The 57,351-nt window shown below is 72.7% G+C and carries 50 protein-coding genes (2 of these 50 running past the window's edge); 33 read left to right on the forward strand and 17 right to left on the reverse strand.

What is annotated here, in order from left to right; all coding sequences use genetic code 11:
- A protein-coding gene (locus tag ACZ38L_RS10145; RefSeq protein WP_465691138.1) for an ABC transporter ATP-binding protein crosses the window boundary here: on the reverse strand, nt 1-1,054 show its 5' portion. Its footprint begins 680 nt before the window's first position; only the first 1,054 of its 1,734 coding nucleotides appear in the window; the start codon lies at nt 1,052-1,054; its stop codon lies beyond the left edge, outside the window.
- A gap of 203 nt (nt 1,055-1,257) precedes the next feature.
- Between ACZ38L_RS10145 and ACZ38L_RS10150 the strand changes: the two genes are divergently transcribed.
- Entirely contained in the window at nt 1,258-3,171 is a 1,914-nt protein-coding gene (locus ACZ38L_RS10150) for an AMP-dependent synthetase/ligase (protein ID WP_465691140.1), read from the forward strand.
- A 58-nt stretch (nt 3,172-3,229) separates the two neighbouring features.
- Complete coding sequence (gene hemW, locus ACZ38L_RS10155) at nt 3,230-4,459, forward strand: radical SAM family heme chaperone HemW (RefSeq protein ID WP_465691142.1); 1,230 nt, start codon at nt 3,230-3,232, stop codon at nt 4,457-4,459.
- 6 nt (nt 4,460-4,465) lie between these two features.
- On the opposite strand, the gene ACZ38L_RS10160 is transcribed toward hemW, so the two are convergent.
- The 3 genes from ACZ38L_RS10160 to htpX are packed head-to-tail and all read right to left on the reverse strand — an operon-like array spanning nt 4,466 to nt 6,900.
- Nucleotides 4,466-5,299 (reverse strand): DUF3097 domain-containing protein, encoded by an 834-nt coding sequence (locus ACZ38L_RS10160; protein ID WP_465691144.1) that lies wholly within the window; start codon nt 5,297-5,299, stop codon nt 4,466-4,468.
- A 52-nt stretch (nt 5,300-5,351) separates the two neighbouring features.
- The gene (pspAB, locus tag ACZ38L_RS10165; RefSeq protein ID WP_465691146.1) at nt 5,352-5,936 is read right to left on the reverse strand and encodes a PspA-associated protein PspAB; all 585 of its coding nucleotides are present in this window, start codon (nt 5,934-5,936) and stop codon (nt 5,352-5,354) included.
- A gap of 34 nt (nt 5,937-5,970) precedes the next feature.
- On the reverse strand, nt 5,971-6,900 hold the full coding sequence (htpX, locus tag ACZ38L_RS10170; RefSeq protein WP_465691148.1) for a zinc metalloprotease HtpX: 930 nt from the start codon (nt 6,898-6,900) through the stop codon (nt 5,971-5,973).
- Between the two features lie 311 nt (nt 6,901-7,211).
- Between htpX and hrcA the strand changes: the two genes are divergently transcribed.
- The 13 genes from hrcA (at nt 7,212) to ACZ38L_RS10235 (ending at nt 21,545) form a co-directional block, all read left to right on the forward strand.
- Nucleotides 7,212-8,375 (forward strand): heat-inducible transcriptional repressor HrcA, encoded by a 1,164-nt coding sequence (gene hrcA / locus ACZ38L_RS10175; protein WP_465691150.1) that lies wholly within the window; start codon nt 7,212-7,214, stop codon nt 8,373-8,375.
- Between the two features lie 81 nt (nt 8,376-8,456).
- A complete protein-coding gene (dnaJ, locus tag ACZ38L_RS10180; protein WP_465691152.1) occupies nt 8,457-9,599 on the forward strand; it encodes a molecular chaperone DnaJ in 1,143 nt (380 codons plus the stop codon).
- Between the two features lie 85 nt (nt 9,600-9,684).
- Complete coding sequence (locus ACZ38L_RS10185; protein WP_465691154.1) at nt 9,685-10,434, forward strand: 16S rRNA (uracil(1498)-N(3))-methyltransferase; 750 nt, start codon at nt 9,685-9,687, stop codon at nt 10,432-10,434.
- A gap of 76 nt (nt 10,435-10,510) precedes the next feature.
- On the forward strand, nt 10,511-13,762 hold the full coding sequence (locus ACZ38L_RS10190; protein ID WP_465691156.1) for a S41 family peptidase: 3,252 nt from the start codon (nt 10,511-10,513) through the stop codon (nt 13,760-13,762).
- A gap of 111 nt (nt 13,763-13,873) precedes the next feature.
- Nucleotides 13,874-14,233 (forward strand): HIT domain-containing protein, encoded by a 360-nt coding sequence (locus ACZ38L_RS10195; protein ID WP_465691158.1) that lies wholly within the window; start codon nt 13,874-13,876, stop codon nt 14,231-14,233.
- 4 nt (nt 14,234-14,237) lie between these two features.
- Nucleotides 14,238-15,155, forward strand: coding sequence for a ribonuclease Z (locus tag ACZ38L_RS10200; RefSeq protein WP_465691160.1), 918 nt, complete (start codon nt 14,238-14,240; stop codon nt 15,153-15,155).
- Nucleotides 15,156-15,336: 181 nt separating this feature from the next.
- On the forward strand, nt 15,337-16,437 hold the full coding sequence (locus tag ACZ38L_RS10205; RefSeq protein ID WP_465691162.1) for a PhoH family protein: 1,101 nt from the start codon (nt 15,337-15,339) through the stop codon (nt 16,435-16,437).
- 14 nt (nt 16,438-16,451) lie between these two features.
- Entirely contained in the window at nt 16,452-16,946 is a 495-nt protein-coding gene (gene ybeY, locus ACZ38L_RS10210; RefSeq protein ID WP_396564140.1) for an rRNA maturation RNase YbeY, read from the forward strand.
- 4 nt (nt 16,947-16,950) lie between these two features.
- A complete protein-coding gene (locus tag ACZ38L_RS10215) occupies nt 16,951-18,273 on the forward strand; it encodes a hemolysin family protein (RefSeq protein WP_465691164.1) in 1,323 nt (440 codons plus the stop codon).
- Between the two features lie 76 nt (nt 18,274-18,349).
- Nucleotides 18,350-18,703 carry a cytidine deaminase gene (locus ACZ38L_RS10220; protein ID WP_465691166.1) on the forward strand — a complete coding sequence of 118 codons (354 nt, stop codon included), beginning with the start codon at nt 18,350-18,352 and terminating at the stop codon, nt 18,701-18,703.
- A gap of 80 nt (nt 18,704-18,783) precedes the next feature.
- Nucleotides 18,784-18,933, forward strand: a complete 150-nt coding sequence (locus ACZ38L_RS10225) for a hypothetical protein (protein ID WP_396564135.1) — start codon at nt 18,784-18,786, stop codon at nt 18,931-18,933.
- A gap of 55 nt (nt 18,934-18,988) precedes the next feature.
- Nucleotides 18,989-19,939: a GTPase Era gene (gene era, locus ACZ38L_RS10230; protein ID WP_396564133.1), complete on the forward strand. Its 951-nt coding sequence runs from the start codon at nt 18,989-18,991 to the stop codon at nt 19,937-19,939.
- Between the two features lie 94 nt (nt 19,940-20,033).
- Nucleotides 20,034-21,545: a peptidase M16 family protein gene (locus ACZ38L_RS10235; protein ID WP_465691169.1), complete on the forward strand. Its 1,512-nt coding sequence runs from the start codon at nt 20,034-20,036 to the stop codon at nt 21,543-21,545.
- Here the strand turns inward: ACZ38L_RS10235 and ACZ38L_RS10240 are convergent.
- The gene (locus tag ACZ38L_RS10240) at nt 21,437-21,709 is read right to left on the reverse strand and encodes a protealysin inhibitor emfourin (protein WP_396564129.1); all 273 of its coding nucleotides are present in this window, start codon (nt 21,707-21,709) and stop codon (nt 21,437-21,439) included. The two genes, ACZ38L_RS10235 and ACZ38L_RS10240, sit on opposite strands and share 109 nt — an antisense overlap.
- A 359-nt stretch (nt 21,710-22,068) precedes the next feature.
- Between ACZ38L_RS10240 and leuA the strand changes: the two genes are divergently transcribed.
- The 4 genes from leuA to ACZ38L_RS10260 all read left to right on the forward strand — a co-directional run bounded on the left by leuA (nt 22,069) and on the right by ACZ38L_RS10260 (nt 26,638).
- Nucleotides 22,069-23,850, forward strand: a complete 1,782-nt coding sequence (gene leuA, locus ACZ38L_RS10245) for a 2-isopropylmalate synthase (RefSeq protein WP_465691171.1) — start codon at nt 22,069-22,071, stop codon at nt 23,848-23,850.
- Nucleotides 23,851-24,143: 293 nt separating this feature from the next.
- Complete coding sequence (locus ACZ38L_RS10250; protein WP_465691173.1) at nt 24,144-24,809, forward strand: TerB family tellurite resistance protein; 666 nt, start codon at nt 24,144-24,146, stop codon at nt 24,807-24,809.
- A gap of 240 nt (nt 24,810-25,049) precedes the next feature.
- The gene (recO, locus tag ACZ38L_RS10255; protein ID WP_465691175.1) at nt 25,050-25,796 is read left to right on the forward strand and encodes a DNA repair protein RecO; all 747 of its coding nucleotides are present in this window, start codon (nt 25,050-25,052) and stop codon (nt 25,794-25,796) included.
- A 2-nt stretch (nt 25,797-25,798) separates the two neighbouring features.
- Entirely contained in the window at nt 25,799-26,638 is an 840-nt protein-coding gene (locus ACZ38L_RS10260; protein WP_465691177.1) for an isoprenyl transferase, read from the forward strand.
- Nucleotides 26,639-26,691: 53 nt separating this feature from the next.
- Here the strand turns inward: ACZ38L_RS10260 and ACZ38L_RS10265 are convergent, their stop codons facing one another.
- The 4 genes from ACZ38L_RS10265 to ACZ38L_RS10280 are packed head-to-tail and all read right to left on the reverse strand — an operon-like array spanning nt 26,692 to nt 29,740.
- The gene (locus ACZ38L_RS10265) at nt 26,692-27,105 is read right to left on the reverse strand and encodes a Fur family transcriptional regulator (RefSeq protein WP_396564120.1); all 414 of its coding nucleotides are present in this window, start codon (nt 27,103-27,105) and stop codon (nt 26,692-26,694) included.
- 34 nt (nt 27,106-27,139) lie between these two features.
- A complete protein-coding gene (locus tag ACZ38L_RS10270) occupies nt 27,140-28,069 on the reverse strand; it encodes a metal ABC transporter permease (protein ID WP_465691179.1) in 930 nt (309 codons plus the stop codon).
- Nucleotides 28,066-28,782 carry a metal ABC transporter ATP-binding protein gene (locus tag ACZ38L_RS10275; RefSeq protein WP_465691181.1) on the reverse strand — a complete coding sequence of 239 codons (717 nt, stop codon included), beginning with the start codon at nt 28,780-28,782 and terminating at the stop codon, nt 28,066-28,068. The genes ACZ38L_RS10270 and ACZ38L_RS10275 overlap by 4 nt, the downstream gene beginning before the upstream one ends.
- Before the next feature lie 4 nt (nt 28,783-28,786).
- The gene (locus ACZ38L_RS10280) at nt 28,787-29,740 is read right to left on the reverse strand and encodes a metal ABC transporter substrate-binding protein (protein ID WP_465691183.1); all 954 of its coding nucleotides are present in this window, start codon (nt 29,738-29,740) and stop codon (nt 28,787-28,789) included.
- A gap of 226 nt (nt 29,741-29,966) precedes the next feature.
- Between ACZ38L_RS10280 and ACZ38L_RS10285 the strand changes: the two genes are divergently transcribed.
- Nucleotides 29,967-31,349, forward strand: coding sequence for a glycine--tRNA ligase (locus ACZ38L_RS10285; protein ID WP_396564113.1), 1,383 nt, complete (start codon nt 29,967-29,969; stop codon nt 31,347-31,349).
- A 105-nt stretch (nt 31,350-31,454) separates the two neighbouring features.
- Here ACZ38L_RS10285 and ACZ38L_RS10290 read toward each other — a convergent pair whose 3' ends face one another.
- Together ACZ38L_RS10290 and ACZ38L_RS10295 are read right to left on the reverse strand one after the other, a co-directional pair.
- Nucleotides 31,455-32,045, reverse strand: coding sequence for an NADAR family protein (locus tag ACZ38L_RS10290; RefSeq protein WP_465691186.1), 591 nt, complete (start codon nt 32,043-32,045; stop codon nt 31,455-31,457).
- A 144-nt stretch (nt 32,046-32,189) separates the two neighbouring features.
- Nucleotides 32,190-33,644, reverse strand: a complete 1,455-nt coding sequence (locus ACZ38L_RS10295; protein ID WP_465691188.1) for an MFS transporter — start codon at nt 33,642-33,644, stop codon at nt 32,190-32,192.
- A gap of 101 nt (nt 33,645-33,745) precedes the next feature.
- On the opposite strand from ACZ38L_RS10295, the gene ACZ38L_RS10300 reads away from it, so the two are divergent.
- The gene (locus ACZ38L_RS10300) at nt 33,746-34,663 is read left to right on the forward strand and encodes a helix-turn-helix transcriptional regulator (protein ID WP_465691190.1); all 918 of its coding nucleotides are present in this window, start codon (nt 33,746-33,748) and stop codon (nt 34,661-34,663) included.
- A gap of 66 nt (nt 34,664-34,729) precedes the next feature.
- Here ACZ38L_RS10300 and ACZ38L_RS10305 read toward each other — a convergent pair whose 3' ends face one another.
- The gene (locus ACZ38L_RS10305; protein ID WP_465691192.1) at nt 34,730-35,533 is read right to left on the reverse strand and encodes a hypothetical protein; all 804 of its coding nucleotides are present in this window, start codon (nt 35,531-35,533) and stop codon (nt 34,730-34,732) included.
- A gap of 223 nt (nt 35,534-35,756) precedes the next feature.
- Nucleotides 35,757-36,272, reverse strand: coding sequence for a hypothetical protein (locus ACZ38L_RS10310; RefSeq protein ID WP_465691194.1), 516 nt, complete (start codon nt 36,270-36,272; stop codon nt 35,757-35,759).
- A 170-nt stretch (nt 36,273-36,442) separates the two neighbouring features.
- On the opposite strand from ACZ38L_RS10310, the gene ACZ38L_RS10315 reads away from it, so the two are divergent.
- The 6 genes from ACZ38L_RS10315 to ACZ38L_RS10340 all read left to right on the forward strand — a co-directional run bounded on the left by ACZ38L_RS10315 (nt 36,443) and on the right by ACZ38L_RS10340 (nt 44,445).
- The gene (locus ACZ38L_RS10315; RefSeq protein ID WP_465691196.1) at nt 36,443-37,726 is read left to right on the forward strand and encodes a sensor histidine kinase; all 1,284 of its coding nucleotides are present in this window, start codon (nt 36,443-36,445) and stop codon (nt 37,724-37,726) included.
- The gene (locus ACZ38L_RS10320) at nt 37,714-38,358 is read left to right on the forward strand and encodes a response regulator (protein ID WP_396564099.1); all 645 of its coding nucleotides are present in this window, start codon (nt 37,714-37,716) and stop codon (nt 38,356-38,358) included. Before ACZ38L_RS10315 ends, ACZ38L_RS10320 begins: the two co-directional genes overlap by 13 nt.
- Before the next feature lie 6 nt (nt 38,359-38,364).
- Nucleotides 38,365-39,159 (forward strand): DUF4097 family beta strand repeat-containing protein, encoded by a 795-nt coding sequence (locus ACZ38L_RS10325; RefSeq protein WP_465691199.1) that lies wholly within the window; start codon nt 38,365-38,367, stop codon nt 39,157-39,159.
- 125 nt (nt 39,160-39,284) lie between these two features.
- The gene (dusB, locus tag ACZ38L_RS10330; protein WP_465691201.1) at nt 39,285-40,517 is read left to right on the forward strand and encodes a tRNA dihydrouridine synthase DusB; all 1,233 of its coding nucleotides are present in this window, start codon (nt 39,285-39,287) and stop codon (nt 40,515-40,517) included.
- Nucleotides 40,518-41,038: 521 nt separating this feature from the next.
- The gene (gene ppdK, locus ACZ38L_RS10335) at nt 41,039-43,792 is read left to right on the forward strand and encodes a pyruvate, phosphate dikinase (protein ID WP_465691287.1); all 2,754 of its coding nucleotides are present in this window, start codon (nt 41,039-41,041) and stop codon (nt 43,790-43,792) included.
- Between the two features lie 206 nt (nt 43,793-43,998).
- The gene (locus ACZ38L_RS10340) at nt 43,999-44,445 is read left to right on the forward strand and encodes a ribonuclease domain-containing protein (RefSeq protein ID WP_465691203.1); all 447 of its coding nucleotides are present in this window, start codon (nt 43,999-44,001) and stop codon (nt 44,443-44,445) included.
- A 118-nt stretch (nt 44,446-44,563) separates the two neighbouring features.
- On the opposite strand, the gene ACZ38L_RS10345 is transcribed toward ACZ38L_RS10340, so the two are convergent.
- Nucleotides 44,564-45,550 (reverse strand): hypothetical protein, encoded by a 987-nt coding sequence (locus tag ACZ38L_RS10345; protein ID WP_465691205.1) that lies wholly within the window; start codon nt 45,548-45,550, stop codon nt 44,564-44,566.
- A gap of 150 nt (nt 45,551-45,700) precedes the next feature.
- Entirely contained in the window at nt 45,701-46,444 is a 744-nt protein-coding gene (locus ACZ38L_RS10350; RefSeq protein WP_465691207.1) for a GNAT family N-acetyltransferase, read from the reverse strand.
- Nucleotides 46,445-47,160: 716 nt separating this feature from the next.
- Between ACZ38L_RS10350 and ACZ38L_RS10355 the strand changes: the two genes are divergently transcribed.
- The 6 genes from ACZ38L_RS10355 to ACZ38L_RS10380 all read left to right on the forward strand — a co-directional run bounded on the left by ACZ38L_RS10355 (nt 47,161) and on the right by ACZ38L_RS10380 (nt 55,083).
- Entirely contained in the window at nt 47,161-48,117 is a 957-nt protein-coding gene (locus tag ACZ38L_RS10355) for a PAC2 family protein (protein WP_465691209.1), read from the forward strand.
- Between the two features lie 130 nt (nt 48,118-48,247).
- Nucleotides 48,248-49,183, forward strand: a complete 936-nt coding sequence (locus tag ACZ38L_RS10360; protein ID WP_465691211.1) for an SGNH/GDSL hydrolase family protein — start codon at nt 48,248-48,250, stop codon at nt 49,181-49,183.
- 158 nt (nt 49,184-49,341) lie between these two features.
- Nucleotides 49,342-50,562, forward strand: a complete 1,221-nt coding sequence (locus tag ACZ38L_RS10365) for a beta-ketoacyl-[acyl-carrier-protein] synthase family protein (RefSeq protein ID WP_465691213.1) — start codon at nt 49,342-49,344, stop codon at nt 50,560-50,562.
- Between the two features lie 60 nt (nt 50,563-50,622).
- A complete protein-coding gene (locus ACZ38L_RS10370; protein ID WP_465691215.1) occupies nt 50,623-51,942 on the forward strand; it encodes a deoxyguanosinetriphosphate triphosphohydrolase in 1,320 nt (439 codons plus the stop codon).
- 9 nt (nt 51,943-51,951) lie between these two features.
- On the forward strand, nt 51,952-53,856 hold the full coding sequence (dnaG, locus tag ACZ38L_RS10375; protein WP_465691217.1) for a DNA primase: 1,905 nt from the start codon (nt 51,952-51,954) through the stop codon (nt 53,854-53,856).
- Between the two features lie 138 nt (nt 53,857-53,994).
- Complete coding sequence (locus tag ACZ38L_RS10380; RefSeq protein ID WP_465691219.1) at nt 53,995-55,083, forward strand: RNA polymerase sigma factor; 1,089 nt, start codon at nt 53,995-53,997, stop codon at nt 55,081-55,083.
- Between the two features lie 87 nt (nt 55,084-55,170).
- Here ACZ38L_RS10380 and ACZ38L_RS10385 read toward each other — a convergent pair whose 3' ends face one another.
- Entirely contained in the window at nt 55,171-56,577 is a 1,407-nt protein-coding gene (locus tag ACZ38L_RS10385; RefSeq protein WP_465691221.1) for a glutamate decarboxylase, read from the reverse strand.
- Between the two features lie 39 nt (nt 56,578-56,616).
- Nucleotides 56,617-57,351, reverse strand: partial view of an FGGY family carbohydrate kinase gene (locus ACZ38L_RS10390; protein WP_465691223.1) — the 3' portion only. The gene runs 702 nt beyond the window's last position; only the last 735 of its 1,437 coding nucleotides appear in the window; its start codon lies off the right edge, out of view — the gene reads right to left on this strand; it ends in the stop codon at nt 56,617-56,619.

Consider the following 57,351-nt stretch of genomic DNA (forward strand, 5'->3'; position numbering starts at 1 on the left):
GCAGCACCGGGGCCTCGGCGCCCGGGTAGCGGAACTCGACGCCGCGCAGGTCCAGGTGGCCGTGTGCCCGCAGTTCGGTGACCGGCGCGTGCGGCGGGACGACGCTGGACTCGGTGTCCAGCACCTCCACGATGCGCTCGGCGCACACCTCGGCGCGCGGCACCATCATGAACATGAAGGTGGCCATCATGACGCTCATCAGGATCTGCATCAGGTAGGACAGGAAGGCGGTCAGCGCGCCGACCTGCATCCCACCGCTGTCGATCCGGTGCGCGCCGAACCAGAGCACGGCGACGCTGGAGCAGTTCACCACCAGCATCACGGTCGGGAACATCAGCGCCAGCAGCTGGCCGACCCGCAGCGAGGTGCCGGTCAGGTCGGTGTTGGCGGTGTCGAACCGGCGCTGCTCGTGGCCGTCCTTGACGAAGGCCCGGATCACCCGGATCCCGCTGATCTGCTCGCGCAGGATGCGGTTGACAGTGTCGATCTTGGTCTGCATGCTACGGAACTGCGGGCGCAGCCGGCGGATCAGCAGCGTCACCAGGAGGCCGAGCAGCGGCACCGCGACGATCAGCAGCGAGGAGAGCTCGACGTCCTGGTTGAGCGCCATGATGATGCCACCCACGCACATGATCGGTGCGGCGACCATGAGCGTGAACGTCATCAGGACCAGCATCTGCACCTGCTGGACGTCATTGGTGGTGCGGGTGATCAGCGAGGGCGCGCCGAACCGGCCGAGCTCCCTCGAGGAGAAGCTCTGCACCTGGTCGAAGACCGAGGTGCGGATGTCCCGGCCGAGCGCCATCGCGGTGCGCGCGCCGAAGAAGACGGCGCCGATCGAGCAGAGCGCCTGGACCAGGGTGACCCCGATCATCACCCCGCCGGTCCGCAGGATGTACGAGGTGTCGCCCTTGACCACGCCGTCGTCGATGATGTCGGCGTTGAGCGTGGGCAGGTAGAGCGCGGCGATGGTGGAGATGAGCTGGAGCAGTACCAGCAGCGAGATGGGTTTGGAGTAGGGCGCCAAGTGGGCCCTGAGGAGTCGGATGAGCACTCGGAAACTCTCGTTGTCGGCAGGAGGTGTGCGCAAGCTCATTCTGGGTGAACCTCTTGCGCCGGTGGTCTTACGCCGGTGGCCCGATAACCCCTAGGCTGTCGTCAGCCCTTGTTACCAGCGAGTTAACAAGTCTGTCGGGCGGACCACCCCCACACCCGCTCGGCATCCACCCTCGGCCACCTGGTCCCCCGGAGGTCTCGTTGAGTTCAGCGCAGTCCCTGATCGGTACTGACACGATCGCCGGGCGCCCGGCCTCAGTAGCGCATCTGTTCTTCAGCAGGGTAGAGGCCACCCCTGACACCGAGGCGTACCGGTACCCGGTTCCGGTCGACGAGCACGCCGCCGACGGCGCCCCGGGCGCCGAGCAGTGGCGGTCGATGACCTGGGCGCAGACGGCCGTCAGGGTGCGGAACATCGCGGCCGGCCTGATGGCACTGGGCGTGGAGGCCGAGGACCGGGTCGCCATCGCCTCCTCGACCCGGATCGAGTGGATCCTCGCCGACCTCGGCAACATGTGCGCCGGCGCGGCCACCACGACCGTCTACCCGAGCACCAACGCCGACGAGACCGCCTTCATCCTCGGCAACTCCGGCAGCAAGGTGCTCTTCGCGGAGAACGCCAAGCAGCTCGACAAGGCGATCGCCGAGCGCGACCGGCTGCCGGCCCTGGCGCACGTCGTGCTGTTCGACGCGCCGGCCGAGCGGCCCGCGGCGGCCGGTCTGGAGGTGCTCACCCTGGCCGAGCTGGAGGAGCGCGGCGCCGGCCACCTCAAGGAGCACCCGGACGCGGTGGAGCGCGCGGTCGAGGCGCTCGACCGCGAGCAGCTGGCCACCCTGATCTACACCTCCGGCACCACCGGCCGGCCCAAGGGCGTCCGCCTGGTGCACGACTGCTGGGCCTACGAGGGGGTGGCCCAGCAGGAGAGCGGGATGCTGCGCTCGGACGACGTGCAGTTCATGTGGCTGCCGCTGTCGCACGTGTTCGGCAAGACCCTGATCTGCGGCCAGATCGCCACCGGCCACGTGATGGCGGTGGACGGTCGGGTGGACCGGATCATCCACAACCTGCCGGTGGTCCGCCCCACCCTGATGGCCTCCGCCCCGCGGATCTTCGAGAAGGTCTACAACGGCATCGCCGGCAGGGCCCGGACTGAGGGCGGCGCCAAGTACAAGATCTTCCTCTGGGCGGCGAAGGTGGCCCGGCAGCACGCCCGGGTCAGCCAGGAGAACCGGATCGCCACCGGCCGGGACAGCGTGCCGTTCGGGCTCGGGCTCCAGCACACCATCGCCGACAAGCTGGTCTATGCCAAGATCCGGGCCGCGTTCGGCGGCCGGCTGCGCGGCTCGGTCTCCGGCAGCGCGGCGCTGGCGCCGGAGATCGGCTACTTCTTCCTCGGGGCCGGGGTGCCGATCCTGGAGGGCTACGGGCTCACCGAGACCAGCGCCGGTTCCGCGGTCAACCCGGCCGAGGACGTCCGGATCGGCACGGTCGGCGTGCCGCTGCCGGGCACCGAGGTGCGGATCGCCGAGGACGGCGAGATCCTGCTGCGCGGACCGGGCGTGATGCGCGGCTACCACGAGCTGCCGGAGCAGACCGCCGAGGTGCTGGAGCCGGACGGTTGGTTCCACACCGGCGACGTCGGCGAGCTCACCGAGGGCGGCTACCTGCGGATCACCGACCGCAAGAAGGACATGTTCAAGACCTCCGGCGGCAAGTACGTGGCGCCCAGCGAGGTCGAGGGCAAGTTCAAGGCGCTCTGCCCGTTCGTCAGCAACATCCTGGTGATCGGCAACGGCCGCAACTACTGCACCGCGCTGATCTCGCTGGACGAGACGGCGATCATGCCCTGGGCGGCGGAGAAGGGGTTGCCGGGCAGGACGTACGCGGAGGTCTGCGCGGCGCCCGAGGTGCGCACCCTGATCGAGGGCTACGTGCAGCGGCTCAACGGTGAGCTGCAGCGCTGGCAGACGATCAAGAAGTTCACCCTGCTCCCGCGCGACCTGGACGTCGAGCACGGCGAGCTGACCCCGAGCCTCAAGATCAAGCGGCCGGTGGTGGAGCGCACCTACGCCGACGCGGTCACCGAGATGTACGCGGGCGCCAACGAGGCCTGAGTCCCGCCCGTTCGGTACGGCCGGCCGAGTCCGCCCGGTCGTACCGGACAATGGGGGCATGCCCTCCGCACTCCCCGACGGCGAACCCGTGCCGTCCGACGGCTCGCTGCCCGCCCACGCCCTGGCCGGAATCGGCGAGCGCCCGTTCGGTTTCTACCTCCACGTGCCGTACTGCGCGACCCGCTGCGGGTACTGCGACTTCAACACCTACACCGCCACCGAGCTGCGCTCCTCGGGCGCGGTGGCCTCGCAGGAGACCTACGCGCAGAACCTGGTCGCCGAGATCCGGCTGGCCCGCCGGGTGCTGGGCGAGGCCGAGCTCCCGGTCCGCACGGTCTTCCTCGGCGGCGGCACGCCCACCCTGCTGCCGGCCCGTGACCTGGTCTCCGCGCTGACGGCGATCCGCGACGAGTTCGGCCTGGCGCCGGACGCCGAGGTGACCACCGAGGCCAACCCGGAGTCGGTCGACCCGGCGTACCTGGCCGAGCTGCGCGAGGGCGGCTTCAACCGGATCTCGTTCGGCATGCAGAGCGCCCGCCCGCACGTGCTCGCGCTGCTGGACCGGCACCACACCCCCGGCCGGCCGGAGGCCTGCGTCGCCGAGGCCCGCGCCGCCGGCTTCGAGCACGTCAACCTGGACCTGATCTACGGCACGCCGGGGGAGTCCGACGACGACTGGCGGGCCTCGCTGGACGCCGCGATCGGCGCCGGCCCGGACCACGTCTCCGCCTACTCGCTGATCGTCGAGGACGGCACCAGGCTGGCCGCCCGGATCAAGCGCGGCGAGCTGCCGATGGTCGACGACGACGTGCACGCCGACCGCTACCTGATCGCCGAGCAGGCGCTCGCGGCGGCCGGCTACGCCTGGTACGAGGTCTCCAACTGGGCCACCACGCCGGCGGGCCGCTGCCGGCACAACGAGCTCTACTGGACCGGCGCCGACTGGTGGGGCGCCGGGCCGGGCGCACATAGTCACGTCGGGGGCGTGCGATGGTGGAATGCCAAGCACCCCGCGGCCTACGCGCAGGCGCTCGCCGAGGGCCGCACGCCGGGGCTGGGTCGCGAGGTGCTGGCCGCCGAGGACCGCCGGGTGGAACGGATCCTGCTGGAGCTGCGGCTGGTCGAGGGCTGCCCGCTCGACCTGCTCGCCCCGGCCGGCCGCAGGGCCGCCGAGCAGGCCCTGGCGGACGGTCTGCTGGCCGCCGAGGCCTTCGCGGCCGGCCGGGCCGCGCTGACCCTGCGCGGCCGGCTGCTCGCCGACGCCGTCGTTCGCGACCTGGTCGACTGACCGCGCTCAGCTGCCCGGCTGGGTGACGAAGTCGATCAACTCCTCCACCTTGCCCAGCAGCTCGGGCTCGAGGTCGCGGAAGGAGTTCACCGAGGAGAGGATCCGCTTCCAGGCGCCCGGGGTGTCCACCGGCCAGCCCAGCCGCCGGCAGATCCCCTCTTTCCACGACTCGCCGTGCGGTACCCGCGGCCAGCTGGCGATGCCCACGCTGGCCGGTTTGACCGCCTCCCACACGTCGACGAACGGGTGGCCGACCACGAGCACGGCCTCACCGGTCACCGCCGCGGCGATCCGCTGCTCCTTGGTGCCGGGCAGCAGGTGGTCGACCAGCACGCCGAGCCGCCGCCCGCCGCCCGGGGCGAAGTCGGTGACGATGGCCGGCAGGTCGTCGATCCCCTCCAGATACTCCACCACGACGCCCTCGATCCGCAGGTCGTCGCCCCAGACCCGCTCGACCAGCTCGGCGTCGTGCCGTCCCTCGACGTAGATCCGCGACTCGCGGGCCACCCGGGCCCGGGCGCCCGGCACCGCCAGCGAGCCGGAGGCGGTCCGGGCCGGGCGGTGCGGGCCCGGCGCCGCCCGGCCGGGCCGCACCAGGGTCACCGGCTGGCCGTCCAGCAGGAAGCCGCGCGGGACCAGCGGGAAGACCCGGTGCTTGCCGAACCGGTCCTCCAGGGTGACGGTCACCCCCTCGGCGGTCTTCTCGCAGCGCACCACCGCGCCGCAGAAGCCGGTGGCCGCCTCCTCCACCACGAGGTCGCGCTCGGCGGCCACCTCCGGCGCGGGCCGCTGTCGCTTCCAGGGCGGGGTGAGGTCGGGTCCGTACTGAGTGCTCCGCATAACCAGCGACTATAGGCAGCCTGACGCTCACTCCGGCCCGCCCGGCGCCGGCTCACAGACCCGGCGCGCCCCAGACCGGGAACCAGCGGCTGAGGTCGGACTCCACCCGCAGGTCGTTCCCCAGCATCGCCTTCACCTGCAGCTCCAGCGGGCTGTTGCGGCGCTCCCCGCCACCCGGCATCGGGGCGAAGGGGTAGAACGTGCCGCGCTTGTACAGGTACACCAGCGCCAGCGACTGCCCGGCCTCGTTGCGGAAGCCCACCAGCGAGCAGAGCAGCTGCGGCCCGAAGCCGTTCGCCTCCAGCTCGCTGTTGACCGCGTGCAGGTCGTTGACCAGCTCCGGCAGCTCCTCCGGGGCGTGCCGGGCGAGCAGCCAGGAGTACCCGTAGTCGTCCTGGCTGGCCTCGACCGGCACCCCGCCCGAGCCGGTGTCGGCGTCCAGCAGCGCCCGCACCTGCCGCTCGACCTCGCCGAACGCCCCGCCCTCGACGGCGGCGAAGCAGACCGACCCGCGCCCGGTCGGTTTGAAGCCGACGGCGGCCTCCAGGGTCAGGGCCGCGGACGGCACGCCGAAGAGCTGGTCGAGGTCCGGTCGGACCGGCTTGCTCCGGCCGAGCAGCGCATCCAGGAAACCCACGGTCGTTCCTTCCTCAGGTCGTTCTCAGGGGGGCTCAGCGTCCCAGCTCGGCCGAGATCTTGGCCAGCTGCTCCAGACGCTGCTCCAGGCTCGGGTGAGTGGACATCAGCTGGCTGGCCGCCTCCCGGGCGCTCAGCGCGGGGGCGAAGTAGAAGGCGTTGTACGGCTGCGCCTTGCGCAGGTCCTGGGTCGGAATCGCGGCGATCTGGCCGGTCACCTTGGTGAGCGCCGAGGCCAGCGCGCTGGGCCGGCCGGTGAGCTGGGCGGCGGCCCGGTCGGCGGCCAGCTCGCGGTAGCGGGAGAGCAGCCGGGTGAGCAGGAAGCTGATCGCGTAGACCACCATCGACACCAGCGGGATGAGGATCATCGCGATCGCGGCGGAGTTGTCGTTGTTGTTGTTCCGGTTGTTGCCGCCGCTCATCATCCCGCTGTAGAGCGCGATCCGGGTGATCGCGCCGGCCAGCACGCCGAGGAAGCCGGCCACCGTCATCACCGCGACGTCCCGGTGGGCGACGTGCGACAACTCGTGGGCGAGCACGCCCTCCAGCTCCTCCGGCTCCAGCCGGCGCAGCAGGCCGGTGGTGACGCAGACCACCGAGTTCTGCGGGTTGCGGCCGGTGGCGAAGGCGTTGGGCATGTCGTTGTTGGCGACCGCGACCCGGGGCTTGGGCATGTCGGCCAGTGCGCAGAGCCGGTCAATGGTGCCGTGCAGCTGTGGGTACTGCTCGGGGGTGACCTCGTGGGCGCCCATGGCCCGCTCGGTGATCTTGTCACTGAACCAGAACTGCGCCACGAACAGTCCGCCGGCGAGCAGCACCACGAGTGGCCAGGCCCCCCGCAGCAGCACGATCAGCACCCCGGTGAAACCGACGTACAGCAGCCCGATCAGGAACATGGTGGTGACCATCCGCCCGGTCAGACCACGGTCGGGCGCGAAGCGGGTGTGGGGGCCAGACGCCGACATGGTTGCTCCTCAGATCTTTCCGTCTAGAAACGCTATCGATGCTGCCACTTCGTCCGGTCGCAGGCACCACCCCTGCCGGGGCTTCCGCGCTCGCGCGTCGCGCCCGGTCCGGGCCCCGCCACGGGGCGGGCGCACCGGCCGGACGCGACGTGATCCGCGTGGCATCCCGGGCCAGGGCGTTCCTGCTGTCGGACCCGGGCCTTACACTGGCAGGTACCGTTCTGGCACTCTGCTGAGCAGAGTGCCAGAGCGATCAACCGACACCGCAAGGCCTGGCACCAGGACAACGCGCGAAGAGGGAGGTGCGTGCCATGTTCGACGAACCCGAGTCCGGCTCCCGACCGACCGGGCGCGAGTCGGCGTCCGACGGCCCGTCGGCCGCGAGGGCCGCACGTCCGTCCGGCGCCAGGCCCCCGATCACCCCGCGTGGGCTGGTCGAGTCGCACGGCGACATCCGTCCGCTGGACGAGCGCAAGCTCGCCGTGCTGCGGGCCATTGTGCAGGACTACGTGGGCACCGAGGAGCCGGTCGGCTCCAAGGCCCTGGTCGAGCGGCACAACCTGGGCGTCTCCCCGGCCACGGTCCGCAACGACATGGCCACGCTGGAGGAGGACGGCTACATCCAGCAGCCGCACACCAGCGCGGGCCGGATCCCGACCGACAAGGGCTACCGGCTCTTCGTCGACCGGCTGGCCGAGGTCAAGCCGATGAGCGCGCCCGAGCGCCGGGCGATCCGGCACTTCCTGGACGGCGCGGTGGACCTCGACGACGTGGTGGCCCGCACCGTCCGGCTGCTCGCCCAGCTGACCCGTCAGGTCGCGGTGGTGCAGTACCCGTCGCTGAGCCGGTCCACGGTCCGGCACGTCGAGCTGGTGCTGATCGCCCCGACCAAGGTGATGCTGGTGCTGATCACCGACACCGGCCGGGTCGAGCAGCGGGTGGTCGACTGCCCGGGCCCGGTCCGTGAGACCACCCTGGCCGACCTGCGGGCCCGGCTGAACGCCCGAGCCGCCGGCTGCCGCTTCCCGGACGTGCCGGCGCTGGTCGAGGACCTCCCGGCCTCCTTCGAACCGGCCGACCGGCCGACCGTCACCACCGTGCTCTCGACCCTCTTCGAATCCCTGGTGGAGCAGAATGAGGAGCGGATCATGCTGGCCGGCACCGCCAACCTGACCAGGTTCGGCCACGACTTCCCGCTGACCATCCAGCCGGTGCTGGAGGCCCTGGAGGAGCAGGTCGTCCTGCTCCGTCTGCTGGGTGAGACGGCGGACGCCGGGATGACCGTCCGGATCGGCCGGGAGAACGACTACGAGGGCCTGAATTCCACCTCCATCGTCTCGGTCGGTTACGGTTCGGGCGACGAGAGCGTGGCGAAACTGGGTGTGATCGGCCCGACCCGGATGGACTATCCGGGCACAATGGGGGCGGTGCGAGCGGTGGCACGGTACGTGGGCCAGATCCTGGCCGAGTCGTAGAGAAGCACCCACCTGCCGGATCCGGCAGGTGGCCGAGACCAGTCGCAAGCACTTCTACAGGCGGAACAAGCGGAGCATTTGGTGGCCACGGACTACTACGCGGTACTCGGCGTCCGACGGGATGCGGGGCAGGACGAGATCAAGAAGGCGTTCCGGCGCCTCGCACGCGAACTGCACCCGGACGTCAACCCGGACCCGAAGACGCAGGAGCGGTTCAAGGAGATCAACGCCGCCTACGAGGTGCTCTCCGACCCCGCCAAGCGGCAGGTCTACGACCTCGGCGGCGACCCGCTCTCGCCGAACGGCGGGGGCGGCGCGGGCGGCTTCGGCGCCGGCGCGGCCGGCTTCGGCTTCTCCGACATCATGGACGCCTTCTTCGGCGCCGCCTCGGGCCAGCGCGGCCCGCGCTCGCGCACCCGGCGCGGCCAGGACGCCATGATCCGGCTGGAGATCACCCTGGAGGAGGCCGCCTTCGGCACCACCAAGGAACTCCAGGTCGACACCGCGGTCACCTGCACCACCTGCAGCGGCGAGGGCGCGGCCCCCGGCACCTCCGCGCAGACCTGTGACATGTGCCGCGGCAAGGGCGAGGTCTCCCAGGTCACCCGGTCCTTCCTGGGCCAGGTCATGACCTCCCGCCCCTGCCCGCAGTGCCAGGGCTTCGGCACGGTCGTGCCGACCCCGTGCCCCGAGTGCGCCGGCGACGGCCGGGTGCGCGCCCGCCGCACGCTCACCGTCAAGATCCCGGCCGGTGTGGACAACGGCACCCGGATCCAGCTGGCCGGCGAGGGCGAGGTCGGCCCCGGCGGCGGCCCGGCCGGCGACCTCTACGTCGAGATCGCCGAGACCAACCACGCGGTCTTCCAGCGCCGCGGCGACGACCTGCACTGCACGGTGACCATCCCGATGACCGCCGCGGCACTCGGCACCCAGGTGCCGCTGCAGACCCTGGACGGCCTGGAGGAGGTCGACATCCGGCCCGGCACCCAGTCCGGCCAGTCGATCCCGCTGCACGGGCGGGGCGTCACCCACCTGCGCGGCGGCGGCCGGGGCGACCTGATAGTGCATGTCGAGGTGCAGACGCCCACCAAGCTCGACGTCGAGCAGGAGGAGCTGCTGCGCCGGCTCGCGGTGATGCGCGGCGAGGAGCGGCCCTCCGGCCACTTCGCGCCCGGCCAGCAGGGGCTTTTCTCGCGCCTGAAGGACGCGTTCAACGGCCGCTGAACCGCTTGACCGGGATGGCCGGCCGACCCGTCGTCGGCCGGCTGCCCCGGCTTCTCCCCCAGAGAACCCACTTCCAGGAACGCCCATGACCGCGCCCGTCTTCGTCGTCGACACCGCCCGGCTCGCCGCCGCGACCCCCGGCACGGTGGTCCGGCTGGACGGCGCCGAGGGCCGGCACGCCGCCGCCGTCAAGCGGCTGACCGCCGGCGAGGCGGTCACCCTGACCGACGGCCTGGGCCTCGGCGGCGACGGTACGGTCAGCGTGGTGCACGGCAAGGACGCGCTGGACGTCACGCTCGACGTGCTGCGCGCGGAACCGGGGCCGAGCCCGCGGATCGTCGTCGTGCAGGCGCTGCCCAAGGGCGACCGGGGCGAGCTGGCGGTGGAGACCATGACCGAGGTCGGGGTGGACGTGGTGATCCCGTGGTCGGCCTCCCGCTGCATCACCCAGTGGAAGGGCGACCGCGGCGCGAAGGCACTGGCCAAGTGGCGGTCCACCGCGCGCGAGGCGGGCAAGCAGGCGCGCCGGCTGCGCTTCCCCGAGGTGCGCGAGCCGATGACCACCCGACAGCTCGGCCCGCTGGTGGCCGCGGCGGCCTTCGCCGCGGTGCTGCACGAGGAGGGCGCCGAGCCGCTGGCCACCGCCGAGCTGCCCGGCGGCGGCGACCTGGTGCTGGTGGTCGGGCCGGAGGGCGGGGTCGCCCCCGAGGAGCTGGCCGCCTTCGCCGAGGCGGGCGCCCGGCCGTACCGGCTGGGCCCGTCCGTGCTGCGCACCTCCACCGCGGGGGTGGCCGCCGGCGCGCTGCTGCTGGGTCGCACCGGCCGCTGGTCCTGAGCCCGAGCCGCCCCACCCGTCGTTCGCTGTCAAAGAAAGCCCTCCGGGCCGCGGCCGTCGCGCATACCCTGACGCCGTGACGGAACCCGTGAGCACCTCCGCCGGCGCCTACCTGCGCCACCCGCACCTCCACGGCGACCTGCTGGCCTTCGTCGCCGAGGACGACGTCTGGCTCGCCCCCCTCGATGGCGGCCGGGCCTGGCGGGTGACCGCCGACCGCTTCCCGGTCGCCCACCCGCGCTTCTCGCCGGACGGCCGCCGGCTCGCCTGGACCTCGTACCGGGACGGCTCGGCCGAGGTGTACACCGCGCCGGTGGACGGCGGCCCGGCCGAGCGGCTCACCCACTGGGGCTCCGCCGGTCAGGGCCTGGTGCGCGGTTGGACCCCGCAGGGCGAGCCGGTGGCGATCACCTCCGCCGGGCAGGCCACCCCCCGCCGGACCTGGGCCCACGCCGTCCCGCTGGACGGCGGCGAGCCGCGCCGGCTGCCGTACGGTCCGGTCGGCGGGCTGGCCTTCGAGCCCGATGGCGACCGCGTGCTGCTGCTCTCCGCCTTCAGCCGGGAGCCCGCGCACTGGAAGCGCTATCGCGGTGGCACCGCCGGGAAGCTCTGGATCGGCAGCCCGGGTGGGGGAGGGTTCGTCCGCCTGCACGCCGAGCTGGACGGCAACCTGGACTCCCCGCTCTGGCTCGGCGACGGGCCCCACCGAGGAGCGAGGATCGCCTTCCTCTCCGACCACGAGGGCACCGGCCGGCTCTACTCCAGCCTCCCCGACGGCTCCGACCTGCGCGCCCATGCGCGGGCGGACGGCTTCTACGCCCGCAACGCCGCCACCGACGGCACCCGGGTGGTCTGGCACAGCGCCGGCGACCTGTGGATCCTGGACGACCTCGACGCCGCGACCCCGCGCCGGCTGGACGTCCGGCTCGGCGGCCCGCGCACCGGCCGCCGCCCGTACCCGGTGGCCGCCGCCGGCCGGCTGGAGACGGTCAGCCCGGACCGCACCGGCCGGGCCGCCGCCGTGGTGGTCCGCGGCACCGCGCACTGGCTGACCCACCGGGAGGGACCGGCCCGGGTGCTGGACGAGACCCCGGGCACCCGGTCCCGGCTGGCCCAGGTGGTGCCGCCGACCGGCGAGGGCACGGCACAGGGCGCGCTCTGGGTCACCGACGCAGCCGGCGACGACGCCCTGGAGTACGCCCCGGACGCGCTGGGCCCCGAGCGTCGCCGGCTGGCCGCCGGGCAGCTCGGCCGGGTGCTCGGGCTGATCGTCTCGCCGGACGGCAAGCGGGCCGCGGTGGCCGCGCACGACGGCCGGGTGCTGCTGGTCACGCTCTCCGACGGCGCCGTGCGGGAGCTGGCCCGCAGCGCGGACGGCGAGGTCAGCGGGCTGGCCTTCGCACCGGACTCGGCCTGGCTGGCCTGGTCGCAGCCGGCGTTGAGCCCCTGGTCGCTGCGGCAGATCATGCTCGCCGACCTCACCGGGGGCACCGTCAGCGAGGCGACCCCCCAGCGCTTCGTGGACACCTCGCCGGTCTTCACCGCCGACGGCAGGCACCTGGCCTTCCTGTCGGTGCGCAACTTCGACCCGGTCTACGACGCGCACACCTTCGACCTCGGTTTCCCCGGCGGCGCCCGCCCGTACCTGGTCACCCTGGCGGCGGACACCCCGTCGCCGTTCGGGCCGCAGCGGGCCGGGCGGCCGGCCGAGGGCGAGGACCGCGAGGAGAAGGCCGCCGACGGCGAGGAGGCGGTGGTCACCACCACCGTCGACCTGCCCGGCCTGGCGGACCGGATCGTTCCGTTCCCGGTCGAGGCCGGCCGGTTCGGCAGCCTGCGCGCGGCCCGGGACGGCGTGCTCTGGACCAGGCTGCCGCTCCTCGGCGAGTTGGGCGACGAGGCCGCCTCGCTGGACGACGAGCGGCCCGGCCCGGTGCTGGAGCGCTTCGACCTGCGCAAGCTGCGGCTGGAGCAGCTGACCGACAGCGTCGACACCTTCGCGGTCAGCGGCGACGGCAGCCGGCTCGCCGTGCTGGACGGCGCCGAGCTCCGGATCGTCCCCGCGGACCGCAAGCCCGGCGAGGACGACGAGACCCGGGTCGACCTGGAACGGTTGCGGGTCACCGTCGATCCGGCGGCCGAGTGGCGGCAGATGTTCGACGAGAACGGCCGGCTGATGCGGGACAACTTCTGGCGGGCCGATCTGGACGGGGTCGACTGGGCCGGCGTCCTGGACCGCTACCGCCCGCTGGTCGACCGGCTCGGCTCGCACCACGACCTGGTGGACCTGCTCTGGGAGGTGGTCGGCGAGCTGGGCACCTCGCACGCCTACGTCTCCCCACCCGGCTGGGGCACCGAGCCGGCCCGCCGGCAGGGGCTGCTCGGCGCGGACCTGGTCCGGGACGGCGGGGAGTGGCGGGTCGCCCGGGTGCTGCCCGGTGAGTCCTCCGACCCGCGGGCCCGCTCGCCGCTGTCCGCGCCGGGCGTCGCGGTCCGGGCCGGGGACGCGCTGCTCGCGGTCGACGGCCGCCCGGTCGACCCGGTCCGCGGACCGGCTCCGCTGCTGGCCGGCACCGCGGGTCGGCCGGTGGAGCTGTCGGTCCGCGGCGCGGACGGCACGGTCCGCCACGCGGTGGTGGTCCCGCTGGCCGACGAGGAGGCGCTGCGCTACCACGACTGGGTGGCCGGCCGGCGCGCCGAGGTCCGCGAGCGCTCCGGCGGACGGCTCGGCTACCTGCACGTGCCGGACATGCTGAGCGCCGGCTGGGCCCAGCTCCACCGCGACCTGCGGGTGGAGATGGCCAAGGAGGGGGTGCTGGTCGACCTGCGGGAGAACCGCGGCGGCCACACCTCGCAGCTGATCGTCGAGAAGCTGGCCCGCCGGGTGGTCGGCTGGGGCCTGGCCCGCGACGTGGCCACCCCCGAGGTCTACCCGGCGGACGCCCCGCGCGGCCCGGTGGTGGCGCTGGCCAACGAGTTCTCCGGCTCGGACGGCGACATCGTCAACGCCGCGATCCAGGCGCTCGGGATCGGCCCGGTGGTCGGCACCCGGACCTGGGGCGGCGTGATCGGCATCGACTCGCGCTACAGCCTGGTCGACGGCACCGGCGTCACCCAGCCCAAGTACGCGACCTGGATCGAGGGTTACGGCTGGGGCGTGGAGAACCACGGGGTCGACCCGGACGTCGAGGTGTCGATCGGGCCGCACCACTGGGCGGCCGGGGAGGACCCGCAGCTGGTCGAGGCGGTCCGGATCGCGCTGGCCGCGCTGGCCGAGCGGCCGGCCAAGGCGGCACCGCCGCTCCCGCCGCCGGGCCCGCGGCGCTGAGCCCGCCGGCCGGCGCCCGGCGGTCCGCCCGCGAGCGGACCGCCGGGCGCCGTCCGGTAGTTTGGCGGCACGTCACACCCCTTGTCCGTCATCCCTCCTGGAGCCCGACCGATGGCCGACCTGCCCGACCCCGACTGCATCTTCTGCAAGATCGTCACGCGGGACATCCCGGCGACCGTGGTCCGCGAGACCGACCGCACGCTGGCCTTCCGCGACATCAACCCGCAGGCCCCGACGCACGTCCTGGTGGTCCCCAAGGCGCACTACCCGAACGCCGCCACCCTGGCCGCCGCCGACCCGGAGCTGGCCGCCGCGGTGCTGACCGAGGCGGCCGAGGTGGCGGCCGAGGAGAAGATCGCCGAGTCGGGTTACCGGCTGATCTTCAACACCGGCGCGGCCGCCGGCCAGACCGTCTACCACGCGCACGTGCACGTGCTCGGCGGCCAGGCCTTCCACGAGGGCCTGGTCTGATCCGGTGACGCAGCGCGAACTCGTCGTCCTCGGTACGGCCAGCCAGGTGCCCACCCGGCACCGCAACCACAACGGCTACCTGCTGCGCTGGGACGGCGAGGGGGTGCTCTTCGACCCGGGGGAGGGCACCCAGCGGCAGATGCTGCACGCGGGCGTCTCGGCCACCGACCTGACCCGGATCTGCGTCACGCACTTCCACGGCGACCACAGCCTGGGCCTGGCCGGCGTGATCCAGCGGATCAACCTGGACCGGGTGCCGCACCCGGTGCACGCCTACTACCCGGCTTCCGGGCAGGCCTACTTCGACCGGCTGCGGCAGGCCACCGCGTTCCACGAGACGGTCGAGCTGCGCCCGCACCCGGTCGCCGGGCCCGGCCCGCTGGACGCCACCGGCGCGCCGTTCGCGCTGGAGGCGGTGCGGCTCTCGCACCCGGTGGAGTCCTTCGGCTACCGGCTGACCGAGCCCGACGGCCGCCGGCTGCTGCCCGAGCGGCTGGCCGTGCTCGGGCTGCGCGGCCCGGCGGTCGGCCGGCTGCAGCGCGAGGGCCGGCTGGAGCTGGCCGGCCGGACGGTCACCCTGGACGAGGTCAGCGAGCCCCGGCGCGGCCAGCGGTTCGCCTTCGTGATGGACACCCGGCTGTGCGACGGGGTGGCGGCGCTGGCCGAGGGCGCCGACCTGCTGGTGGTCGAGGCGACCTTCCTGGCGGCCGAGGCCCACCTGGCCGAGGAGCACGGCCACCTCACGGCCGGCCAGGCCGCCCGCGCCGCCGCCGCGGCAGGGGTGCGGACCCTGGTGCTCACCCACTTCTCGCAGCGCTATCCGGACCTGGCCGGGCACCTGGCCGAGGCTCGGGCGGAGTTCGACGGTGAACTGGTGCTGGCCGAGGATCTGGCCCGGATCCCGCTGCCGCCCCGGCGCTGACCGGACGCGGCAGCAAAAAAGGTGGCGCCGGCGGGTCCGCTGTCGCACCATCGATCAGGCCGCGCGACACCGGCGAACACCTGCGCGGCGTACCCTGGTGGCCTCGGAAACCGACCGAGTGGCCACCCCGAGACCACGGATGGGATGAGGCAGGCCTCAGCGCCGACCCATGAGCGAACCGATGAGTGACACCGCACAGTCCCGCACCCAGGGCACCAACGGGTTCAGCGCCCGGATCGTGATTCCCGAGAAGCACCCGATGGTCACCCTGCTCGGTGCCACCGACTCCCTCCTGCGAGTGATCGAGCGCTCCTTCCCCGAGACCGACATCCACGTCCGGGGCAACGAGGTCACCGCGACCGGCGACCGGGCCGAGATCGCCCTGGTCGAGCAGCTGTTCCGCGAGATGATGCTGGTGCTGCGGACCGGCCAGCCGCTGACCGAGGACGCCGTCGAGCGCTCGATCGCGATGTTGAAGGCCAACGCGGGCAACCCCGACGGCGCCGGCACGAGCCCGTCCTCGGTCTTCACCGCGAGCATCCTCTCCAACCGCGGCCGCACGATCCGGCCCAAGACGCTCAACCAGAAGAGCTACGTCGACGCGATCGACAAGCACACCATCACCTTCGGGATCGGCCCGGCCGGCACCGGCAAGACCTACCTGGCGATGGCCAAGGCCGTGCAGGCGCTGCAGGCCAAGGAGGTCAACCGGATCATCCTGACCCGCCCGGCGGTCGAGGCCGGCGAGCGGCTCGGGTTCCTGCCCGGCACCCTCTACGAGAAGATCGACCCGTACCTGCGCCCGCTCTACGACGCGCTGCACGACATGATGGACCCGGACTCGATCCCCCGGCTGATGGCCGCCGGGACCATCGAGGTCGCCCCGCTCGCCTACATGCGCGGCCGGACCCTGAACGACGCCTTCATCATCCTGGACGAGGCGCAGAACACCTCGCCCGAGCAGATCAAGATGTTCCTGACCCGCCTCGGCTTCAACTCCAAGGTCGTGGTCACCGGCGACACCACCCAGATCGACCTGCCGAGCGGTACCCGCAGCGGCCTGAAGGTGGTCCAGGAGATCCTGGCCGACATCCCGGACATCCACTTCTCGATCCTGACCAGCACCGACGTGGTGCGCCACAAGCTGGTCGGCCGGATCGTGGACGCCTACGAACGCTGGGACGCCGAGAACGGCGACGAGTCCGGCCCGGCGCCGCGCAAGTCGGCCCCGCGCGGCCCGCGCACCCGTACCCCCCGACAGCCCCACCGCACCGAAAGCTGAGCACAGACCTCCCCATGTCCATCGACATCGCCAACGAGTCCGGCTGGGACGTCGACGAGGAGTCCATCCTCGACGTCGCCCGCTTCGCCCTCGACAAGATGCGGATCCACCCGCAGTCCGAACTGTCCGTGATCATCGTTGACAGCGAGGCGATGGAGCAGCTGCACATCCAGTGGATGGACCTGCCGGGCCCGACCGACGTGATGTCCTTCCCGATGGACGAGCTGCGCCCGGGCAAGGAGGGCGAGGAGCTGCCGCAGGGACTGCTCGGCGACATCGTGCTCTGCCCGGAGGTGGCCAAGGCGCAGGGCGCGGCGGCGCCGTCCAACCACTCGATGGACGAGGAGCTGCAGCTGCTCACCGTGCACGGGGTGCTGCACGTACTCGGCTACGACCACGAGGAGCCGGAGGAGGAGCAGACCATGTTCGCCCTCCAGAAGCGGATCCTGGACGACTGGCGGGCCGGTCGCGGGCTGACGGGGATCTCCCCGGCGCCCACCACCCACTGATCCGATGAGCGCTGACAGTACGAGTTTCCTGATCGGGGCCTGCCTGCTGGTGGTACTCGGCTGGCTGGCCGCCTGCGCCGAGGCGGGCATCTCGCGGGTCTCCCGGTTCCGCGCCGAGGAGGCCCTGCGCAGCGGCCGGCGGGGCGCGCAGCGGCTGCTGGTGATGGCCAGCGACCCGATCCGCTACCTCAACCTGGCGACCCTGATCCGGGTGGCCAGCGAGATGGCGGCGGCGGTCCTGGTGACCGTGGTGTGCGTGCGCAACCTCCAGCAGGCCTGGCAGGCGGTGCTGCTGGCGTTCGGCGTGATGGTGCTGGTCTCGTTCGTGGCGGTGGGCGTCTCGCCGCGCACCATCGGCCGCCAGCACCCGTTGACCACCGCGACCGCGGCCTCCTTCGTGTTGCTGCCGCTGGCCGGGGTACTCGGCCCGATCCCGCGGCTGCTGATCCTGCTCGGCAACGCGCTGACCCCGGGCAAGGGCTATCGCGAGGGGCCGTTCGCCTCCGAGGCGGAGCTGCGGGCGCTGGTCGACCTGGCGGAGAAGGACGACCTGATCGAGGACGAGGAGCGCCGGATGGTGCACTCGGTCTTCGAGCTGGGCGACACCATCGTGCGTGAGGTCATGGTGCCGCGCACCGACCTGGTGATGATCGAGCGGAACAAGACCGTCCGCCAGGCGCTCACCCTGGCGCTGCGCTCCGGCTTCTCGCGGATCCCGGTGGTCGGCGAGAACGAGGACGACGTGGTCGGCATCGTCTACCTCAAGGACCTGGTCCGGCGCACCCACGTCAACCGGGACGCCGAATCGGAGCCGGTGGACGCGGTGATGCGGCCGGCCGTCTTCATCCCGGACAGCAAGCCGGCCGGTGACCTGCTGCGCGAGATGCAGCAGATGCGCTCGCACGTGGCGATCGTGATCGACGAGTACGGCGGCACGGCCGGCCTGGTCACCATCGAGGACATCCTGGAGGAGATCGTCGGTGAGATCACCGACGAGTACGACCGGGAGATCGCCCCGATCGAGGACCTCGGCGACGGCTCGTACCGGGTCACCGCCCGGCTGCTGGTCGAGGACCTCGGGGAGCTGTTCGGCATCCGGCTGGCGGACGAGGACGTCGAGACGGTCGGTGGCCTGCTCGCCAAACACCTCGGACGGGTGCCGATCCCCGGCTCCGCCTGCGAGATCCCGCTCCCCCCGGACACCCCGGACGGCCTGGCCGGCATCCGGCTGACCGCCGAGAGCTCGGCCGGCCGCCGCAACCGGATCGGCACCATCGTGACGGCCCCGGTGCACGCGACCGCCGGCGCCCCGGACGAGGGCGAGTAGCGCCGGTCGTCCACGGTGCGGACCACTCGGTGGACGCCCGTGCCCGTTGGGGGCCGGGCGTCCTATGCTCGGCAGCATGACTGACCTTGATCACGGCCCGGACGCCGAAGACCGGAAGATCATCACGCTGGCCCGCTCGGCCCGGGCCCGCAACGCCGTGCCGGAGGGGGCGGCGGTCCGTGACGAGACCGGCCGGACGTACGTGGCCGGCACGGTCGCGCTGCCCTCGCTGCGACTGAGCGCGGTGCAGACGGCGGTGGCGATGGCGGTGGCCAGCGGCGCCAAGGGGCTGGAGGCGGCGGCCGTGGTGACCGCGGCGGCGGAGCCCGCGGCCGAGGACCTGGCCGCGGTCCGCGACCTGGGCGGCGCCGGCACCCCGCTGCTGCTGGCCGGTCCGGACGGTGCGCTCCGCGGTCGGTCCGAGGCCTGATCCGACGTCCGGTCACCCCCGGTAGGCCCACCGCCGATCGAATGAATTACCGATAACCTCGCCCTGACTGGGGGTGAGCGATGGGGGCGCTGGGTTTCTTCGCCGCGCTGCTCGTGGTGGTGATGGGCATGGGGCGGTGGCACGAGACGCACTCGCCGTACTGGCTGGCGGGTTCGATCGCGCTGCTGGTGTTGACGCTGATCGGTGCGCTGACCTCGCGACGGAAGTGAGCCGGGTCACCGCGCCCGGTCCGGCGGTCCGGGGGGCCCGGGGTGATCAGGGAGAATGGTGCGCATGAGCGACACTCCCTCCTCCCCGGCAGCCCCCCACCGCGCGGGCTTCGCGTGCTTCGTCGGCCGTCCCAACGCGGGCAAGTCGACCCTGACCAACGCCCTGGTGGGGACGAAGGTCGCGATCACCTCGGACCGCCCGCAGACCACCCGGCACACCGTGCGCGGCATCGTGCACCGCCCGGACGCCCAGCTGGTGCTGGTGGACACGCCCGGTCTGCACAAGCCGCGCACCCTGCTCGGCGAGCGGCTCAACGACCTGGTCCGCAGCACCTGGGCGGAGGTCGACGTGATCGGCTTCTGTCTGCCCGCGGACCAGAAGCTCGGCCCCGGCGACAAGTTCATCGCCAAGGAGCTGGCCGAGATCCGGAAGACCCCCAAGGTGGCCATCGTCACCAAGACCGACCTGGTGGACTCCAAGCGGCTGGCCGAGCAGCTGATCGCGGTCCAGCAGCTCGGGGTGGAGCTGGGCATCGAGTGGGCCGAGATCATCCCGGTCTCCGCGGTCGGCGACAAGCAGGTCGACCTGCTGGCCGACCTGCTCACCCCGCTGCTGCCGACCAGCCCGCCGCTCTACCCGGACGGCGACCTGACCGACGAGCCCGAGCAGGTGATGGTCGCCGAGCTGATCCGCGAGGCCGCGCTGGAGGGGGTGCGGGATGAGCTGCCGCACTCGCTGGCCGTGGTGGTCGAGGAGATGATCCCGCGCGAGGGGCGCCCGGCCGACCGCCCGCTGCTCGACATCCACGCCAACGTCTACATCGAGCGGCAGAGCCAGAAGGCGATCGTGATCGGTGCGAAGGGCGCGCGACTGAAGCACGTGGGCACCACGGCCCGCAAGCACATCGAGGCGCTGCTCGGCACGCCGGTCTACCTGGACCTGCACGTGAAGGTGGCCAAGGACTGGCAGCGCGACCCCAAGCAGCTGCGCAAGCTGGGCTTCTGAATCGGCCGGATCAGCGGAAAGGGCGACTTTGCCTTCCCTTGGTTTTCTCTTGAACCCTGCTTGACGTTGGAAACTGGCTTCATATGATCATTTGGTGCAGCGTGATCTGATCGACGGCGTACCGGTGCTCTGGGAGCCGGCCCCCAGCGGGGAGGACGGCCCCGGCCCGCTGGAGGCCGCCCTGCTGTTCGGCTGCGGCGTCCGCGACGAGACCTTCCGGACCCGGGGCGTCACCCGCCTGGTCGCCCGACGGACGCTCGGCGCGCTGCCGCGGCTCGGGTGCCGGCAGCACGCCACGGTCACCCTGGAGCTCGCCGAGTTCGGCTGCGCCGGCCGTCCGGAGCAGGTGGCCGGCTTCCTCGAAGGGGTCTGCCGGGCGCTGGCCGAGCCGTCGGCGGGGCGGGCCGGCCCCGTGGGCGATGCGCTGCCCCGCCCGACGGTCGGCGCCCTGCTCGCCCACCGCTACGGGATCCAGGGGCCGGGCCTGGCGCCGTACCCGGAGTGGGGCGGGATCCCGGCCGAGGCGGTCCGCGACCGGGCGCAGCGGTACTTCCACGCCGGCAACGCCGTCCTGCTGCTGACCGGCCCGCCCCCGGAGGGCCTGCGCCTGCCGTTGCCGCCGGGGCGCCGTCCGATCCTCGGGGCGGCCGAGCCGGTGCTGCCCGCCGGGCCGTCCTGGCGGGCCGCCGGGGTGTCCGGGTCTGGCCTCGCGGTCCGGGTCGAGCTGGCCGACGCGGCCGTGCGGTTGGCGATGACGGTGCTGGCCGGGCGGCTCCGGGTGGCGCTGGAGGACCGGGTCGAGCAGGAGTCCGTGCTGACCGGACCCGGGTGGGGCGAGCGGATCGTCCACGTGTCCGACGCGGACCCGGGCCTGGCCGAACTGCTCTGGACCGAGGCCCGGCGGCTGGCCGCGGACGGGCCCAGTGCGGCGGAGCTGGCCGAGCGGCTCGCCCGCGCCGCCGACCAGCCGCTCGACCCGGCCGAGCCGTTCGCCCGGGCACACGCCGAGCTGCTCGGCTGGCAGCACCGCTCGCCGGAGGAGGAGCTCGCCGCACTCAAGGAGTTGACGGTGGACCAGGTGCGCGAGGCGTTCGCCGGCGCGCTGGGTGGGGCGCTGCTGGTGGTGCCTCGCGGCGCCGGGTCGGGGCTGGCGGCGGCCGGCCTGCCCGCCCACCGCTGCGGCGCGCACCGCACCCCGCCGGGCGCCGGGCGACAGCTCCGGCCGCGGCGCCGGGACCGGGCTGTTGAGCGGGGCCGCCCGGGAGGCCCCGCTCTGGGTGACCGACCGGGGGCTGGTCCTGCGCTCGCCGGGCGGCGAGCTGTGCGAGCTGCCGTACTCCTCGGTGGTCGGCGTCGAGGTGCGCGGCCCGGGTCGGGTGGTGTACGGGCGGGACGGCTGCGTCATCCCGGTGCTGCCGGGCCTCTTCGCCGGCTCGGGGCCGGCCGTCCGGGCCGTCGACGCGGCGGTGCCGGCCGGGCTGCGCTTCACCGCGTCCGTCAGCGGGCGACCCCCTGGTGCAGCACAAGGGACACCAACTCGCGCTGGGAGTCTGTCAGTTGTGGATCGGCGCAGTGCACCGTCCGGCCGTCCACGATGATCGTGTAGTGGTAGCCGTCCGGTACCCCGTAGGCCGGCTGCCGGGAGGCCCCGGCCACCGCCTCGCGGGTGAGCGCGTGCACGTGCGGCGCGTCGGGTCGTCGCTCGGTGTCCAGTTCGGCGCTGGTGGTGCGCCCCATGAGGCCGCCGGTCCTGGTCACCTGGATACGCATGGTCGTCAGTCTGCTACGCAGCGCTCGGCTTCGCCCGGGTTCCGCCAACTCCGTCGCTGCGAGCCAGGTCACAGCCGGTCGCGCGGCGGCGGAGCGGCCCGCCGTCTCACGGAGTGGAACGTTGTCCTGGTTCGCTTCGGCTCGTCGGAGCCCTGGGCTACCCTGGCAGCATCATGCGTTACGGGCTGCTTCTTCTTAGCTGCCGCGGCGAGGGCCTGTAAACCGAATCCAGGCCGGCTCCCTCGCCGCGGGGTCTGTGCTGTGCGCATCCCTGTGAAGCGCTGCGCCGCACGAGTCGGCCCGTCGGGTGAGTGCCACCCCGACCAGCCCGCATTCGAACAGAAGCCGAGAGTCTCACTATGACCGAGCAGTCCTCCGTCGCTCGCGCGTTCATCGACCGGCCCACTCCGATCACCGCGGCGAGCGTCCGGCAGCAGCCGTCCGGCATGCCCTTCGGCCGCTACGTGCCGTTCGGCACCGTCGAGCTGCCGGACCGCACCTGGCCGAACAAGGTGATCACCCGGGCGCCGCGCTGGCTCTCCACGGACCTGCGGGACGGCAACCAGGCGCTGATCGACCCGATGTCGCCGGCCCGCAAGCGCAAGATGTTCGACCTGCTGGTGGGGATGGGCTACAAGGAGATCGAGGTCGGCTTCCCGTCCTCCGGGGCCACCGACTTCGACTTCGTCCGTTCGCTGATCACCGACGGCGCGATCCCCGAGGACGTCACCATCTCGGTGCTGACCCAGGCCCGCGAGGACCTGATCGAGCGGACCGTGGAGTCGCTGGTCGGCGCCCCGCGCGCCACCGTCCACCTGTACAACGCCACCTCGCCGCTGTTCCGGCGGGTGGTCTTCCGGGGCAGCAAGGCCGACATCAGGGCGATCGCGGTGGACGGTACCCGGCTGGTCATGGAGTACGCCGAGAAGCTGCTGGGCGAGGAGACGGTCTTCGGCTACCAGTACTCGCCGGAGATCTTCATCGACACCGAGCTGGACTTCGCGCTGGAGGTCTGCGAGTCCGTGATGGACGTCTGGCAGCCCGGCGAGGGCCGCGAGATCATCCTGAACCTGCCGACCACGGTCGAGCGCTGCACCCCGAACGTCTACGCCGACAAGATCGAGTGGATGTCGCGCAACCTGTCGCGCCGCGAGTTCGTCGCGCTCTCCACCCACCCGCACAACGACCGCGGCACCGGCGTGGCCTCGGCCGAGCTGGCCGTCATGGCCGGTGCCGACCGGGTCGAGGGCTGCCTGTTCGGTCAGGGCGAGCGGACCGGAAACCTGGACCTGGTCAACGTCGGGATGAACCTGTTCTCCCAGGGCGTCGACCCGATGATCGACTTCTCGGACATCGACGAGATCCGGCGCACCTACGAGTACTGCAACCAGATGAACGTGCCGGAGCGCCACCCGTACGCCGGCGACCTGGTCTACACGTCCTTCTCCGGCTCGCACCAGGACGCCATCAAGAAGGGCTTCGACGCCCTGGAGGCGGACGCGGCGGCGGCCGGCGTGCCGGTCGGCGAGTACACCTGGGGCGTCCCGTACCTGCCGATCGACCCCAAGGACGTCGGCCGCTCGTACGAGGCCGTGATCCGGGTCAACAGCCAGTCCGGCAAGGGCGGCATCGCGTACGTCCTGAAGAACGACCACAAGCTGGACCTGCCCCGCCGGATGCAGATCGAGTTCTCGAAGATCATCCAGGCCAAGACCGACGCCGAGGGCGGCGAGGTCACCCCGGCCGCGATCTGGGAGGTCTTCCAGGACGAGTACCTGCCCACCGAGCGAAACCCGTGGGGCCGGATCAGCCTGCGCGAGCAGCAGAGCCTGACCACCGAGGACGGACGCGACGCGCTGGCGGTGGCCGCGCTGGTGGACGGCGTCGCCACCACGCTGAGCGGCAGCGGCAACGGCCCGGTCTCCGCCTTCGCGGACGCGCTGGCCACGATCGGGGTGGACGTCCGGGTGCTGGACTACGCCGAGCACGCGCTGAGCGAGGGCGGCGACGCCCAGGCCGCCGCGTACGTGGAGTGCGCGGTGGACGGCCAGGTGCTGTGGGGCGTCGGCATCGACGGCAACACCGTGCGCGCCTCGCTGAAGGCGATCATCAGCGCGGTCAACCGGAGCGGCCGCCGCTGACCCCGCTCGATCCCCGCGTCGATCCCGAGGGCCGTCGCTCGCCGCGGCGGCCCTCGGGCGTGCCCGGCCGTCAACCGCGCGGCCCCACTGACCCGCAGGAGTGGACTCCGGTCGCAGGTGTGGCCTGGGACACACTTTTTCCGTCCTGCCGGCGTTCGGGGTACTGACACATCCCGGCAACCATGGCAACATCGACGCACCGGAAACGGGGTCGGTGGGACCACCCGCACTTCCGGTCGCGAGACCTGCCGGTCGACGTGCAGGCCGCCTGCCATGTCTGGGGAGTTGGCGCCGTGACACGGTTGTGGGGTGTTCGCCCGAGGTGGCGGACGGATGTTCTCGGCGACTTCTTCTGTCCCGGCTGTGGCGGAGACCGCAACTACCGCCGGCAGCACGGTCGGCGGTGGCTGCGGCTGCTCGGCACGCCACTGCTGCCGCTCGGCCCGGTGCTGGGCAGCGTGCAGTGCACCTCCTGCCACGGCCGGTACGGCGTGGAGAGCCTGGAGGCCCCGACCTGCGTCCGGCTGACCGGGATGCTGCGCGACGCGCAGTACACCATCGCGCTGGCCGTGCTCGCGGCCGGCGGGACGGGCTCGGCGGCGGTCCGCGGCGAGGCCTGCGAGGTGATCCGGGCGGCCGGCTTCGAGGACTGCGGCGAGGCCCAGGTGCTGGCCGCGCTGGCCGCGCTCTCCGGTCGCGGCGACGGCGAGCCGTTCGACGTGCACGGCGTGGGCGGCGGGCTGGCGATCGAACTGCACGCCGCGCTCGAACCGCTGGCCCCGCACCTCAGCCAGCAGGGCCGGGAGCGGCTGTTGCTGCAGGGCGCCTGGATCGCGCTGGCCGACGGCCGGTACCTGCCGCAGGAGCGTGCGACGCTGACCGCGGTGGGCGGTCGGCTGCGGCTGGGCGAGCAGGCCGTCGGCCGGCTGCTGGAGGCCGCCACCCGTACCCCGCACTAGCCCCGCACCGGCCCCGCTGTACGGCACCCGAACCGGGCCCGATCCCCCCTCCGGGCCCGCCGCGACCCGCACCGGCTCCCCCGTAGCCCCCGGTGCGGGCGCGCGGCTGTCAGGGCCCGGGCCGATGGCCCGGCCGCCTCCGCGGGTGCGGGAGAATGGGTGGATGGCCATCCTGTCCTGCCGTCCCCGTGCGGCCCGGCATCCCCAACGAGCCCGTTCCGAGCACCGGACGGCCGCGCGATGAGCCTGATCCGCGACGACGGCGTGGTGCTCCGGGCCCAGAAGCTCGGCGAGGCCGACCGGATCATCACCCTGCTGACCCGCCAGCACGGCAAGGTCCGGGCAGTGGCCCGCGGGGTCCGCAAGACCAAGTCGAAGTTCGGCGCCCGGCTGGAGCCGTTCTCCCACGTGGACGTGCAGTTCTTCAGCCGTGGCAGCGAGTTGGTGGGGCGCTCGCTGCCGCTCTGCACCCAGGTGGAGACCATCGCCCCCTACGGCGGCGGCATCGTCACCGACTACGGCCGCTACACCGCCGGGACCGCGATGCTGGAGACGGCGGAACGTTTCGCCGAGAACGAGGGCGAACCGGCCGTCCAGCAGTACCTGCTGCTGGTCGGCGGCCTGCGCACGCTCGCCGCCGGCCTGCACGAGTCGCACCTGGTGCTGGACGCCTTCCTGCTGCGGTCGCTCGCGGTCAACGGATACGGTGCCAGTTTCACCGACTGCGCCAGGTGCGGACTGGACGGGCCCAACCGGTTCTTCTCGCTCCAGGCGGGCGGCGTGCTCTGCGCGGACTGCCGAGTGCCCGGATGTGCCGTACCCTCCCCTGAGACACTGGTCCTGCTCGGCGCGCTGCTGTCCGGAGACTGGCAGACGGCCGACACCTGCGAACCCAGGTACTGGCGGGAGGGCAGCGGTCTGGTCGCCGCCTACCTGCAGTGGCACCTTGAGCGGGGTATCCGCTCGATGAGATACGTGGAGAAGTGAGCATGGCAGCGCGACGGCTCTTCGGTGGCAGCAAGCAGAAGGAGTACGTTCCTCCGACCCCGCACCCCAGCGGCGCCCAGCCGCCGAAGATCCCCGGTGAGCTGGTCCCGAACCACGTCGCCATCGTGATGGACGGCAACGGCCGCTGGGCCAAGGAGCGCGGCCTGCCCCGCACCGAGGGGCACAAGGTCGGCGAGAGCGTGGTGCTCGACGTGCTGGCCGGCGCGATCGAGCTGGGCGTGAAGAACGTCTCGCTCTACGCCTTCTCCACCGAGAACTGGAAGCGTTCCCCGGACGAGGTCAAGTTCCTGATGAACTTCAACCGGGACGTCATCCGCCGCCGCCGCGATGAGCTCGACGCGCTGGGCGTGCGGATCCGCTGGGCCGGCCGGATGCCCAAGCTCTGGAAGAGCGTGGTCCAGGAGCTCCAGGTGGCCGAGCAGCAGACCAGGGGCAACGACCAGGTCACCCTCTACATGTGCGTCAACTACGGTGGCCGGGCCGAGATCGCGGACGCCACCGCGGCGATCGCCGCCGACGTGGCGGCCGGGAAGCTGGACCCGAAGAAGGTCAACGAGAAGACCATCGCGAAGTACCTCTACCACCCGGACATGCCGGACGTGGACCTGTTCCTGCGGCCCAGCGGCGAGCAGCGCACCTCCAACTTCCTGCTCTGGCAGTCGGCTTACGCGGAGTTCGTGTTCCAGGACGTGCTCTGGCCGGACTTCGACCGGCGCGATCTGTGGCGCGCCTGCGAGCAGTTCGCGATGCGCGACCGCCGGTTCGGCGGGGCGCTGCCGAACGAGGTCGCCCCGGGCGAGCCGGTGCCGGCGCAGCGCTGATCCGACGTCCGTGGGGCCGCGTCCCGACCGGGACACGGCCCCACGGACGTTGTTCAGCGCTGCTTGGCCGCGCAGTCGCCGCAGGTGCCGAAGATCTCCAGGGTGTGCGCGATGTCGGTGAACCCGTGCTCCGCCGCCACCGTGTTGGCCCAGCGCTCGACCGCCGGGCCCTCCACCTCGACCGTGCTGCCGCAGTGCCGGCAGACCAGGTGGTGGTGGTGCCCGCTGCTGCAGCGCCGGTAGACCGCCTCGCCGTCCGCGGTGCGCAGCACGTCCACCTCACCGGCGTCGGCCAGCGACTGGAGGGTGCGGTAGACCGTGGTCAGGCCGACCGAGTCGCCCCGGTGCTTGAGCATGTCGTGCAGTTCCTGCGCGCTGCGGAAGTCCTCGATCTCGTCCAGTGCGGCGGAGACGGCGGCGCGCTGACGGGTGGATCGGGCTCGTGGCGACGGGCCTGCGGTGGTCACCGGTGCTCCTCCTGTGGATGGGGCGGGTCACCCCTCATTGTGCCAGCCTCGCACTCCCGACCGGGTCCTCCTCGGCGGCCGCCGGCCGCAGGTCGTCGCCGTCCGCACGCTGGCCCGGCAGCGCGGCCGGTGCCGCCCTCCGGTGCCGTCGGCGGGCCAGCGGCGCGGCCAGCGCGCTGAAGAGCGCGAAGCAGGCGATCGCCAGCAGCACGATCGCCGACCCGGGCGGCACGTCGGCCTGGTAGGCGAGGCCCACCCCGCCCAGCGAGACCAGCACGCCGAGCCCGATCGCCAGTGCCTGGGTGGCCAGGAACGAACGGGTGAGCAGCTGCGCCGCCGCCACCGGGACCACCATCAGCGCGCTGACCAGCAGCAGGCCGACCACCCGCATGGCGACCGTCACGGTCACCGCGGCCATCACCGCGAGCAGCAGGTTGAGCAGCCGCACCGGGATCCCGGTGACCCTGGCGAACTCCTCGTCCTGGCAGACCGCGAAGAGCTGCCGGCGCAGCCCCAGGGTCACCGCGATCACCACGGCGCCGAGCACCGCGGTGGTCAGCAGATCGGACGAGTCCACCGCGAGGATCGAGCCCCAGAGGTAGCTGTCCAGGCTGCCGCCGGTGCCGCTGGCCGTCGGGGCCTTGCTGATCAGCAGCCGGCCGCAGGCCATCCCGCCGTAGAAGAGCATCGCCAGCGCGATGTCGCCGCGCTGGTTGCCGCGCGAGCGCACCAGCTCCATGATCACCGCGGCCGCCACGCAGACCAGCACGGCCATCCAGACCGGGCTGGTCCGGAAGACCAGGCCGAGGCCGACGCCGGTGAGTGCGACGTGGCCGATGCCGTCGCCCATCAGGGCCTGCCGGCGCTGCACCAGGTAGATGCCGACGCTCGGCGCGGTGACGCCGACCAGCAGGGCGGCCAGCAGCGCGCGCTGCATGAAGGCGAAGGAGAGCATCTCGGTCATGCCGGCACTCCCTGGGCGGTGAACAGGCGGTGGTGTGCGTCGGGCGGTCCGTCCTGGACCACCCGGCCGTCGCGCAGCAGCACCGCGCGGTCGATCAGCGGCTCCAGCGGCCCGAGTTCGTGCAGCACGAGCAGCACGGCCGCGCCGCGGGCGACCTCCTGGCGCAGGGCGTCGGCGAGCACCCGCTGGCTGGCCAGGTCCACCCCGGCCATCGGCTCGTCCATGATCAGCAGGTCCGGCGCGCCGACCAGGGCGCGGGCGATCAGCACCCGCTGCTGCTGGCCGCCGGAGAGGTCGGCGACGCCGTCGCCGGCCCGGTCGAGCAGGCCGACCGCGTCCAGCGCGCGGTCCACGGCGGCCCGGTCCCGGCGGCGCAGCGGCAGCAGCCGGTGCAGCGGCAGCCGTCCGGTGGCGACCACCTCGCGCACGGTCGCCGGGACGCCGCCGGCCGTGGTGGTGCGCTGCGGGACGTAGCCGATCCGGTGCCAGGCGCGGAACCCGGCGAGCGGGGTGCCGAAGAGCGCCAGCTCGCCGTCCTGAAGCGGGACCGAGCCGACCACGGCCTTGACCGTGGTGGACTTGCCGGAGCCGTTGGCGCCGAGCAGGGCGACCACCTCGCCCGGGCGGACGGTGAGGTCCACGCCGCGCAGCACCGGGCGGCCGCCGAGGGCGGCGACGGCGCCGCGCAGCCGGATGACGGGGGTGTTGGTCACGGGGTCAGCCCCCACTGGCGCAGCCGAGGGCGGTGCGCAGGTTGTCGAGGTTCTGGCCCATGACCGAGAAGTAGTCGGACCGGGTCGGGGCCTTGACCCCCTCGATCGGGTCCAGCACCGCGGTCTTCAGCTTGAGGTCCTGGGCCACCGAATCGGCCAGCTTGGGGCTGGCCAGCGTCTCGAAGAAGATCGTGGAGACCCCGTTGGCCTTGGCGGCCTGCTGGATCCGGGCGAGCCGGGCCGGGGTCGGCTCGGATTCGGGGTCGACGCCGTTGATGGCGATCTGCTGCAGGCCGTAGTGGTCGGCGAGGTAGCCGAAGGCGGCGTGGCTGGTCACGAAGGCCTTGCCGGAGCAGCCCCGCAGCCCGTCCCGGTACTGCTGGTCCAGCCCGTCGAGCCGCTGCACCACGGCCTCGGTGCGCTGCTGGTAGTCGGCGGCGTGGGTGGGGTCGGCCTTGGCCAGCCCGTCGCCGACGTTCCTGGCGACCGCCGCGTAGCGGGTGGGGTCCAGCCAGATGTGCGGATCGCCGGCCGCCTCGGACGACGGGTGACCGTCGTGGCCCTCGGTGCCCTCGTCGAGGTGGTGGTCGACCAGCGGGGACGCGGCGGCGGCGTCCACCACCTGGCTGGCGTTCGACTCGGCGACGGCCTTGTCCACGGTGGGCTGCAGGCCCTTGAGGTAGAGGACCACACCGGCCTGTTGGACGGTGCCGACCTGCTTGGCCGTCAGCTCCAGATCGTGCGGCTCGGCACCGGCCGGCGTGAGCCCGGTCACCTCGAGGTGGTCGCCGCCGATCTGCTCGGCCAGGTACTGCATCGGATAGAACGACGCCACCACCTTCAGTCGGCCGTCGCCGCTGGTGGCCGTGGAGCCGTTGCCACAGGCGGCGAGCAGCAGCGTCCCGGTCAGCGCGGTGGCGGCCAGGGCTATCGAGGTGGGGAGGCGGCGCAACATCATGACAATCATTCTCATCTTAATTGGAAATGATTGTCAACTCGCTATGGCCGAGCTGTGGGGGAGTGGGTGGGACATGTGCTTATCGATTTGAACCCCCCACCCACCGGGCCGGTAACCTGAGGTATTCGGGCGCGCGGTTCCGGCCGCGGCGCCCACCCTCCCGGCGCGGGCCCCGTCTGCGCCCCGCCCTGGTCCTTGACCGCGTCGTCGTACTGAAGAGAGCACTGTGGCCGCCGACAAGATCGACACGATCGTCAGCCTGAGCAAGCGCCGTGGCTTCGTCTACCCCTGCAGCGAGATCTATGGCGGTTCGAAGGCCGCTTGGGACTACGGACCGCTGGGCGTCGAGCTCAAGGAGAACATCAAGCGCCAGTGGTGGCGTGCGGTGGTCACCGCGCGGGAGGACGTCGTCGGGATCGACTCGTCGGTGATCCTGGCCCGTGAGGTCTGGGAGGCCTCCGGTCACGTCGCCACCTTCAACGACCCGCTGACCGAGTGCACCTCCTGCCACAAGCGGTTCCGCGCGGACCACCTGGAGGAGGCGTACGAGGCCAAGCACGGCCGGGTGCCCGCCAACGGCCTGGCCGACGTCAACTGCCCGCACTGCGGCACCAAGGGCGCCTTCACCGAGCCCAAGGAGTTCTCGGGCATGCTGAAGACCCACCTCGGCGTCACCGAGGAGGCGTCCGGCCTGGCGTACCTGCGCCCGGAGACGGCGCAGGGCATCTTCACCAACTTCAAGGCGGTGCAGACCACCTCGCGCAAGAAGCCGCCGTTCGGCATCGCGCAGGTCGGCAAGAGCTTCCGCAACGAGATCACCCCGGGCAACTTCATCTTCCGGACCCGTGAGTTCGAGCAGATGGAGATGGAGTTCTTCGTCAAGCCGGGCGACGACGAGAAGTGGCACGAGTACTGGCTCGAGCAGCGCTGGAACTGGTACACCGACCTGGGCCTGCGCACCGAGAACATGCGCTTCTTCGAGCACCCGAAGGAGAAGCTCTCGCACTACGCCAAGCGCACGGTGGACATCGAGTACCGCTTCAACTTCGGCGGCAGCGAGTTCTCCGAGCTGGAGGGCATCGCCAACCGCACCGACTACGACCTGTCGGTGCACAGCGAGCACTCCGGCCAGGACCTGAAGTACTTCGACCAGGAGTCCGGTGAGCGGTACTTCCCGTACGTCATCGAGCCGGCAGCGGGCCTCAACCGCGCGATGCTGGCCTTCCTGCTCGATGCCTACTTCGAGGACGAGGCGCCGAACGCCAAGGGCCAGATGGAGAAGCGGGTCGGCATGCGGCTGGACCCGCGGCTCGCGCCGGTCAAGGTGGCCGTGCTGCCGCTGTCGCGCAACGCCGACCTCTCGCCGAAGGCCCGCGGTCTGGCCGCCGACCTGCGCACCGCGTGGAACGTCGAGTTCGACGACGCCGGCGCGATCGGCAAGCGCTACCGCCGCCAGGACGAGATCGGCACGCCGTTCTGCGTGACGGTCGACTTCGACACCCTGGAGGACAACGCGGTGACCATCCGCGAGCGCGACACGATGGCGCAGGAGCGGGTCTCGCTGGACCAGGTGAAGGCCTACCTCGGCGCGCGGCTGATCGGCTGCTGAGGCCGCTGGGCCGGGGCCGCTGATTCGGCCCGCTGAACGCCGTTGCCCCCCCCCCCCCGCCCGGGGGGGGGGGGGGCCCCCCCCCCCCCCCCGGCCCTGCCGCGCTCAGCCGGTGGGTTCGGCGGCGAGCCGCTCCCGGGTCGCCATCAGGGCGAAGCCCAGCAGGTTGAGGCCGCGCCAGTGTGCCGGCTCGGTGGCGTGCTCGTGGTCCGCCGCCAGTCCGATGCCCCAGACCCGGTCCAGCGGGCTGGCCTCGACCAGCACCCGGCGGCCGGTGCCGAGCAGGTAGCCGCGCAGCGCGTCGTCCTGCCCGAACTTGGCCACGCTGCCGGCCACCACCAGCTCGAACCGCTGCTCGACCCAGCGCTGCTCGTCGAAGTCCCGGACCAGCCGGCCGAGCTTCTTGGCCTCCGCGGGCGTCTTCGCCGCCAGGATGCGCGGCACGGCCTCCTCGTCGCCGAAGAGCCGGGCCTTGCCGGCCATCATCCAGTGCTCGGCCGTCGGGTAGCGGACGCCGTCGACGGTGAACTCGGACGGCCACCACTGGCTGAGCGCGCCCGGACCGATGCCGCCGTCCCGGCTCGGGCGGTGCCCCCAGAACAGCAGGTACTTGGGGCGCTCGCCGGCGGCCACCAACGCGGTGAGTTCGCTGCGGTCACGGGCGTCGGCGGCGGTCGGCGGTGTCTGGTGCGTCATGGCGATCATCCTCGCAGCAGGGACTGACGGCGGTCGGGGATTTTTCCCCGGCAGGGGTCAGGCGCCCCGGCTCGGGCCCTCTTCCGCGGTACCGGGGCTCCCGCCCGCCGTCCTCTCCCGCCGTCCTCTCCCGCCGTCCTGGAGTCAGCCCATGGTGCGGGGCAGCCGGGCGCTGAGCAGGAAGATCACCAGGGCGCCGGCCAGCTGGATCGCCAGCACCAGCGACAGCGCGTGGCCGGTGCCGAGCGAGGGGGCCAGGGCGAGGAACAGGGTGCCCAGGGTGGCCACGCCCAGGGCCAGACTGGACTGCTGGGCGGTGGCCAGCACGCCGCTGCCGACGCCCGCGCGTTCCAGCGGCACCTTGGAGAGCACCACGCGGAACAGCGGGGTGCCGATCAGCCCGTTGCCGAGGCCGGTCAGTGCCATCCCGGGCAGCAGGGTGAGGCCGGAGAGGCCGTGGTAGTCGGCCAGCACGGTGGCGATCATGGCGCCGGTCCCGACCGCCTGGACCACGGCGCCCGCGGTGATCACCCGGCTGCCGAAGCGGCCGATCAGCCGCGGACCGGCCAGCGAGGAACTGAAGTAGCCCACGGCCAGCGGGACCAGCGCCCAGCCGGCCATCACCGGGTCGAGCCGCAGGCCCTGCTGGAGCGTGATCGCCAGGACGAACATGAAGCCGCCGAAGCCGGTGAAGTAGGGGAGCGCGATGCCCAGCCCGCGGCGCATCTCGGGGATCCGCAGCAGGGACGGCGGCACCAAGGGGAGCCGCCCGGCCCGCTCGGCGCGCAGTTCGACGACGATGAACGCGGCCGCGGCGAACGGGAACAGACCCATCGACAGCCAGGTCCAGAGCGGCCAGCCGACCGCGCGGCCCTCCATCAGCGGGATGAACAGGGCGAGCAGGGCAACGGTGAGCAGCGCCGTGCCCGGCAGGTCGATCCGGCTGGGCGCCGCCGACCGGCTCTCCGGGACCCAGCGGATCGCGAGGACCGCGGCGGCCAGGGCGAACGGGACGTTCAGCAGGAAGACCGCGCGCCAGCTGGTGCCAAACAGGTCGGCGGAGACCAGCATGCCGCCGAGCACCTGGCCGATCACCACCGCGATGCCGCCCACCGCGCCGTAGATGCTCAGGGCGCGGGCGCGCTGCGGGCCGTCGGTGGCGGCGGTGATGGTGGCGAGCACCTGGGGGATCAGCAGCGCAGCCGAGGCACCCTGGGCGACCCGGGCGGCGACCAGCGTCCAGGCGGTGGGCGCGAGGCCGCAGGCCAGCGAGGTCAGTGCGAAGGCGGCGGCGCCGATGATGAAGAGCCGGCGCCGGCCCACACTGTCACCGAGCCGGCCGCCCAGCACCAGCAGGACGGCGAAGGCGATGCCGTATCCGGCGGCGATCAGCTCCAGCACGGCTGGCCCGGCCGTCAGGTCGTGGTCGATGGTGGGCAGGGCGACGTTGACGATGAAGAAGTCCAGCATCGGCAGGAAGGCGCCGAGCAGGACGGTGACCAGTCCGGCGACCGTGAGGGTGCGGTGGGGGACGGTCGGGGTGGTGGGCGCGGTGTTTGGCAGGAGGTGAGCCGGTAGGCGATCCAGTTGCTGTGTCACGGGTACTACGATCCGATGACCGGGAACCTGGTACCAGAGTCTGTTTATCCTGTTATCAGGAGTACCTGGAACCCGGATCGCCGCAGGCGCATCCTAGGAGTATGAGTAGCTTGATCTCTCCCGCCACCACCGCCGCTACGGCCTCCTCCGCCACTGCGGCCACACCCGCGGCCCCCGCCGTGCCGCATACCGCGGACGTCCGGCGGCAGGAGCTGTCCGCCTTTCTGCGCAGCCGGCGGGAGCGGATCTCCCCGGAGCAGGTCGGCCTGCCGAAGACCGGCCGCCGCCGCACCCCGGGGCTGCGGCGCGAGGAGGTCGCCCAGCTCGCCGCGGTCGGAGTGACCTGGTACACGTGGCTGGAGCAGGGGCGGGATATCCAGGTATCGGTCCAGGTGCTCGACTCGGTCGCCCGGGCGCTGATGCTCGACCCGAACGAGCGGAAGCACCTGTTCACCCTAGCCGGGGCAGGCGACCCGGCGCCGACTGAGGAGTGCCCGGTGGTCACCCCGGCGATCAAGCTGGTACTCGACCAGCTGGAGCCGTACCCGGCCTGCGTGCTCAACAGCCGGTTCGACGTGCTCGCGTACAACCGGGCCTACGACCGGGTCCTCGGTCTCTCCGAACTGCCTTACGAGGACCGGAACCTGATCTGGTTGATCTTCACCAACCAGCGGTACCAGTCGCGTTGGGTGGACCTGGAGTCCGCCCGGACCGTCTCGGTCGCCCGACTCCGCGCGGCGATGGCCGACTACGTCGACGATCCCGCCTGGAAGGCGCTGCTCGCCCGACTGCGGCAGGCCTCGCCGGACTTCGAGGCGGCCTGGCAGCGGCACGAGGTCGCCGCGCGCGACAACGGGAGCAAGGGCTTCTTGCATCCGGAAGTCGGTCTGCTGCGGCTGGACTTCACCAACTTTTGGCTCTCCCCGCAGCCTGGCCGCCGGCTGGTGGCTTACACCCCGATGGACGACGAGACCCGGGAGCGACTGGAGCGTCTGGCCGCCGCCGACCGCGCTTCTTGATCCGGGCTTCCCAGCCAGGGCCTTCTAACCTGGTTCTCCCAACCCGGGCTTCCCGACCGGGTACCGCTACGAGTGCTGCATGCTGAGGCGTTGAGGCTGCCACAGCTGGGTCCAGGGGTACTGACCACTGGCTCCCTGGGCCGTGCTCTCTCCTGTCAACATCTCCACAACCCGTGCCACGGCTACTCCCGCTGCCCGCACTGCCGTTCCCGCTGCCCGCACTTCTGGTACCGCCGCACCCACTACCCGCACCATCGTCACCGCTTCCTCTGCCGCAACCCCCAGCGCCCGCAGCACTGTTGCCAGGTGCAGCACCGCTGCTCCCAACGCCCGGGCCCGCGTTCCCGCATCCCGTATCACGGTGCCCACGGTCCGCAGTACCGCCGGCACCTCGCGTATCGCCACTCCCACGTTCCACGCCATCGTTCTGATCTTCCGCAGTGCCGGCGACGTGCTGCTGTGCGGTGCCGCGCCCGCGGTGGCCCTGCGGGGGCGCTTGGCCATGGCCAGGCAGAGCGCTGCCAGCGGGAGCTCAGCGAGCACCGCCATGGCCACGGCTATCGCCAGGGCGCTGCCAGGTGCGGCCGTCCGCACGTCGAACCAGGCGTCGCCGCTCAGCAGCAGGGCCGCCGCCAGGGCGGCGGGCCGGTGCTGCTCGCCGCCCCGGCGTAGCAGGACGGCCGTGGTGAGCAGGCAGACCGCCTCCAGAACGTCCAGTACCACCCAACCCGTCGAGTGCCGAACCACGATGGCCAGCACGGCGATCCACGGAATCAGGACGATGCCGGCCCCTCCGAGGAGCAGGGAGGGTATCCGAACCCCGGTACTGCGCAGGGTGGCTGCCACCCGCAGCCGCCCCATCCCGCTCATGCTCCTTGCCACCCCTGCCACTGCCCGTCTGGTCTGCACCGCCCAGAGCCCCGACATCGTCTGCACCTCCTTCGCCCCACTCGACACGATCACCGTCACCCTCCCCTCGCCCACTGCCGCCCCCCGGCCTCGATCACCGAGCCCTGATCGCCCGCTCTCGATCGCCGGCCCCGATCACCGCTCCCCGGGACCCGCCGAGCCCGGTGTGGCGCCGCGCTGCTTCTCAGCCCACCCGGGCTGGGCGCAGCCGCTCGGTCGTCCCTTCGGGGTGCCGGACCAGGACCCCGGCCACCCGGCCCGGTACCCAGGCGAGCCAGAACTCCCCGGCGACCGTGACGACATCGGCCGGTGGCTGGACCTCGCGTAGTTTCGCGATGGCGAACAGCACCTGGGGTGCCGAACCGTCCGCCCTCAGGCGGCCCCAGGCGAACCCGCTGCCGCCGCCCTCACCGAGGGACTGCCGAGCCCCGCGCAGCAGCTCGCCGGTGAGCGAGGAGCCGACCAGAACGTCGAGCAACTGGTCGTGCTCGTATATCTCCAGCGCCGACCGGCCGTTGCGCCGCGGTGTCGTCCGCACCGACCACGGACCCTTGGCCGGCCATGCCAGCGTGTCGATCCCGCCGGGCTCGTCGGCTGGCTCCCGGATCGCGTTGCCGGAGCGCACCAGCCCGCCCTCCCCCTGCTCGCCGCCAGGCTGCTGCGCCTCGGCCACCTCGACCACCCCGTCCGTCTCGTTCACTGGCCGGATCCCCCGTTCCCCGGTTCTCCCGCTGACGGAATCAAGAATCGCGGCCCCGGGACCGGAAGTCCTTGTCGCTCACTTCCGTCTTTGGGGTGTACCTAGGTACACCCCAAGCGGGCACCCAGGTGCAATGTCAGGGCCCGGGAGCGAGTCCTAAGCTGAGCGGCATGATCAGCATCAGCGGGCTGCGCCGAGGGCGCGACAGTGGCGGCGGCAGCGCGTCGGGCGGCGTGGCCGCCGCGGCTCCCGGCCATGCCGATCCGCTGGCCTGGGCCGCCGCGGCCTGGCGGGACGCCGTGCTGGTCGCCGCCGGGGCGCCGTTCGCGGTGCCGGTGGTGCTGATGCTGACCCAGGCCAGCGCGATCGGGCCGATGTTCACGCTCCTCGCGCTCCTGCCGGCCGTGCTGACGGTCGGCCAGCGCAGCCGGTTCCGGGTGCTCGGTGGGCTGGACATCCCCCGCCGGCCGGTCCTCCCGCCGGGGACGAGGTGGACCCCGCTCGCCTGGCTGCGCGCCGAGGCGACCTGGCGTCAGTTCGCCTATCACTGGGTGGTCGGACCGCTGCTGGCGACCGCCGGGGTGCTCACCCTGTTCGGCTGGGGCGCCGGGGTGGTGCTGGCCACCGTCTTCGGCTGGGCCTGGTTGATGCCGCACGGCAGTCCGGTCCGTGGCGACGGCTGGACGACGCTGGACACCTGGGTCACCGCGCTCGGCCTGCTGCTGCTGGTCATCGCCCCCTGGGCGATCAGCCGGATCGCCCGCGGCGACCGGCGGGCCGCCGCCGCGCTGCTCGGCCCGAATCGGGCGCGGGAGCTGGAGCGCCGGGTCGAGGACCTCGCCGAGAGCCGGGCCGGCGTGGTGGACGCCGCCGACGCCGAGCGCCGCCGGATCGAGCGTGATCTGCACGATGGTGCCCAGCAGCGGTTGGTCTCGCTGGCGATGAACCTCGGGCTGGCCCGGAAGACCCTGAAGGACGTCCCACCCGACGCGATGCAGGTCATCATCGAGGCGCACGAGGAGGCGCAGGCCGCCATCGTGGAGCTGCGTGACCTGGTCCGCGGCCTGCATCCGGTGGTGCTGGAGGACCGGGGGCTGGACGCAGCGCTCTCCGGGATCGCGGCCCGAGCCCCGCTGCCCGTCCGGCTGGACGTCGATCTGCCACGCCGCGTGGAGCCGACGGTCGAGGCGGTCGCCTACTTCGTGGTCTCGGAGGCGCTGGCCAACGTGGCCAAGCACGCCCGGGCCGCCAAGGCGGATGTCTCGGTTCGCCTCCAAGGGCCGCGGCTGCGGATATCCATCACCGACGACGGCGTGGGCGGCGCGGATCCCGCCAAGGGAACCGGACTCGTCGGGTTGCGAAAACGCGCGGCCTCGGTCGACGGGACCCTTGCCATAATCAGCCCCCTCGGGGGCCCGACCACCATCACTGTGGAGTTGCCGTGCGTGCTGTGATCGCTGAGGACTCGGTCCTGCTCAGGGTCGGCCTGGTCAAGGTCCTGGAGGCGGTCGGCTACGAGGTGGCGGCGGCGGTGGGTGACGCCGAGGCACTGCTCACCGCGGTCGAGGAGCACCGGCCGCAGGTGGTCGTGGTGGACGTCCGGATGCCCCCGGGCTTCACCGACGAGGGGGTCCGCGCCGCACTGGTGATCCGCCGCGAGTGGCCCGAGGTTGCCGTCCTGCTGCTCTCCCAGTACGTGGAGGAGCGCTACGCGGCCGATCTGCTCGCCTCCAACACCAGCGGGGTGGGCTACCTGCTCAAGGAGCGGGTAGCCAATGTCGACGACTTCGTGGAGGCGCTGCAGCGAGTGGCGGCCGGCGGCACGGCCCTGGACCCGGAGGTCGTGGCGCAGTTGCTGGTCCGTGGCCGTCGCGATCCGCTGGAGCGGCTGACCCCGCGCGAGCGGGACGTACTGGGCCTGATGGCGCAGGGCCACTCCAACGCGGCCATCGCGGAACACCTGGTGGTGAGCGACAGCGCGGTGGCGAAGCACATCAACAGCATCTTCACCAAGCTTGAGCTGCCTGCGGCGGACGCCACCCACCGGCGGGTGCTGGCGGTGCTCCGGTTCCTGGGCGAGGGGTAGCGCGCCATGCTGTCACCGCAGTTGGAGCAGCGAGTCTGGCGGCCGGCCGGCCTGGTGCTCGCCGTACTGGTGATCCTGATCGGCGCGGGCCAGGCATGGGGCGCGCTCACCGAGCAGACCGAGAGCGAGCCCACCCAGGTCCTTGGTCCGATCAGCGCCCTTGACCTCGACCTGGACGACGCCTCGGCCCAGATCAGCCCCGGGGCGGAGAGTCAGGTCGGGATACAGCAGAACCTGGACTGGACCTTCCGCCGACCGGTTGTCGAGCAGACGCTGATCGGCCGGCTGCTCCGGATCAAGGTCCGCTGCCCGAGCATCCTCGGAGTCGGTGAACCCACGTGCTCGGTGGCGCTGAGCATCAACGTCCCGCGCGCGACGGCGGTGACGGTCCGGCTGAGCTCGGGCTCGGCCAAGGTCAGCGGGTTGAGCGGCGAGCTCAGCCTGCGCAGTTCCTCCGGCAGCATCGAGCTGGACGGGGACTCCGGCCGGATCTCCGCCCACAGCACCAGCGGGCAGATCCGGGGACAGGGGCTGACCTCCCAGGACGTGCAGGCCACACTGACCTCCGGGCAGCTCAGCCTCGGGTTCACCGCACCACCGGCCCGGGTCGCCGTCAGCGCCACCTCGGGCGAGGCCGACCTGACCGTGCCCCCCGGGAGCACCTACCGGGTCACCACGCACACCGCGTCGGGGGGCGGGGTCGATCGGGATCCGGGACTGGACGATCCGCAGTCCAGCAGGAGTATCACGGTGTCCACCATCTCCGGGCACGCGAGCCTGGCGTACTCGTCGACCGGCTGACGGGCCCCTGCGGATCGGTCCCGATGGATCGGACCCGATGGCAGCGCCAGCGGGGGTCGGTGGGCGGTGGGGGACAATGGAGAGTCCCGTCCGCCCACCGTGCACCTGCTGAGGATCCGCCGCGCATGACCACCACGCCTGACAGAGCCCCGACCGCCCCTGCGGCGAGCGTCCCCCCGGCCGTGGCGGCGGACATCCCCACGCCGGCCACCCCCGCGCCCGGCGAGTTCGCGCCGCTCGCCATCGGCCCGCTGGAGGTCTGGCCCCCGGTGGTGCTGGCGCCGATGGCGGGGATCACCAACGCCCCCTTCCGCACCCTCTGCCGGGAGCAGAGCGGCGGCAAGGGGCTGTACGTCAGCGAGATGATCACCACCCGGGCGCTGGTCGAGCGGAACGCCAAGACCATGCAGCTGATTCGCTTCGACCCGAGCGAGAAGCCCCGGTCGATCCAGCTCTACGGCGTCGACCCGGCCACCGTCGGCAAGGCCGCCCGCATGATCGCGGACGAGAACCTCGCCGACCACATCGACCTGAACTTCGGCTGCCCCGTCCCCAAGGTGACCCGCAAGGGTGGTGGCTCCGCGCTCCCCTACAAGCGCAACCTGCTGCGGGACATCCTGCGCGAGGCGGTGGGCAACGCCGGGAGCCTCCCGGTCACCATGAAGATGCGCAAGGGCATCGACGACGACCACCTCACCTACCTGGACGCCGGCCGGATCGGCGCCGAGGAGGGGGTGTCCGCCATCGCCCTGCACGGCCGCACCGCCGCCCAGCACTACGGGGGCACCGCCGACTGGTCCGCCATCGCCCGGTTGCGCGAGGCCGTCCCGGCCGAGGTCCCGGTACTGGGCAACGGCGACATCTGGTCGGCCGACGACGCCCTGCGGATGATGCGCGAGACCGGCTGCGACGGCGTGGTGGTCGGTCGCGGCTGCCTGGGCCGCCCGTGGCTCTTCAAGGACCTGGTCGCCATCTTCGAGGGCGACACCGACTACGTCCGTCCCGCCTTCGCCGACGTCGCCCGCACCATGCTGCGCCACGCCGAGCTGCTCGGGCAGTGGATGGGCGACGAGAGCCGCGGCGTCGTGGACTTCCGCAAGCACGTCGCCTGGTACACCAAGGGCTTCTCGGTCGGCTCGGAACTGCGGGTCAAGCTGGCGATGGCCGGTTCGTTGGCCGAGTTGGCCGAGCTGCTCGGCCAGGTGGGCCAGGAGCAGGGCTGGCCGGCCGGCGCGGACGGTCCGCGCGGCCGGACCAGTGGCAACGGCCGGGTGGTCCTGCCCGAAGGCTGGTTGGACGATCCGTACGACTGCGCCCTGCCGAGTGTTGACGCCGAACTGGACACCTCGGGCGGCTGACCCCTGACGTAGAGGCAAAATTAGCCGCGCGCCCGGTCCGGACGTCCCGGCCCAGCCCTCTTGGCCATACTGGCCAAGAGGGCTCCCTTTTGGTGAATATCCACCACGGAGCGTAGGGGATCCGGCGCGTTCCGCGACGGATCGATGAGTTCCAGTACGTACCATGGGCAGGCCGTGGCCGTGACCCTCGCCACATCGGGCCACCCCGGAAGGGGTGTCGGGAGCACGAAAGAGGCCGTGGTGTCCAAATCGCTTCCCGAACGGGTGTCGGAGCGGATCGGACCTCTTGGCTGCAGGAAATCAAGCCGAGGCAACGGCCTGCCGTGCGAGCCACTACCCTCTGTCGGCTCCGGTTGATCTTCGTGGGCCATTGTTTTCAAGACTTGAACGCTCGCTAGCGTCAGCCGGACGATTTCATCAACAGAGGTGAACGCCTTCACGGGCATTTGATCTCGTGGGTCACTGCTGGCAATCGGCCTCGGACGGCCTATCGACAGCGCGAAAGTGCCTTCGAAATGGGTATGTTCTCCGGCGTCAGGGCAACCCCCGTGCGAGGAGACCGACCCGTGGCGGCGACGCAGAAGTTTGTTTACTCCTTCACCGAAGGAAACAAGGACCTCAAGGACCTGCTCGGCGGCAAAGGTGCCAACCTCGCCGAGATGACCAACCTCGGGCTCCCGGTCCCTCCGGGGTTCACCCTCACCACCGAAGCCTGCAAGGTCTTCCTGGAGACCGGCGCCGAGCCGGCCTCGCTGCACAACGAGGTCAGCGAGCACCTGGCCGCCCTGGAGCAGCAGATGGGCAAGCGGCTGGGCCAGCCGGACAACCCGCTGCTCGTCTCGGTCCGCTCCGGTGCCAAGTTCTCGATGCCCGGCATGATGGACACCGTCCTCAACATCGGTCTGTCCGATGCCTCGGTGGCCGGGCTCGCCGCGCAGTCCGGCAACGAGCGGTTCGCCTGGGACTCCTACCGCCGCCTGGTCCAGATGTTCGGCAAGACCGTGCTGGGCGTCGAGGGCGAGCTGTTCGAGGAGGCCCTCGACGAGGCCAAGCGCGCCAAGGGCAGCGCCAACGACCTCGACCTGGACGCCGCCGACCTGCGCGCACTGGTCGAGACCTTCAAGGCCATCGTGCTGCGCGAGACCGGCCGGGAGTTCCCGCAGGACCCGCGCGAGCAGATGGACCTGGCGATCCACGCCGTCTTCCACTCCTGGAACGGCGACCGGGCCCGCCTCTACCGTCGCCAGGAGCGCATCCCCAACGACCTGGGTACCGCGGTCAACATCTGCAGCATGGTCTTCGGCAACCTCGGCGAGGACTCCGGCACCGGCGTCGCCTTCACCCGCGACCCCTCCACCGGCGCGGTCGGCGTCTACGGCGACTACCTCTCCAACGCCCAAGGCGAGGACGTCGTCGCCGGCATCCGCAACACCCTCCCGTTGGCCGACCTGGAGCAGCTGGACAAGAAGTCGTACGACGAGCTGATGGCGATCATGCACAAGCTCGAACTGCACTACCGCGACCTGTGCGACATCGAGTTCACCATCGAGCGCGGCAAGCTCTGGATGCTGCAGACCCGGATCGGCAAGCGCACCGCCGCGGCCGCCTTCCGGATCGCCGTCCAGCTGGTCGACCAGGGTCTGATCGACCTGGACGAGGCGCTGCACCGGGTGACCGGCGGTCAGCTCTCCCAACTGATGTTCCCGCGGTTCGCCCCCGACACCAGCTCCAAGCAGATCGCCTGGGGCCTCGCCGCCTCGCCCGGCGCCGCGATCGGCAAGGTGGTCTTCGACTCCTACACCGCCGTCAAGTGGTCCCGCTCCGGCGAGAAGGTCATCCTGGTGCGCCGCGAGACCAACCCGGACGACCTGGACGGCATGATCGCCGCCGAGGGCATCCTGACCTCGCGCGGCGGCAAGACCTCGCACGCCGCCGTGGTCGCCCGTGGTATGGGCAAGACCTGTGTCTGCGGCGCCGAGGAGCTGGAGGTCGACACCAAGCGCCGCCGGATGACCACCGCCGACGGGCAGGTGATCGAGGAGGGCGACGTCGTCTCGATCGACGGCGCGACCGGCAAGGTCTACCTGGGCGAGGTCCCGGTGCTGCCCTCCCCGGTGGTGGAGTACTTCGAGGGAACCCTGCACGCCGGCGCGGACGTCCAGGGCGGTCTGGTGCAGGCGGTGCACCGGCTGATGTCGCACGCCGACGTGCGCCGCCGGCTCGCCGTGCGGGCCAACGCCGACAACGCCGAGGACGCCAACCGCGCCCGCCGCTACGGCGCCCAGGGCATCGGCCTGTGCCGCACCGAGCACATGTTCCTCGGCGAGGAGCGCCGCAAGGAGGTCGAGCACCTGATCCTGGCGGACAACGACAAGGACCGCGAGCAGGCCCTCTCCACCCTCCTCCCGCTGCAGAAGGGCGACTTCGTCGAGCTCTTCCAGTCGATGGACGGGCTGCCGGTGACGGTGCGCCTGCTCGACCCGCCACTGCACGAGTTCCTGCCCGACATCACCGAGCTGTCGGTCCGGGTCGCCCTCGCCGAGGCCCGCAAGGACCCGAACGAGAACGACCTGCGGCTGCTCCAGGCCGTCCACAAGCTGCACGAGCAGAACCCGATGCTGGGTCTGCGCGGCGTCCGGCTCGGCCTGGTGATCCCCGGCCTGTTCGGCATGCAGGTCCGGGCGATCGCGGAGGCCGCCGCCGAGCGCAAGCTGGCCGGCGGTGACCCGCGGCCCGAGGTGATGATCCCGCTGGTCGGCACCGTGCAGGAGCTGGAGATCGTCCGCGACGAGTGCGAGCGGGTGCTGGCCGAGGTGGCCAAGTCCACCGGCGTCACGCTGGACATCAAGCTCGGTACGATGATCGAACTGCCGCGCGCCGCCGTGACGGCCGGTCAGATCGCCGAGGCCGCGGAGTTCTTCTCCTTCGGGACGAACGACCTCACCCAGACGGTCTGGGGCTTCTCCCGCGACGACGTGGAGGCCAGCTTCTTCACCGCCTACCTGGAGAAGGGCATCTTCGGGGTGTCCCCGTTCGAGACCATCGACCGCGACGGCGTCGGCTCGCTGGTCAAGCACGCGGTGGAGGCCGGCCGGGCGACCCGCCCCGACCTCAAGCTCGGGGTCTGCGGCGAGCACGGCGGCGACCCTGACTCGGTGCACTTCTTCCACGAGGCGGGGCTGGACTACGTGTCCTGCTCGCCCTTCCGGATCCCGGTGGCGCGGCTGGAGGCCGGCCGGGCCGCCCTCGAGACTGCGGGCAGCGACTCTCGCTGACCGCGACCCCCTCCAGCGGGGAGGGGCGTACGGCGGAGCTCGGCGCAGGAGGGCCGCCGTACGTACAGCAGCCGGGGCGGGAACGGACAATGGCGTCCGTTCCCGCCCCGGAGGCGTTTCCCGGGGCGCCCGCGGGTGCTGCGCCATCCGGGTGGGCCCGGCCGGCTCGCCGACGCCGGGCCGGGGGCACCCGGCAAGCTGGCCTCATGACCAGTCGCGCCCGTCTGATCGTCGTCGCCGTCCTGCTCGCCTGCGCCGTCGCCGCGGCCGCCCGCTACGCGTTGACCGACGGGCAGCATCCGACACCGACGGCCGGCTCCCCGGTGACCAGCGCGCGACCGGTGGCTTCCCGGGCATCCGGCAGCCCGGCCCGCGCCGACGTCTGCCGCAGCAAGCTGCCCAGTCAGGCTCGCGACACCCTGGTGTTGATCGCCCGCGATGGCCCGTACCCCTACCGGTCGGACGGCGTGGTCTTCGAGAACCGCGAGGGCCGGCTGCCCCGGCAGCGCAGCGGCTACTACCACGAGTACACGGTGCCGACCCCGGGCTCGGCCGACCGGGGGACCCGGCGGGTGGTCACCGGCGGCGCGGGCGAGGAGTACTGGACCGCGGACCACTACGGCACCTTCCAGGAGATCGACGACCACTGCTGAGCCGCGCGAGCCCGTGTCCTCCACGGGGCCGGCCGCCCGGCAGGCCTGACCGTCGCGGCGGCCGGTGGACCGGACCCCGGGAGCGGTGGCCGTGACCCGCCGGCCTGATCCGGCCGGGTCAGCGGGCCCGCTGCCAGCTGACCCGGTGGTAGGGGCCGTGCGGGCCGGAGGCCAGCAGCGTCCGCAGCTCGTGCAGCACCGGAGCCGGGTCCCGGCGCAGCTGTGCCGGGGTGGCCCGGACCACCGGCAGCCGGGCCACCTGCAGCCGGTTGCCCCGGGTGAGCGTCCACTCGTGGTCCGCGGGCCGCAGGTGCCAGGCGCGGGAGTCGACCTCCAGCGCCACGCAGGCGTCCGGCCAGAACGCGTCCGGCACCGCGAGGAACTGACCGTCCAGCAGCAACACCGGGCTCCACAGCGGCTCCGGCAGCCCGCCGGCTCGCAACACCTCGCGCGCCTCGGCCTCGGCGATCGAGTACACCCCGGCGGTCAGCTCGTCCGCTACCTGCCGGACGTGTGGCAACGAGGCCGTCGCGGGCGAGCCGCCGAGCAGTTTGCCGAGCAGTTCGGCGCGCTCGCAGTGCCGCCCCTGCACCGCCTCGGCGCAGAGCGCGCGGAACCGCCGGTCGCCGGTCAGCACCGGTGCCAGGTCGGCCAGCGCGCGCCCCACCTCGACGCTCCACAGCCCGTCGTCGCGCTGGAAGCCGGCCGGCATCCCGGGGCTGCGGTGCACCCGGACGAAGTCGCGGCTGGCCACCCGGCGGCAGCCCGGGATCAGCACGTCGACCATCTCCAGATCCGCCGGGTGCCCGGCGCTCGCCAGCCCGACGTCGGCCAGCACCGCCATGCCGGTCAGCAGCACCGCGCCCGGGTGCGGCCGCTGGCCCTTGGGCGCGGCGTAGCTGAGCGCGGCACGCAGGCGTTGGTGCGGTGTCAGGCGCCCGTTCTGCAGGCAGATCACCCGCGGCAGCACCCGCTGCCAGGGTCCGCCCGGCCGAAGCCGGTGCGCGATGGTGCCGGACGGAACGCCGTGCTCGATCAGCTGGGCACGGGTGACGATGTGCTGCTGGTCGGCGCCGAGCAGTCGCAGGGAGTTGAGCGCGGTCATGGGGGAGGGGTGCCCGGCAGGACGGTAGGTATGCGAAATATCCCCCGCAGGTGGCTACCCCCGATCGCGGTTGACTCCACGGCCGGGGCACACCCGGTGCGGGCCCGGACGGTGGAGGCCGGGCCGGCCGCCGGCTGGGCCGGGATCGGATCAGGCCGGGATCAGGGAACCGGCGTGTCTGACACACTCCTGGTCGAGTTCGCGGCCCATGCCGCGGGCGATCCGGCGGTCCGGCGCGCTCGGCGAGGTGGCCGCGGCGATCCGCAGCTCGATGATGTCGCGGACGGCCGGCCACTCCTCGGCGAGGATCGAGTAGAACGCCGTGCCCCGCACCACCCCGTCCAGCCCCCGGCTGTGCGCCCGCCGGACACCCTCGGAGGTGGCGCCGAGCCGCTCGATCGCCGCGCGCGAGCGCAGGTTGCGGGCGTCGGCCCGGAGCGAGATCCGCTGCACGCCCCAGACCTCGAAGGCGTGGCGCAGCATCAGCAGCTTGGCCTCGGTGTTGATGCCGGTGCCCTGGGCGTGCGCGGAGAGCCAGGTGCGGCCGATCTCCGCGGCGTCCGGGGTGGCGGTCGCCGGGTCGCCGATCGGGCCCTGCGGCAGCGGCGGCCAGACCACCGGGCCCTGCCAGTAGTCGAGCTCCAGGAACCGGGTCGAGCCGACCACCAGGCCGTCCGAGGCCCGCACGGTGGCGAAGACCAGCGAGCGGCCGGCCGCCTGGTCGGCCTGCGCGGTGGCGATGAACTCGCGGGCGCCCGACAGCCCCTGCGGGACGGCCGTGAACGCGTACGAGCTGCGATCCTCGGCGGCGGCCGCGGCCAGCGCCTCGGTGTGCTGCTCTGTCAGGGGCTCCAGCCGGACGGTGCGGCCGGTCAGGGTAACGGTTGCTGGCACGGAACCTTCGGTCCTTCGGCGATCGGAGGGCCCTGACGTCCGGGGTACGGACGGTCGGGAGGACAGGTCGCCCCGTCCCCTGCCGTTCCCCGGCCCCGGGTACGCCGGGGCGGGTCGTACCAGGGGGAGGGGGCGGCCCGGGAGGCGGGCAACGCGGTGCCGGCGCGGGCATGGTTCACATGGACCGATCCGGCGGGACGTGCGAGGGGACAGTGTGCGTCCGCGAGATGGCCGAGAGAGGAAGGAGAGCGCGAAGGGAAGCAGGCGGCCAGATGAAGGCAAGGTGACATTCAGGTGGCTGGCCGTACATGGATCGGGACCGCGGCCCACGGCGTGACAGACGACGTGGCGGCGACGCGATGATGCGAGGCAGCGAGAGGACGATACCTGCCTTGGCCCCGCACGTCACTTCGCGGCGCGCCGGGTGTTGTCGCGAGCTGGCGGCGGCCTGGCCGCCGGAATGTCCGGACCGCCTCTGACCAGGGGTTCTCCGTCGGTGGCCGGTTGCGGGATGAGATGATTCCGACACCGTCCTGATGGCGTCGGCCGGTCGCCCGGCGGCCGCGCGGCCGGTGAGGGTGCTCGCCGGACGGGTGAGCGGGGGAATGTCCGCGACTCGCGGCATGCTGCACTGGGCGAGGGTACGCCGCGGTCGGCTGCGGTCGGGCGGCCCCGGCCAGGAGTAGGACCGACGACGAGAAACGGTTGGGTGCGCGGTGCGTGATCCCGAGGCGCTGTACGAGCTGGAGCCGAAGGGCGTGGCGGCGGTGGCCGCGGCGAACGCCGCGGCGACCTCCGTCCAGGGCGGGCCGGAGACCGGCCTGGTCCTGCTGTACCACTTCGAGGGCTTCATGGACGCCGGTGAGGCCGGCGGCCAGGTGCTGGCCCACCTGCTCGACCAGGGCAGCCCGGTGGTGGTGGCCCGGTTCGACCACGACCGGCTGGTCGACTACCGCGCCCGCCGCCCGGTGATGACCTTCGATCGGGAGAGCTGGTCGGCGTACGAGCCGCCGGAGATCCTGCTGCGGCTGGTCCACGACGCCACCGGCGCGCCCTTCCTGGTGCTCAGCGGCCCGGAGCCGGACGTCGAGTGGGAGGCCTTCGCGGCGGCGGTCCGCCGGCTGGTGGAGGAGCTGGGGGTGCGCCTCACGGTGGACTTCCACGGCATCCCGATGGGTGTCCCGCACACCCGCCCGGTCGGCCTGACCCCGCACGGCAACCGGCTCGACCTGGCGGTCGGCTACCCGCAGTGGTTCGAGCGGGCCGAGGTGCCGGGCAGCGCCCAGGCGCTGGTGGAGTACCGGCTCGCCGAGGCCGGCCACGACGTGCTGGGTTTCGCGGTGCACGTCCCCCACTACGTGGCCCGTTCGGCCTACCCGGCGGCGGCGGTGCTGATCCTGGAGGCGGTCCAGTCGGCGACCGGTCTGGTCCTGCCGGGCCACGAGCTGCGCGACCGGGTCGGCGAGGTGTACGCCGACATCGAGGAGCAGCTCTCGCACGGCGACGGCGAGCTGCGCACGGCGATCCGCGGCATGGAGGGCCAGTACGACGCGGTGGCGGGGGCCGAGACCCGGGAGAGCCTGCTCGCCGCCTCCGCCGAGCTGCCCTCGGCCGACGAGCTGGGGCGGCAGTTCGAGCAGTTCCTGGCCGAGCACGAGCGCGGCGCGGAGTAGCCCGGCGCAGTGCTCGGGAGCCCGGGAGCGTCCGAACGGGTGGGCCGGGAGTCGTTCCGGCCCACCCGTTCGTTGACCCCCGGGTGGCCCGGGCGGCGGGCCGTCCCACCGTGTGAGAGGGGGGTGACGCGTGAACCGCCGGGCCAGGGCCATCGGGTGGCTGGGCGCCGGGCTGTTGCTGGCGGGCTGCTCGACGGCCGGCGGGGGTGCTCCCGCCCAGCCGTCCGCCTCGCCGCCGCGCGGCCCGTACGTCGCGCTCGGCGACTCCTACACCGCGGGCCTGCAGGTCCAGCCGCAGGCCGACGGGCCGAAGGGCTGCGGCCGGTCGGCGGTGGACTACCCGGCGCTGGTCGCCCAGGGGTTGGGCATCGGCGGCGCCGACTTCACCGACATGAGCTGCTCCGGCGCGACCACGGCCGACCTGACCGCGCCCCAACAGCTGGACGGCGGCAGCAACCCTGCCCAACTGGGCGCGCTGAGCGCCCGGACCAGGCTGGTCACGCTCGGGATCGGCGGCAACGACGCGGACTTCACCGGAGTGGTCACCCGTTGCGTCGAGAAGGGGCTGACCCAGGGCGTGCTGGCCGAGCTCGACCTGGTGAAGGCCCAGGACTCGCCGTGCCGCGCCTCCTACACGGCGGCGGACGGTACGGACCGGCTCGACGCCCAACTCGCGACGGTCGGGGACAAGGTGGCCGGTGTGCTCCAGGAGGTCCGGCGGCGGGCCCCGCAGTCCCGGGTCCTCCTGGTCGGCTACCCCACCCTGCTGCCCGCCGACCCGGCCGGCTGCCTGCCGGTGCTCGGACGCACCGTGCCGCCGGCCGACCTGGGCTACCTCGCCGCGAAGGAGCAGCGGCTCAACGGCGTGCTGCGGGACGAGGCTCGGGCCGCCGGGGCGACCTTCGTTGACACCTACACGCCCTCCACCGGGCACGACATGTGCACGGGGCAGGCGGAGCGCTGGGTGGAGCCGCCCTTTCCGGCGGCCGGTCGGGCGCCGCTGCACCCCAACGCGGCCGGCGAGCAGGCGATGGCGCAGGCGGTGCTGGTCGCGATCCGGGGCTGACCGTGCTGTGGAGATCCTCCAATAAATGCCGTGCGGAGTCCGTGTCGCACGGCATCTGACGTGCCGTGAATCCCTTGGCAGAGTGGTGGATGTCCGGGCACGCCGACCACGTCGAAGCGGTATCGGCTGTGTGCCCTATCCACAAACAAGGGGGCGAAATGACAGTTGGACAGACTCGAGCGGTGGTGACCGGGCTCGGTGCCACCACCCCGCTGGGCGGGGACGTGCCGTCGACCTGGGCGGCGATGTTGGCGGGGGAGTCCGGGATCCGGACGATCGAGGAGGACTGGGCGGCCGGGCTGCCCGCCCGGATCGCGGGCCGGCTGCGGGTCGAGCCGACCGAGGTGCTGGACCGGGTCCAGGCCCGGCGGTTGGACCGCTGCGAGCAGGTGGCCATCGTCGCGGCCCGGGAGGCCTGGGCGGACGCCGGGCGGCCCGAGGTCGAGCCGGAGCGGCTCGCGGTGGTGATCGGCACCGGGACCGGTGGCGTGCTGACCACGCTCGCCCAGGACGACGTCCTGGAGTCCGCCGGCCCGCGCCGGGTCTCCCCGCACACCGTGCCGATGCTGATGCCGAACGGGCCGGCCGCCTGGGTCAGCATCGAACTCGGTGCCCGCGGCGGGGCGCACACCCCGGTCAGCGCCTGCGCCTCCGGCGCCGAGGCGATCGCGCTGGGCCTCGACCTGATCCGGCTGGGCCGGGCCGACGTGGTGGTGGCGGGCGGCGCGGAGGCGTGCGTCCATCCGCTGCCGCTGGCCGGCTTCGCCCAGGCCAGGACGCTCTCCAAGCGCAACGACGAGCCGCAGCGGGCGTCCCGCCCGTTCGACCGGCACCGGGACGGCCTGGTGGTCGGCGAGGGGGCGGCCGTGCTGGTGCTGGAACGGGCCGAGTTCGCCGCGGCCCGACGGGCGCGCGGCCACGCGGTGCTGGCCGGCGCCGGGATCACCGCCGACGCGCACCACATCACGGCGGCCCACCCGCAGGGACAGCTCCGCGCGATGCGGCTGGCGCTGGCCGCGGCGGGCCTCGACCCGCTGGACGTCGGGCACGTCAACGCCCACGCCACCTCGACGCCGCTGGGTGACCTCACCGAGGCCGGCTCGATCGCCGAGGCGATCGGCGTCCACCCGGCCGTCACCGCGACCAAGTCGATGACCGGGCACCTCTTCGGCGCCGCCGGGGCGCTCGGCGCGCTGGCGACCGTGCTGGCGCTGCGCGACCGGGTCATCCCGGCCACGCTCAACCTCGACGAGCCGGATCCGGAGGTGAAGCTGGACGTGGTGGCGGGCGAGCCGCGCGCGGCGGCCCCGCTCGCGGCGCTGGCCAACGCCTTCGGCTTCGGCGGCCACAACGCCTCGCTGGTGTTCACCGTCGGGTAAACACGGGTTCGAGCGCCGCTCCAGCCGGCCGTCACCGCCACGGCGTACGGTGGCCTGTATATGGACGCCACCTCGTACTCGACCGACCCGACGACGACCGACGAGATGCCCGCGGCGGACCACGCGCAGGCCCGCTGGGTCCCCGAACCCGACAAACGGCCCGGCCGGACGGCGTTCCAGCGCGACCGGGCCCGGGTCCTGCACTCCGCCGCGCTGCGCCGGCTGGCCGGGACCACCCAGGTGGTCGCCCCGATGCGCAGCGACTTCCCGCGCACCCGGCTCACCCACTCGCTCGAATGCGCTCAGGTGGGCCGGGAGCTGGGGGCGGCGCTGGGCTGTGACCCGGACCTGGTGGAGACCGCCTGCCTGGCGCACGACATCGGCCACCCGCCGTTCGGCCACACCGGTGAGTCCGCGCTCGACCAGGCCGCCGAGGCCTGCGGCGGCTTCGAGGGCAACGCCCAGTCGCTGCGCATCCTGACCCGGCTGGAGCCCAAGCGCTTCGCCCCGGCGGGCGCGGAGCGGACCCGGCTCGGTCCGCGCCCCGGCAGCAGCGTGGGGCTCAACCTGACCCGCGCCGCGCTGGACGCCGCCACCAAGTACCCGTGGGCCCGCGGCGGCCACCCGGCCGACCCGCACTCGCCCAAGTTCGGCGTCTACGCCGACGACCTGCCGGTCTTCCACTGGCTGCGGGCCGGCGCCCCGCTCGGCCGCCGGTGCTTCGAGGCGACCGTGATGGACTGGTCAGACGACGTCGCCTACTCCACCCACGACGTCGAGGACGGCCTGCAGGCCGGCCACATCGACCCGGCCGCGCTGCACAGTCCCGAGGAGCGGGCCGAGCTCTTCAAGATCGCCGAGCGGTACGCCGGGGACGCCGAGCCTGAGGAGCTCGGCGAGGCGCTGGACCGGCTGCTGGCCGAGGAGTGGTGGCCGCGCGGGTACGACGGATCGGCACGCGCCCGGGCCGGCCTGAAGGACCTCACCAGTCAGCTGATCGGCCGTTTCTGCCTGGCCGCCGAGCAGGCCACCCGGGCCCGCTACGGCACGGGCCGGCTGAGCCGGTACGCCGCCGAGCTGGTGGTCCCGCGGGAGGTGCGGCTGGAGTGCGCGGTGCTCAAGGCGGTGGCCGTGCGTTACGTCATGCAGCGCGACGAGCAGGCGCAGCTGCGGGCCCGGCAGCGGATCGTGATCGCCGAGCTGGCCGAGCTGCTCGGGCGGGACGCACCGGCCGGCCTGGACCCGGTCTTCGCCGCGCAGTACCGGGAGGCCGAGGACGATCGGGCGGCGTTGCGCGCGGTGATCGACCAGATCGCCACCCTGACCGACGCCTCGGCGCTGGCCCTGCACGCTCGACTGAGCGCCGGCGGAAAGCCGTAGACTTCCGGGGTGGCAGGGCGGATCCGGGATGAAGACGTGCAGGCGGTGCGCAACGCGCTGCCCATCGACGCGGTGGTCGGCGACTACGTCCAGCTGACCAACGGCGGCGGAGCCCAGCTCAAGGGTGTCTGCCCGTTCCACGACGAGAAGTCGGCCTCGTTCTACGTGCACCCCGCCAAGGGGGTCTTCCACTGCTTCGGCTGCGGCGAGAGCGGCGACACGATCTCCTTCCTGATGAAGATCGAGCACTTCTCGTTCGCCGAGGCGGTCGAGCGGATGGCCGCCCAGGCCGGCATCACGCTGCGCTACATCGAGGGCGGCTACACCCAGCGCAGCCAGCAGGGCGAGCGGACCAGGCTGGTCGAGGCGCACAAGGTGGCCGCGGCCTGGTTCCAGGAGCAGCTGGAGACGCCGGAGGCCGAGATCGGCCGCCGGTTCCTGGCCGAGCGCGGTTTCGACGCCGCGGCGGCCGCGCGGTTCGGGGTCGGCTACGCGCCGGCCGGCTGGGAGCACCTGGTCCGCTACCTGCGCGGCAGGAGCTTCACCGACCGGGAGATCCTGCAGGGCGGGCTGGCCTCGCAGGGGCAGCGCGGTGGCCTGATCGACCGCTTCCGCGGCCGGCTGGTCTGGCCGATCCGCGACCTGGGCGGCGAGGTGGTCGGCTTCGGCGCCCGCCGGCTGCGCGAGGACGACAACGGGCCGAAGTACCTGAACACCCCCGAGACCCCGATCTACAAGAAGTCGCACGTGCTCTACGGCATCGACCTGGCGAAGAAGGAGATCGCCAAGTCCGGCCGGGCGGTGGTGGTCGAGGGCTACACCGACGTGATGGCCTGCCACCTGGCGGGCGTGACCACCGCGGTGGCCACCTGCGGTACGGCCTTCGCCGAGGACCACGTCAAGATCATCCGTCGGCTGCTGATGGACACCTCGCAGTACCGGGGCGAGACGGTCTTCACCTTCGACGGCGACGCGGCCGGTCAGAAGGCCGCGCTGCGCGCCTTCGAGGACGACCAGAAGTTCGCCGCCCGGACGTCCATCGCGGTCACCCCCGACGGCATGGACCCGTGCGAACTGCGGCTCGCCCAGGGCGACGAGGCGGTCCGCGAGCTGATCGCCAACCCGGTGCCGCTCTTCGAGTTCGCGCTGCGCTCGGCGGTCGCCCGGCACCGGGTGGACGCCGCGGAGGGCCGGGCCGCGGCGCTGGAGGAGGCCGCGCCGATCGTCGCCAAGATCAAGGACCCGTCGATCCGGCACGAGTACGCGGTCCAACTCGCCGGTCTGCTGGGCATCCTGGACGAGCAGTTCGTGGTGCGCCGGGTGGCCCAGATCGCTCGCTGGCAGCGCGAGGCGCCCCAGCAGGGCCGCCAACAGCTGCGTCGGGGGCCGGAGTTGGCGGCGGCGCCGGAGTCAGCCCGGCCGGCGTACCGGCTCGACCCGCGCGACAAGGCCCAGTTCGTCGAGCGTGAGCTGCTCAAACTCGCTCTGCAGTACCCGGAGTTGATCAGTCCGGCGTTCGACCAGTACGGCGAGGACGAGTTCCCGACGGCGCCCTACGCGGCCGTCCGCCGGGCGATCGGCAAGGCCGGCGGGACCACGCACGGCTGTACCGTGCCGGACTTCGTCAGGGCGGTCCGCGAGGTGGCCGACAACGACCAGGTCCGTTCGCTGGTCACCGAGTTGACGGTCGAGCCGGTCCGCACCCGGCGCAAGCCGGACGCGCTCTACGCCGGCGAGTTCCTGGTGAACCTGCGCCGGGCCTCGGTGAAGCGCCGGATCGAGGAGGTCCGCGGGCATCTCCAGCGCCTGGGGAACCGGGCAACCGCCGAGCAACTGGCGCCGGTGCAACAGGAGTTGTGGGCGCTCCAGCAGTACGACGACAGTCTGCGGACGCGCGGCGCGGCCGGGCTCTGAACCCGGCGCACCGGCGCCCCGCCACTCCGGCAGAAAACTCACCGCACGACTATCGGCCGCCGGGCGCGGGGTACCCCACACTGAGGGGGTCTCAGTCCGCAGCGTCGGGCCCGCCCGACCCGCAGAGGGGTGGGCCCGTTGGAGATCACCGCCACCCAGGAAGCCGAGCCGGACGCGCGAGCGGAGTCCCGGCCCGCGGCGTCCCCGGAGGGCAGACCGGTCGCTGCCGTGCGGCAGCAACCGCCTGACGAGGAGTTCGACCCGGACGGGCCGCTGGACGACGAGCCGCCCGTCCTGCCGCGGGACGGCTCGGTCGGCCCGAGCGCCGACCTGTTCCGCCAGTACCTGCGCGAGATCGGCCGGATCCGGCTGCTCACCGCCGCCGAGGAGGTCGAGCTGGCCCGCCGGATCGAGGCCGGCCTCTTCGCCGAGCAGTACCTGCACGACCACGGCCTCCCGACCGGTCGGCTGGCCGACGAGCTGGACCAGCTGGTGGTGCTCGGCCGGATCGCCAAGCGCCGGCTGATCGAGGCCAACCTGCGCCTGGTGGTCTCGGTCGCCAAGCGCTACGTCGGACGCGGCCTGACCATGCTCGACCTGGTCCAGGAGGGGAACCTGGGCCTGATCCGGGCGGTCGAGAAGTTCGACTACGTCCGCGGCTACAAGTTCTCCACCTACGCGACCTGGTGGATCCGCCAGTCGATGAGCCGCGCGCTGGCCGACCAGGCCCGCACGATCCGGGTCCCGGTGCACGTGGTCGAGCTGATCAACCGGGTGCTGCGGGTCAAGCGCGGGCTGCTCCAGGAGCGGGGCAGCGAGCCCACCGCGGCCGAGGTGGCCGCCGTCCTGGAGCTCTCCGTCGAGCGGGTCCGCGAGGTGCTCCGGCTGGCCCAGGAGCCGGTCTCGCTGCACACCCCGATCGGCGAGGAGGAGGACGTCGCGCTCGGTGACCTGATCGAGGACGCGGACGCCGCCTCGCCGGCCGAGAGCGCCGCCTTCCTGCTGCTGCGCGAGCACCTGGAGACCGTGCTGGCCATCCTCGGCGAGCGCGAGCGGATGGTGGTCGAGCTACGCTACGGCCTGAGTGACGGCCGGCCGCGCACCCTGGAGGAGATCGGCGCGCTGCTCGGGGTGACCCGGGAGCGGATCCGGCAGATCGAGTCCAAGACGCTGGCCAAGCTGCGCGACCACGCCTACGCCGAGCAGCTGCGCGGCTACCTGGACTGACCCGCCGGTCGCCGTGCTCCGGGGCTCGTGGGGCCAGAGGTGCCAGTAGTACCAGTAGTACCAGTGGTGTCAGTGGTGTCAGTGGTGTCAGTGGTGGAAGGCGGTGGCCGGCGCGATCCCGTGCTCCCGCAACGGTCCGGGCTGGCACTCCAGCTCGGGCAGCAACCGGGCCAGGTCGGTGAGCAGCAGGTCGGCCAGGTCGTGGCTGAACCCGTTGCGGCAGACCACCCGCAGCACCGAGAGGTCCTCCCGGTTCGCCGGGAAGGTGTAGGCGGGCACCTGCCAACCGCGTTCGCGCAGCCGCCGGGAGATGTCGAAGACATCGAACGAGGTCACCTCGTCCGCCACCGTGAAGGCGATCACCGGCAGCTCGTCGCCCCGGGTGAGCAGCCGGAACGGACCGAGCTTCGCGAGTCCGTCGGCCAGCGCCTCGGCCACCCGCCGGCAGGAGTGGTGCACCGCGCGGAGGCCCTCCCGGCCCAGCCGCAGGAAGATGTAGTACTGCGCGACCACCTCGGCGCCCGGGCGGGAGAAGTTGAGCGCGAAGGTGGGCATGTCGCCGCCCAGGTAGTTCACCTTGAAGATCAGCTCCTCCGGCAGCGCCTCGGAGTCCCGCCAGAGAGCCCAGCCCACGCCGGGGTAGACCAGCCCGTACTTGTGCCCGGAGGTGTTGATCGAGGCCACCCGCGGCAGCCGGAAGTCCCAGACCAGGTCCGGGTCGAGGAACGGCGCGACCATGCCGCCGGAGGCGCCGTCGACGTGCACCGGGATGTCCAGGCCGGTGGTCCGCTGGAACTCGTCCAGCGCGGCGCAGATCTCCGCGATCGGCTCGTAGGAGCCGTCGAAGGTGGAGCCCATGATGCCGACCACCCCGATGGTGTTCTCGTCGCAGAGCGCCACCGCGGAGGGCGCGTCCAGGTGGAACCGCTCGCCCTCCATCGGTGCGGTGCGCGCCTCCACCTCCCAGAAGTTGCAGAACTTCTCCCAGCACACCTGGACGTTGACGCCCATCACCAGGTTGGGCCGGGCCCCGGCGTCGTAGCGGGCCTGGTTGCGGCGCATCCAGCGGCGCTTCAGGGCGAGCCCGGCGAGCATGCAGGCCTCGCTCGACCCGGTGGTGGAACAGCCGATCGCGGCGGCCGGGTCGGGCGCGTGCCAGAGATCGGCCAGGATCGCCACGCAGCGCCGCTCCAGCTCGGCGGTCTGCGGGTACTCGTCCTTGTCGATCACGTTCTTGTCGAGGCACTCCGCCATCAGCCGGCCCGCCTCGTCCTCCATCGAGGTGGTGACGAAGGTGGCCAGGTTGAGCTTGGCGTTGCCGTCCAGCATCAGCTCGTCGTGGATCAGCTGGTAGGCGGTGTGCGGCGGGATCGGAGCGTGGTGCAGCCGGTGCTTGGGCGGCGCCAGCCGCATCGCCCCGACCGGATCGGCCTCCGAGAGCGCGGAGTCGACGGCGGATCGGTGACTGGTTCCGTTGCCCTTGTGCAGTGGCATGGGGCAAGAGCCCTTCGCTCGGGGGTAGGTGATCCCAAGTTAGGGCGTCGCGTTGAGTTCGGGGTGCACCTGATCGCGAACCGAGCCGTACTGTTGGCGGACCGCCCGCCCGAACGGCTGGTCCGGGTCGGGCTCGACGGCCACCACGTCCGGCAGCTCCCACTGCGGCGGTTCCGGGGTGCCGGCCAGTGCCCAGGCGGCCTGCCGGGCCGCGCCGCGCGCCGCGTGGTCGCCCGGCGGCGGGATCAGCACCGGGACGCCGAAGATCAGCGGGGCGATCTCGCGGACCGCCGGGAGCCGGCCGACCGCGCCCAGCAGCACCACCCGGCGCACCGCGACGCCCCGGGCGCGCAGCGCGTCCAGCGCGTCCGCGATGTTGCAGAGCATGCCCTCGACCGCGGCCCGGGCCAGGTGCTCGGGGGTCATCGACTCGGAGCGCAGGCCGGTCAGGGTGCCGGTGGCGTGCGGCAGCCGGGGCGTCCGCTCGCCGTCCAGGTACGGCAGCAGCACCACCCCGTAGGCGCCGGGGGAGGAGCGCAGCGCCAGCTCGCTCAGGCCCTCCAGGTCGCGGCCGAGCAGGTGGGCGGTGGCGCGCAGCACCTGGGCGGCGTTGAGCGTGCCGACCATCGGCAGGTGCTTGCCGGTGGCGTCGGCGAACGAGGAGACCGTCCCGGTCGGGTCCACCACCGGCTGGTCGTGCACCGCGAAGATGGTGCCGGAGGCGCCGAGCGAGACCACCGCGTCGCCGGGGCCGAGGCCCAGGCCGAGCGCGGC

The organism is Kitasatospora sp. NPDC024654 (assembly GCF_055559155.1).

Coding starts and splice junctions, on each gene's coding strand:
- hemW (WP_465691142.1), top strand. CDS start 3,230: ATGCCCTCCGCACTCCCCGACGGCGAACCCGTGCCGTCCGACGGCTCG.
- ACZ38L_RS10160 (WP_465691144.1), bottom strand. CDS start 5,299: ATGCGGAGCACTCAGTACGGACCCGACCTCACCCCGCCCTGGAAGCGA.
- htpX (WP_465691148.1), bottom strand. CDS start 6,900: ATGTCGGCGTCTGGCCCCCACACCCGCTTCGCGCCCGACCGTGGTCTG.
- hrcA (WP_465691150.1), top strand. CDS start 7,212: ATGTTCGACGAACCCGAGTCCGGCTCCCGACCGACCGGGCGCGAGTCG.
- ACZ38L_RS10185 (WP_465691154.1), top strand. CDS start 9,685: ATGACCGCGCCCGTCTTCGTCGTCGACACCGCCCGGCTCGCCGCCGCG.
- ACZ38L_RS10195 (WP_465691158.1), top strand. CDS start 13,874: ATGGCCGACCTGCCCGACCCCGACTGCATCTTCTGCAAGATCGTCACG.
- ACZ38L_RS10205 (WP_465691162.1), top strand. CDS start 15,337: ATGAGTGACACCGCACAGTCCCGCACCCAGGGCACCAACGGGTTCAGC.
- ybeY (WP_396564140.1), top strand. CDS start 16,452: ATGTCCATCGACATCGCCAACGAGTCCGGCTGGGACGTCGACGAGGAG.
- ACZ38L_RS10215 (WP_465691164.1), top strand. CDS start 16,951: ATGAGCGCTGACAGTACGAGTTTCCTGATCGGGGCCTGCCTGCTGGTG.
- ACZ38L_RS10220 (WP_465691166.1), top strand. CDS start 18,350: ATGACTGACCTTGATCACGGCCCGGACGCCGAAGACCGGAAGATCATC.
- ACZ38L_RS10225 (WP_396564135.1), top strand. CDS start 18,784: ATGGGGGCGCTGGGTTTCTTCGCCGCGCTGCTCGTGGTGGTGATGGGC.
- era (WP_396564133.1), top strand. CDS start 18,989: ATGGTGCGCATGAGCGACACTCCCTCCTCCCCGGCAGCCCCCCACCGC.
- ACZ38L_RS10240 (WP_396564129.1), bottom strand. CDS start 21,709: ATGCGTATCCAGGTGACCAGGACCGGCGGCCTCATGGGGCGCACCACC.
- leuA (WP_465691171.1), top strand. CDS start 22,069: ATGACCGAGCAGTCCTCCGTCGCTCGCGCGTTCATCGACCGGCCCACT.
- recO (WP_465691175.1), top strand. CDS start 25,050: ATGAGCCTGATCCGCGACGACGGCGTGGTGCTCCGGGCCCAGAAGCTC.
- ACZ38L_RS10260 (WP_465691177.1), top strand. CDS start 25,799: ATGGCAGCGCGACGGCTCTTCGGTGGCAGCAAGCAGAAGGAGTACGTT.
- ACZ38L_RS10270 (WP_465691179.1), bottom strand. CDS start 28,069: ATGACCGAGATGCTCTCCTTCGCCTTCATGCAGCGCGCGCTGCTGGCC.
- ACZ38L_RS10280 (WP_465691183.1), bottom strand. CDS start 29,740: ATGATGTTGCGCCGCCTCCCCACCTCGATAGCCCTGGCCGCCACCGCG.
- ACZ38L_RS10290 (WP_465691186.1), bottom strand. CDS start 32,045: ATGACGCACCAGACACCGCCGACCGCCGCCGACGCCCGTGACCGCAGC.
- ACZ38L_RS10300 (WP_465691190.1), top strand. CDS start 33,746: ATGAGTAGCTTGATCTCTCCCGCCACCACCGCCGCTACGGCCTCCTCC.
- ACZ38L_RS10305 (WP_465691192.1), bottom strand. CDS start 35,533: ATGAGCGGGATGGGGCGGCTGCGGGTGGCAGCCACCCTGCGCAGTACC.
- ACZ38L_RS10315 (WP_465691196.1), top strand. CDS start 36,443: ATGATCAGCATCAGCGGGCTGCGCCGAGGGCGCGACAGTGGCGGCGGC.
- ACZ38L_RS10325 (WP_465691199.1), top strand. CDS start 38,365: ATGCTGTCACCGCAGTTGGAGCAGCGAGTCTGGCGGCCGGCCGGCCTG.
- dusB (WP_465691201.1), top strand. CDS start 39,285: ATGACCACCACGCCTGACAGAGCCCCGACCGCCCCTGCGGCGAGCGTC.
- ppdK (WP_465691287.1), top strand. CDS start 41,039: ATGTTCTCCGGCGTCAGGGCAACCCCCGTGCGAGGAGACCGACCCGTG.
- ACZ38L_RS10340 (WP_465691203.1), top strand. CDS start 43,999: ATGACCAGTCGCGCCCGTCTGATCGTCGTCGCCGTCCTGCTCGCCTGC.
- ACZ38L_RS10345 (WP_465691205.1), bottom strand. CDS start 45,550: ATGACCGCGCTCAACTCCCTGCGACTGCTCGGCGCCGACCAGCAGCAC.
- ACZ38L_RS10365 (WP_465691213.1), top strand. CDS start 49,342: ATGACAGTTGGACAGACTCGAGCGGTGGTGACCGGGCTCGGTGCCACC.
- ACZ38L_RS10370 (WP_465691215.1), top strand. CDS start 50,623: ATGGACGCCACCTCGTACTCGACCGACCCGACGACGACCGACGAGATG.
- ACZ38L_RS10385 (WP_465691221.1), bottom strand. CDS start 56,577: ATGCCACTGCACAAGGGCAACGGAACCAGTCACCGATCCGCCGTCGAC.